This is a genomic window from uncultured Maricaulis sp. (genome assembly GCF_963976135.1).
GTDB lineage: Bacteria > Pseudomonadota > Alphaproteobacteria > Caulobacterales > Maricaulaceae > Maricaulis.
Window position 1 is genome coordinate 1 of the sequence record NZ_CAXBKN010000001.1, and the last position, 57,671, is coordinate 57,671.

Sequence of the window (57,671 nt, forward strand, 5' to 3'; positions counted from 1 at the left end):
TGGGCCAGAAGCCCCCCAATCAGACCCGCAAGGACATCACCACTGCCCGCCGTGGCCAGCGCCGGGCTGGCATGACGATTGATCACCACGCCCTGCCCCGGCGCGGCAATCACCGTATCGGCGCCCTTGAGCAGCACGACACAGCCGGTCAGCCGCGCCGCCTCGATCGCCGCATCGATTCGATTGTCGGATGCTGCGAGCAAGCCGGGAAAGAGGCGTTCGAACTCACCGGCGTGAGGCGTGATGACATCAATGCGGCGCAGCCGCTCAAACAAGTCTACCGGCCTGTTCTCGAATGAGGTCAGCGCATCGGCGTCGAGCACCAGCGGCGCCGGCTGGGCCAGGGCCTCGCAGACCGCCCGGCGAGTCGTCTCGCCGACCCCGGCGGCCGGACCGATCACGGCGGCGCTGGCCCTCAGCGTGGTGAGAAATTCGCCACTATCCGCCTCGCTATCCCAGCGCTTGAGCATCACGGCCGTCAGGGCACCGGCATTGACCAGCATCGCCGAACCCGGACTGGCCAGCGTCACCAGACCGGCGCCGGCGCGCAGTCCTGCCATGGCCGCCAGCCGCGCCGCGCCGGTCGAGGACGCGCCACCGGAGAACACGACAAGACGGCCGCGCTGATGCTTGTGTGTGCCCGCAGTCGGCGCGGGCAATGCGCCGTGCCAGAGCGCCGCCTCATTGATGCGGCCCAACGGCGTGACGGCATCGCGCCAGCCCTCGGGGATTCCGATATCGGCGACCACCAACTCGCCGCACAGCGAGGCCGCCGGCTCGAGGCAATGGGCCGGCTTGCGGGCGTGAAAAGTCACAGTGAGGTCAGCGCGCAAGGTGATCCCGTCCGGATCGGGGCGATCACCGCCAATGCCGCTGGGCAGGTCAATGGCAATCACCGGCATTGAACGCTCTGCAAGGGTCATGGCGAGTTGCGCCGCAACGCCATCCAGCGGCCGGCTCAGCCCGGCACCAAATATCGCATCGACGACGAGGCCGGCATCGCCCAGCGATCCTGCTGTCATGGCCTCGACCGGCCCGTCCCAGAGCGCCAGCGCCGCGGCGGCATCGCCTCTGAGACCCGCCGGATCGCCCAGCAGCGCAAGCCGCACTGGCCAGCCGGCCTGCCGCAAGATCCGGGCACAAACCAAGCCATCACCGCCATTATTGCCTGGTCCGCAAAGAATCAGCGCCGGACGCCGGGCCCAGCGCGTCAGGATCGCCCGGGCGACGGCAAGACCGGCGGCCTCCATCAATGCCGAACCCGGCACACCGGCGCTGGCGGCAAAGCGGTCACACGCGCCGCAATCAGCGGTCTTGAGCACGTCGAGAGGCATCATCGCTCCATTGTGCAGCACAACTGCCCGTTCGTGAGGCATTTGTGAGCGGGAATACTAGCCCGGATCATTTGCCTCTTGTAACGCACAAGCGCATCACTAGCGTCATCCCAAGGAATTCGGAGTCGGTCATGAAGAAAATCGAAGCCATCATCAAACCGTTCAAGCTTGATGACGTGAAGGAAGCACTGCAGGAGATCGGCGTGCAAGGCCTGACTGTCATTGAAGCCAAGGGCTTTGGCCGTCAGAAAGGCCATACCGAGCTGTATCGCGGTGCCGAATACGTCGTCGACTTCCTGCCCAAGATCAAGATCGAGCTGGTACTGCCCGCGGACCGGGTCGAAGCCGCCATCGAGGCGATCCAGAACGCCGCCCAGACCGGCCGTATCGGCGATGGCAAGATCTTCGTCAGCCCGATCGAACACGTCATCCGCATCCGGACCGGGGAAACCGGCCTCGACGCGCTTTAAACCCTCCCCTGTCGCCGCCCAGCAAATTCGGAGCCTGGCCCATGTCCAACGAAATTATCAAGAAACTGCATGATGAAGACATCAAATATGTCGACCTGCGCTTCACCGACCCGCGCGGCAAGCTGCAGCATGTCACCTTCGACCGGTCCGAAGTGAATGAGGACTTCTTCGAGGACGGCATCATGTTTGACGGCTCCTCGATCGCCGGCTGGAAGGCGATCAATGAGTCCGACATGGTGCTCAAGCCCGACCCGAGCGCCATGTTCATGGATCCGTTCTACCAGCAGCCGACCATGATCCTGTTGTGCGACGTTCTCGAGCCGGGCACCGGCGAAGCCTATAATCGCGACCCACGCACCACCGCGAAGAAGGCCGAATCCTTCCTCGCCTCGACCGGGATCGGCGACACTGCCTATATCGGACCGGAAGCGGAATTCTTTATCTTCGACGATGTGCGCTACACGACGGGCCAGGCTGAAACGAGCTATTCGATCGATAGCGAGGAGATGACGCAAAACTCCGGCCGTCATTATGAAGGCGGCAATATGGGCCACCGGCCCGGGCCGAAGGGCGGCTATTTCCCGGTCAACCCGGTCGATACCTGCCAGGACATGCGCACCGAGATGCTCTCCGTGCTCGAGGAGCTCGGCCTGAAACCGGAAAAACACCATCATGAAGTGGCGCCGGCCCAGCACGAACTCGGCATGAAGTTCGACACGCTGACCACCATGGCCGACCGCATGCAGATGTATAAATACACGGTCAAGATGGTCGCCCATGCCTATGGCAAGACCGCGACCTTCATGCCCAAGCCGATGTGGAATGACAATGGCACCGGCATGCATGTCCACCAGTCCATCTGGAAGAATGGCAATCCGGTCTTCGCCGGCGACCGTTATGCCGATCTGTCGGAAACCTGCCTGCATTATATCGGCGGCATCATCAAACATGCCCGCGCGATCAATGCCTTCGCCAATGCCAGCACGAATAGCTATAAGCGTCTCGTTCCCGGCTATGAAGCCCCGGTCCTGCTGGCCTATTCAGCCCGCAACCGGTCGGCCTCGATCCGCATCCCCTGGGTGAGTTCGCCGAAAGCCAAGCGGCTTGAAACCCGCTTCCCCGATCCAGCCGGTAATCCCTACCTCACCTTCGCCTCACTGCTGATGGCCGGCCTCGACGGGATTGAGAACCGGATCGATCCGGGCGATCCGATGGACAAGGATCTCTACGACCTGCCGCCGCAGGAATTGAAAGGCATTCCAACGGTTTGCCGTTCGCTGCGCGAAGCCCTCGAATCGCTCGACGCCGACCGCGACTTCCTCAAGAAGGGCGGCGTTATGGATGATGACCAGATCGACGCCTATATCGAGCTGAAGATGGAAGAAGTCCTGCGCCTGGAGATGCACCCGCATCCGGTTGAATTCGACATGTATTACGCCTGCTAGGGCTCAATTCGCCCGTCAGAGCTGTCAATGCCGCACGGCCGGGAGCAATCCCGGCCGTGCCTGTATGCGTTTGGCTCGTCAGAACGGTCGACGAGTCGTCTTGCATTCGCTACAAATCAGGTCGATTTTGCCGAACTGTTTTCGGCCAGGATGTTCAGGAGTCGGTATGCGTCGCCGTTTTATGTTTGCCAGCGCCCTTGTATCGCTGACTGTCGCAGCGCCTGCCGCCTTCGCGGACCGCGAAGTCACCACGGCCATTACCGACCCGATCGCCACCTCGACTTCGGGTGATGGCGGCGGTGCCGACAATATTGTGATTACCAGTTCCGGCCGCGTGACGCGGACGACGACCGACACGCCGGCGGTCACGCTGGACAGCGATAACAGCATCACCCAGGGCGGTGTGATCTCCGTCACCACCGACGCGGATGGTGGCGTTGGCGTCAACATCGTCGGCGGAAATACCGGCGACTTCACCAGCACCAGCCAGATCGTCGTTACCAGCGAAACCTTCCCGACCGACACCGATGAGGACGGCGATCTTGATGGTCCCGGCGCGATCGGTGGCAACCGGGTTGCGGTTCTGGTCGATGGCGCTGCGGTCTTCACGGGTGACATCCTGTTCTCCACCAGCAGCCAGATAATCGTCCGCGGCAATGATTCCGCCGGCATTCGTGTTCTCACCGGCATTGATGGTTCGGTCGATTATCGCGGCCGCCTCACCATCGTCGGCGACCGTTCGGCAGCGATCGACATCCAGGACAATCTTTCCGGGGATCTGAATGTTGCCGGTGTCATCTCTGCCACCGGTGACGGCACAGTTGGCGTTTCCGTGCTCGGCGATGTCGACGGCGCGATAACCCTGCGCGGCAGCATCAATACGACCGGTTACCGTTTCCTGGCACGCCCGAGCGAATCCTATCTCGAGCAGCTCGAAGACGATGACATGCGTCAGGGTGGCGGCGCGGTCGTGCTCAGCGGCAGTGTCGGGGGCGGCCTTTATATTGGCGGTCCGACCATCGATACGCCCACCGAGATCAACTCCCAGCTTTCGACGCGCGGCTCGGCACCCACGTTGAATATTTTCGCCGGCGCCAGCGATATCGTGCTCGGCGAAGTCGTCATCGCGGCGGTCGAAGATGATCCCGACACCACGGATGTCGATGAAAGCCAGGACGCCCAGCATCTTGGCTACAGCTTCGTCATTCGCGGCAATGTCACGTCAAGCGGCGATCTCGACGGTGTCGATTCGAACACGATCCGCATCGCAGGCGGTGCGGGTACGACCGCAACCCTCACCGGCGGCATGTTCAATGACGGCATTGTCAGCTCCTTCGCCTATGGCATTCCCGGCGCGGAAGCCGTGGCGACGACGATCAGCCTCGGTTCTGGTGCGATCATTCCCCTGATCACCAATATCGACGAGCTGCGCGCGACTGCCGTCGGCACCGGCGCCACGGCACGCGTCCTCATGATCGAGTCCGGGGCCTATCTCCCCTCGCTGGTCAATGAAGACACCCTGTTCGCCAATGGCGTCGAAGGCGCCAGCGCTGTTGCTGTTCGCGATCTGTCCGGCAGCCTGACCTCGGTGGTGAACTCCGGCGTCATTTCCGCGCTTTATAGTGCGCCCACCACCGCCGACGAAGTCGCGCACGAAACCGTCGCGCTGGATCTTTCGCACGCCACGACCGCCACCCTGGTACGCCAATATCGCCGCGACGGCGTCGACGAAGATGTCAATCTTGCGATCTATGGCGATGTCCTGTTCGGCAGCGGCGACGACCTGTTGCAGGTTGAAGCCGGTACCGTGAGCGGCAGCCTCAGCTTCGGCGCAGGCGCCGATCAGCTGGTCATCACCGGCGGCAGCCTTGTCTCCGGTGCGCTCCATGATTCCGATGGCGATCTGTCGATCAGTGTCGACAACGCCACCCTGGAACTGGGCGCCGCAACCAATACGGTGATCAGCGATGCCCGCTTGGGCGAAGGCGCTGTGTTGAGCTTCGAGGTCAACCACGATCTCGATGTCGCCGCCTTCATCAATGCCTCCGGCACGGTCACGTTTGAAGCCGGTTCGCGGATCACCTCCGCCCTGACCAATCTGATTGGCGAAGGCGCGACCTATGTCGTGCTGACGGCTGACAGCCTGGTGATCGAGGAAGCCCTGGATGTGCTCCAGGATACCACAGCGCCCTATCTCTACGAGGCAGCGCTGAATTTCGATCCGAATGATGCCAATTCGCTGACGCTGACCCTGCAGCGTCGTACCGCTGAACAGCTCGGCATGAATGCCAATCAGGCCGGTGCCTATGCCGCGACCTATTCGGTCTGGCAAAATGATGCCGAACTGGGAGCCGCGATCGCCTCGCTGACGACCGAGCGTGATTTCTTCCAGGCCTATGACCAATTGCTGCCGGAATATGCTGCCAGCGCCATCCAGTTTGCCCTCGCCACCAATGACAGTGCCGTTGGTGCCCTCGCCAACCGGCTTGATGCGGTGCGCCGCAGCCCCGACAATACCGGCGGGCTTTGGGTGCAGGAATTTGGCTATTATGCCGACCGCGCCGGCACGTCCTTCGGTCCGGGCTATCGCGGCCACGGCCTCGGCCTGGCGGTCGGTTTCGACCAGCCTTTCGGTCCCTTCTATGCCGCCGGGATCAATTTCGTCGGCTCGGCCAGCGAGATTTCCGAGGTCGACGGCTTTGATGATCCGATGTCGGCTGTATCGGGCCAGATCGGCGCCTATGCCGGCTCGCAATTCGGCGAAACCACACTGGATATCTATGGCGCCGTCGGGTTTGACAGTTTCGAGCACAACCGCCGCATCGTGATCGCCGATTACACCGCCTCGCCCTCGGCGAGCTGGAGCGGTTATCATGTCGCCGCATCGGCCCGTCTCGGCCGTGACTTTACCACCGGCAATTATTATCTCCGCCCGTCGGCATCGATCGATTATCTCGGCCTCTATGAAGGTTCCTACACCGAAACCGGCGGCGGCTCCGGCGTCGACCTGGTCGTCTCGGACCGTGAATCGAGCAGTTTTTCGGCCACCGCGATGATGACCCTCGGCGCCCGCTATGCCGGCAATGACAGCTGGTGGTCGCCCCATATCGAAGCGGGTTTCCGCAATGAGTTCAGCGGCGGGGAAACCCAGACCGACGCTCATTTCGTCGATTATGACGACACTTTCACCCTGCGCTCGCAGCAGATTCCCGGGACCGGCTTCATCTTCGGCTTCGGGATTGCGGCGGGATCGGGCTATTCGGTCTTCTCCTTCGATTATGATGCCGACCTGCGCGAGGACTTCATTCGCCACACGGCCCGGCTCGTGATGCGGATGGTGTTCTAGCACCGCCGGCAAGCGGCAAGACTCGATTAACCCTGGCAAGCCAGACTGCACGGCATGAAACCAGCCGTCCTCCTCGTCTGCCTGGCCCTTGCCGGCCTGACTGCCTGCACGACGCCAACCCCGTCGCAGACGGCGGATGTGTGCCTGATCCTGGAAGACAATCGTGCCTGGTGGCGCGCGATCCAGCGCACCGAGCGCCGCTGGGGCGTGCCGCCCGGCGTGCAATTGGCCATCCTCAAGCGTGAATCCAGTTTCAACGCCCATGCCCGGCCGGCACGCAACCGCCTGTTCGGCGTTATTCCGGGCCGCCGCCCCTCCAGCGCGTATGGCTATGCCCAGGCGCTCGACGGCACCTGGGACTGGTATCGCGAGGACACCGGACGCGGCGGCGCCAATCGCAATAATTTCGGTGACGCCGTCGATTTCGTCGGCTGGTACGCCTCCAAGAGCCGGCAGTTATCCGGCATCGCTTCAGACAATGCGCGCGATCTCTACCTGTCTTATCATGAGGGCCATGGCGGTTTTAACCGCGGCTCGTATCGGTCCAAGGGCTGGCTGGTGAATGTCGCCGCCGATGTCGCCCGCGACGCGGAGCGCTATCAAACGCAGATCAATGGCTGTGAGCGGCGGCTTTCCCACCGTTTTTGGCTGTTTTGAATCTCCCCTAGAGGCGCCGACTCGGGCATGTTGACCCGATGTCATCACCAAGTTCGCAATCCGACCTGTTTTCCGCCTCGCCTGCGCCCATCCCTGATGCGACGCCGCCGGCAGGCTATTCCGCCGCCCAGATCGAGGTCCTCGAAGGCCTGGAAGCCGTGCGCCGCCGGCCGGGCATGTATATTGGCGGCACGGATGAGCGCGCCTATCACCATCTCTTCGCCGAAATCCTCGACAATTCGATGGATGAGGCCGTGGCCGGCTGGGCCGACCGGATCGAGGTCTCGCTCGATGAGGACGGCTATATCACCGTCACCGATAATGGCCGCGGCATCCCGGTCGACCCGCACCCGAAATTCCCCGACAAGTCGGCGCTGGAAGTCGTGCTGACCATATTGCATGCTGGCGGCAAGTTCTCCGACAAGGCGTACAAGACCTCCGGCGGTCTGCACGGCGTCGGCATTTCCGTCGTCAACGCCCTCTCCTCGGTGCTCGAGGTTGAAGTCGCCCGCGAAAAAGTCCTTTGGTCGCAGAATTACTCGCGCGGCCTGCCGCTCGGCCCGATCGTCCGCGTCGGCGCGACCGCCAATCGCCGCGGCACCCGCATCCGCTTCCTGCCCGATACCGAGATTTTCGGCGACAAGATGAAGGTCAGCCCGGCGCGCGTCTATGCGATGGCACGGTCGAAAGCCTTCCTGCGCCGCGGCGTCAAGATTTTGTGGCGCTGCCCTGAATCCATGGTCGAGGGCACGGACATCCCGTCCGAGACCGTGTTGTGCTTCCCCGGCGGGCTGGCCGACCGGCTCGCGGAAATGACGGGCAAATCCGCCCTGGTCACGAGCGAAGCCTTCACAGGCAAGGTCGAGCGCCCCGATGATGGCGGCGGTGTCGAATGGGCGATGGCCTGGTCGAGCAATGGTTTTGGCAGCGAGGCCGACGGGTTTTGCCAGACTTTTTGTAACACCGTGCCAACACCCCAGGGCGGCACGCATGAACAGGGTTTCCGCGCCGCCATCACCAAGGGTCTGCGCGCCTATGCCGATCACAGCCACGCCAAGAAAGCGGCCCTGATCACCCCCGATGATGTGCTCGGCGGAGCCGGGTCGCTGGTCTCGGTCTTTATCGGCGAGCCGGAATTCCAGGGCCAGACCAAGGAAAGACTCGCCTCGCCGGAAGCGGCCAAACTGGTCGAGATGGCCGTACGCGACCAGTTCGATCACTGGCTGGCCGGCTCTCCGAAGGAAGCGACCAAACTGGTCGAATGGGCGATCGAACGCGCCGAGGACCGGCTGCGCCGCCGCAAGGAAAAGACCGTCAAGCGCCAGTCGGCCTCGCGCCGCCTGCGCCTGCCGGGAAAGCTGGCCGATTGCTCGCGCGCCGATGCCGATGGCACCGAGCTCTTCCTGGTCGAGGGTGATTCCGCCGGCGGTTCGGCCAAACAGGCGCGCAATCGCAAGACACAAGCCATCCTGCCCCTGCGCGGCAAGATCATCAATGTCGTCTCCTCGGCCAGCGACAAGGTCGCGGCGAATCAGGAGATCAGCGATCTGCAACTGGCGCTGGGCTGCCAGACCGGCTCGAAATTCAAGCTTGAGGAATTGCGCTATCAGCGCATCGTCATCATGACCGATGCCGATGTCGACGGTGCCCATATCGCTGCCCTGCTGATCACATTCTTCTTCACCTCCATGCCCGAGCTGATCCATGCCGGCCGCCTCTATCTGGCCCAGCCACCGCTCTTCCGCCTGACCCAGGGCAGCCACACCCTCTATGCCCGCGATGAAATCCATCGTGACCAGCTCCTGCGCGACGAGTTCAAGGGCTCGGCCAAGGTCGATATCGGCCGCTTCAAGGGCCTCGGCGAAATGACCCCGGCGCAGCTGAAAACCACCACCATGGATCCCGGCGTGCGCACCCTGGCGCGCGTCACCATCCCCGAGGGCGGTTTGCCGACGGTCGAGGCACTGGTGGAAACCCTGATGGGCAAGAAGCCGGAATTGCGCTTCGCCTATATCCAGGAACATGCGCCGGAAATCAGCACGCTGGACATCTAGCGCCGCTGATGCGGCGCGAATCCTTGTTTTTTCGCATTTTCGAACCGCAAAACCGGTTCCCACTTTTGCTGAAAATGCTCCAGCGCACACCAAAATCTCCACGCGGCGAACCGCTGGAGGGATGGGCAGTGACCAGGCGGGATGCACGGGAAGATCCGTCGAACCCTTGTCTCATTAAGCGCTTTAGTGAAAATCCGATCCTTCGGATCTTCCCGCACGCGATGTTTTTCCAGACGCCGCGACTTGTCTTGTCCAACGAATTCTAAGCCTGCCGACTCTGTGGGCCGCTTGGCCTCACCCCACCATCGCGAGGGGTAGACTGGCCCTGTCGGGACGTCACCCCCGGTCGCGCCAATCCGCCCGTTCAGACCCCTATCTGTCACGTCCCGGCCGTGGCCGGTATCAGGGTCTGGGCACCGTCAGTGGGCGAGCCTCCAGGATCGCCGTCTCTCTCGTCCGCTCTTTCATGGTCCGGGACCGTTATTTCCCGTCCACTCGAGGCATCGCACGGCCACCACATCACCAGACGGTCTAGAAACGCCCCGCTCGGCTGCCGATGCGGTGATTATGGGCCAGGTGCGAGGGGGCGGGGATAAGTTGGCTCAAAAATCGTCATCCTGACGCAAGTCAGGACCTCGCTCGGCCCGGCTCCGCACTTGCTGGCCCGGGGTCGCGGCCTTCGCCGGGGTGATGTGGGATAATTGGCTGAGGGCGGGGATAAGGTGCCATGCCGGCCGCCGCCGCGCCCGTCATCCTCGATATGCAATTTACACCCAAAAAACAAACCCTTGTCATCCCGGGCGGATGCCCCGCGCAGGCGGGGCGCAGACTCGGGACCCAGACGCGCCACAGTGGAGTTTCTGTCGCCCAACCAGTGAGACAAGCGGCCATCTGTCGGGCGTCTGGGTCCCTGATCTGCGCCCGGACAGCTTCGCTTCCGGGCATCCGTCAGGGATGACAAACTATTGTTTTATTGGAAAAAGAAGGGGGCGGAGCCCCCTACCCCAACACCTCAGTCCGGAACAACCGCACTTTCAACCCGCCATGATCGATATAAGGCCCCGGCGCGCCAAACGGCAGGCGCGTCGCCTTGGCGAGCGAGACTTCGGTGGTGACCAGCCCGACCCGCCAGCCGGCAAAGCGGGTCATCAGTGTCTTGCCGAGGCCGCGATAGAGGCCCTGGAGGGCGGTCTTGTTGCCGATGCGGGTGCCGTAGGGCGGGTTGATCATCACCAGGCCGGGCGGGCCATCGGGCACCTCCAGCTCGGAGACGGGGCATTGCTGGAATTGCGTCAGATGCGACACGCCGGCGCGTTCGGCATTGTCACGGGCGACGCGGATGGCGCCGGCGTCGCGGTCCGAGCCGTAAAAGCGCAGATCGGTCTCGCGCGGTTCGCGCGGGATTCGCATCTTGTCCCAGGCCGCCTGATCAAAGCCGACCAGCTGCTCGAAAGCGAATTCCCGCGCCCGGCCCGGCGCCAGGCCAGCGGCAATCTCGGCGGCCTCTACGACGAAGGTGCCCGAACCGCACATCGGGTCAAGGACCGGCTCCGTGCCCGCATAGCCGCACTGGCGCAGGAAGAGCGCGGCGAGGGTTTCGCGTATCGGGGCCTTGGCGACGGCCTGTTTATAGCCGCGCTTGTGCAGGAGCTCGCCGGATGTATCGATACTGAGCGTGCACAGATTATCCTCCAGGCGCGCCCTCACCTGCACGGCGGCGTCGGCACTGATCGTCGCGCCAAGCTCCTCGCGGATCGCGGTCTCGATGCGCTGGGCGGCGGCGCCGGCATGATAGATTTTCGAACGTTTCGAGCTCGCATCGACGCGTACGGGCACATCGGGACGCAGTACCTCGCCCCAGGGGAAACGCCGCGCCAGCTTGTCGAGCTGGGACAGATGCACGGCATGGAAGGATCCGATGCGGGCGAGCACCCGGCTGGCGCCGCGGATATCCAGATTGGCGCGCCAGACGTCGGGCCAGCCGCCCTTGATCGTGACACCGCCGGATTCAGCAACCGGGCCGGCAAAGCCCTTCTCCACCAGTTCGGCGCAGAGCATGGCTTCCAGGCCGGGCGCGGTGACGAGAAAGATATCGAACGGGGCGTGCTGGGTCATGGCCCAGACTTATCCGAGAACGGGTCGCGGATCGACGGCGCTGAGCTGTGCACTGGTGTCGGGGCGTATCCGCACATGACCAAATCGTTAATTTGACGCAAGGGCTGCAAACGCGTTCTATTCCCTCAACTTTGCCCGCGTGTGATTCAGCGGGCGCTATTGGGGAAGCAATCACAATGACCTTGAAAGCATGGATGCCAGCGACGGCGCTTGCCGCCGTCTTTGCACTGGCGGCGTGTAGCGGCGAGACCGGAACCCCGGGCGGCGAGACACAATCGGCCAGTAGCGAGAGCGGCGATGTCGTTCGCTACAGCCTTGATCCCTACCCTTCGACCTATGTGCCGCGCGCCAGCGGCGTCACCCTGATCCAGAACGCCACCGTGTTTGACGGTATTGGCGGCCGGATCGAGGGCGGCGATGTCCTGGTCGAGAATGGCCGTATCGCCGCGGTGGGAACCGGTCTGGAAGCCCCCGAGGGCGCCACCGTGATCGATGCCGCCGGCCGTTATGTGACACCTGGCATTATCGATATCCACTCCCATCTGGGTGATTACCCCTCGCCCGGCGTCAATGCCCATAATGACGGCAATGAAGCCACCTCGCCGGTCACCGCCGAGGTCTGGGCCGAGCATTCGGTCTGGCCCCAGGATGTCGGTTTCGAAGCCGCCCTCGCCGGCGGTGTGACGACACTCAATATCCTGCCGGGCTCGGCCAATCTGTTTGGTGGCCGCGGCATCACCCTGCGCAATGTCCCGTCGCGGACCGTCCAGGGCATGAAATTCCCCGACGCGCCCTACACGCTGAAAATGGCCTGCGGCGAAAACCCGTCGCGCGTCTATGGCGGCCGTGGCCAGTCACCGGCCACCGATATGGGCAATATGGCCGGCTATCGCGCCGCCTGGCAGAGCGCGGTGGAATACCGCACCAGCTGGAATGATTACTGGGACAGCGCCGAGGCCGGTGAGGACGCTTCGCCGCCAAGCCGCAATCTCGAACTCGACACACTGATGGGCGTGCTCGACGGCGAGATTCTCGTCCAGATGCATTGCTATCGCGCCGACCAGATGGCGCAGATCATCGATCTCTCCCGTGAGTTCGACTATCAGGTCACAACTTTCCACCACGCCGTGGAAGCCTATAAAATCCCCGATCTGCTGGCGGAAAACGGCACCTGCGCCGCCGTCTGGGCCGATTGGGGCGGCTTCAAGATGGAAGCTTATGACTCCATCCGTGAAAACCTGCCGATGGTGCATGCAGGCGGCGCCTGCGCCATGATCCATTCCGATAGCGATATGGGTATTCAGCGCCTCAACCAGGAAGTCGCCAAGGCGCTGGCCGATGGCCGCCGCGCCGGGATTGATATCTCCGACGCCGAAGCCTGGCGCTGGCTGACCTCCAACCCGGCCACCGCGCTGGGCATTGCCGATCAGACCGGCTCGCTGGAAGTCGGCAAACGCGCCGATATCGTGCTGTGGTCCGCCGACCCGTTCAGCACTTACGCACGCGCCGACCGCGTCTGGATCGACGGTGCGCTGAGCTATGATCGCCGCGATGAGGACATGCAGCCCGTCCGCGACTTCATGCTCGGCCAACCCGGTGAGGGAGACCAATAATGCAACGCTTCATCTCTGCTCTTGCACTGAGCATGGCCCTGGCTGCGCCAGGCCTCGCCCAGTCCTACGCCGTCACCAATGGCCGCGTCGTCACCAATACCGATGCCGGCATTATCGAGAACGGCACCGTTCTGGTTCGTGATGGCTCGATCGTTGCCGTTGGCGGCGATGTCACCATCCCGGTCGGCACCACGGTGATCGACGCCGATGGTGGCTGGATCACGCCGGGCATTTTCGCCCCGGTCACCCAGCTTGGCCTGATCGAGGTCGCGCTGGAAGGCTCGACCAATGATACCAGCGCGGATGAGTCGCCCTATTCGGTTGCCCTGGATGTCGCCGACAGTTTCAATCCGGCCGGAATGCATATCGATTCCAACCGGCTTGGCGGCATCACGCGGGCGGCGCTCTATCCGGGAACCGGCTGGAATATCTTCGCCGGCCAGGGTGGCCTGATCGACACCAGCGGCTCCGATACCTCGCTGTTCGAAACCGGTAGTTTCGTCGTCGCCGATCTGAGCCAGTCCGGTGCCTCGACGGCGGGCGGTTCACGCTCGGCGGCCTGGACCTATCTGGACGCCGCCTTTGCCGACGCCCGGGGCTATCCCGGCCGTTTCAGTGGCGATCATCAGGGCGATGCCCTCAATCGCTATGATGCGGCGGCCCTGGTGCCTGTGGTGCGCGGACGTGTGCCGCTGGTGATGGAACTCGATCGGGCAGCGGATATCCGCCGCGCGCTGCGTTTCCGGACCGAACATGCGCCGATGCAGCTGGTGATCGCCGGCGGTGCCGAAGCCTGGATGGTGGCCGACGAGCTGGCCGCGGCCGGCGTGCCGGTCCTGATCGACCCGATCCGCAATCTGCCCAGCTCCTTCGACGCCCTCGGCTCGACCCTGGAAGGTGCAGCACGCCTGCAACAGGCTGGCGTGACATTTGCCTACACGACTCAATCGGCAGACGGGTATTTCAATGCCCGCCTGCTGACCCAGCATGCCGGCAATGCCGTCGCGCATGGCGTGCCATGGGATGCGGCCTTCCGGGCGATCTCGCTGACACCGGCGGAAATCTACGGCGTCGGGGATCGCTTCGGCGCTCTCGCGGCGGGCTATACCGGTGATGTCGTGGTCTGGGATGGCGATCCCCTCGAAGTGATGAGCGCGCCGGTGGCGATGCTGATCAATGGCGAACCAACCGCGATGACGTCACGCGAAACCCAGCTTCGCGACCGTTACATCAATATCACTGACGAGACGCCTTTCGCCTATCGGCGTTGATGAAATACCGCCTGTACGTTGACAGAACGCACAGGAAACGTATTTTGCCCCTGCATTCGTGGCCGCGCCCTTTCGGCGCGGCCACGTCATTTTTGCTCCCAGCTATTGCTGCTTCAGATTTTAAAGGACGCCATGACGTTCGAAGACCTCGGGTTAAGTCCGAAACTGCTCACCGCAATCACCGCGGCCGGCTACACAGAACCGACACCGATCCAGGCCGGCGCCATCAAGCCTGCATTGACCGGACGCGACGTTCTGGGCATTGCCCAGACCGGCACCGGCAAGACAGCGGCCTTTGTGCTGCCCCTGATCGAACTGCTTTCGCGCGGCCGGGCCAAGGCCCGCATGCCCCGCTCCCTCATCATCGCACCAACCCGCGAACTCGCCGCCCAGTGCGCCGAAAACTTTGAGGCCTATGCCAAGGGCCAGCGCCTCTCGATGGCCCTGCTGATCGGTGGCGTCGCCTTCGGTCCCCAACAGGCCATTCTCGATCGCGGTGCCGATGTCCTGATCGCGACCCCGGGCCGGCTTCTCGACCATTTCGGCCGTGGCAAGCTGCTGCTCAATGGCGTCCAGATCCTCGTCGTCGATGAAGCCGATCGTATGCTGGACATGGGCTTCATCCCCGATCTGGAAAAGATTTTCTCGCTGACCCCGCCGCGCCGCCAGACCCTGTTCTTCTCGGCCACCATGCCGAACGAGATCAAGAGCCTGATCGACCGCTTCCTCAATGATCCGATCCGCGTCGAAGTCGGCCGCCCGGCCACCGCCGGCGCCAATATCGAGCAATATCTCGTCCGCGTTGGCGATGCCCAGCCGAAGACCAAGCGGGCAGCCTTGCGCGACGCCATGTCGCGGACCGGCGTCAAGAACGGCATCATTTTCTGCAACCGCAAGCGCGATGTCGATACGGTCGCGCGCGAGCTGACGAAACACGGCATTCCGGCATCGCCGATCCATGGCGATCTCGATCAATCGGTTCGCACCGCGACCCTGGCCGGGTTCAAGGATGACAGCATCCGCTTCCTCGTCGCCAGCGATGTCGCGGCGCGCGGTCTCGACATTCCCGATGTCAGCCACGTCTTCAATTATGACATGCCGCACCATTCGGATGACTATGTGCACCGGATCGGCCGGACCGGACGCGCCGGCAAGGCGGGCACGTCGATCACCATCATGGCGCCCGGCGACGAGAAAAATCTGGCCGCCATACTGAAGCTGATCCGCCAGGACATACCGGATCTCCCGCTCGACGGCACCCCGCCGGTTGCCGCCGTGGCAAAGCCACCCGCCGCCGGGGCCGACGCCGCCGTGGAGGCCCCCGCAACCGCAGCCGACGCCGCATCGCAAGCGAGCGAAGAACCCGCCACGCAGCGGACCCCGCGCGGACGCCGCTCGACCCGCAAACCGCGCGAGTCCAAGGCACAGGCCACTCCGGCAACGCCGGCAGAGGCCGAAACACCGGCAGCTGCGGCCGTCCAACCCGCTACGCCCGCCGCAGCACCGGCTCGCATGGAAGCGGCTGCCAAACCGGCACCCGTGACCCCGGAGCCGCGCCAGAAAGCGCCGGCCGCGAAGACAGAATCGCCGCGCAATCCACGCTCTGGCGAGCGCAAGTCCGGCTCCCGCCGCGGCCAGGGCGATGGCCCCGACCGTGATGTGGTCGGCTTTGGCGAACACGTGCCCGGCTTCATGCAGACCCAGGGCTGAGGCGGCGCCGACAGGATCGGGCGGCAGCCGTCAGGCTGCGCCCGTTCCAATTAACTCATATCGTATGAGCGATTTTTACCTCTTCTTTTCCTTTCGCGGCTAGCTTGTTTGAAAGGCCCCCGATGCCAGCGGGGAGCTCGACAGGGAAGGGTTTCTCGTGAACGGACGTTTATTGGGCAAGGACGGCAAGGAGTTCGCGCAAAAAGCGCTGGACCTCATGGAGCAGTTCAATGTTCCCCCGACCCCTGAAAATTATGCCGTCTGGGTGAGCTTTGCCAGCGACACCAATCCTGAGCTTTGTGAAACCGTTCGCAACCACATCCAGTCCGAACTCGCCTTCACCGCTGAAGTCAGTACGGAATTGTTCGACCAGTATTTTCAGTGGCATGCCATCCAGGACGCGATTCTGGAAAGCGGCGGCATGATGAGCCGGGAACTCGGCAATGTCCGTGAGACCCTGCTGGCCGCCGAGGCCGACACCCTCGCCTATGGCGAGACCCTGGCGGGCGCAACCTCACAGCTCGGCGAAGCTGTCACCGATCCGGGCATCAAAAAGCTCGTCGAGTCGCTGGTCAACGCCACGGCGAAAATGCAGCGCCGCAGCCATGATCTTGAGCACAAATTGCAAGCGACTTCCAAGGAAGTCACCAAATTGCGCGACAATCTCGAGCGTGTCCGTGAAGAGGCGATGACTGACGCCCTCACCGGCATTGCCAATCGCAAACGTTTCGATGAGAGCCTGCGCAAGGCCCGCCGCGAAGCCGACAGTCATGGCACGCCGCTGAGCCTGGTCCTGTGCGACATCGATTTCTTCAAACGCTTCAATGATACCTGGGGCCATCAGACCGGCGACCAGATTATCCGCTTTGTCGCGGGCTGCCTCACCCGGCATGCCCCTGAAACCCATGTCGTGGCCCGCTATGGCGGCGAGGAATTCGGCATTGTCATGCCCGCAGCCACGCCGCAGGAAGCGCACGAAATCGCTGAAAAGATCCGGCGCACGGTCGAATCCAAGAAATTGCTGCGCAAATCGACCAATGAGGATCTCGGCAATATCACCATCTCGATGGGGATTGCGAGCTTCCAGGCCGGCGAATCCATAGAGTCGCTGATAGAGCGCGCCGACACCCATCTCTATCGTTCGAAAACCGAAGGCCGCAACCGCACGACCACGGATGGTGCGGAATTGCAGCTCGGGCGCGATGCCGCCTGAGCCAGGCCAGCCGCAGATCTGACATGAAGACGCCGCCCCCAAAAGGGCGGCGTCTTCATGTCGGCCGTCAATCCTGGATCAGCCCGGCGGTGGTGCGGTGGCTATGAAGCTCGCCCGGGCCGCCCAGCCCTCATGCAGAGCTGCCAGCGCACTGTGCTGCCGGCGCCATTGGCTCTCGGGATAGCGGAAATCGAGATAATCGAGCGCCACGGCAATCGTCAACGCGCCGAGGCTGACCGGGCTGGCCAGCATGGCCATTTCGACCTCCAGCTCATCAAGCGCCCGCAAGATGCCGCGCTCGCGCCGGGTAATCCAGAAATCACAGAACAAGCCCGGTTCACGAACCATCTCCACCCGGCGGGCCACGGCCAGGTCGAGCAGACCATGGCCCAGGGCCTCAAGCCGGCGGTCATCCCAGTCGGAGAGCCAGGGATTGGCGGCCCGCGCATTGAGCCAGGCCGCGATCAGGGCGCTCTCGGTCAGGGCGCGGCCATCATCCATCACCAGACAGGGCACGCGGCCGAGCGGGTTGGCGCGCAGCAGAATTTCATCATCCTCGAAAGGATTGGCGGCGGTCTCGGTGATGGCCGGCTCCAGCCCCAGTTCGCGCACCAGAATCCGGCACTTGCGGGCATAGGGTGAGGTTGGCGAATAGATCAGCTGGAGCATGCTCAATTCTCGCGTACCGGCACGATGGTGACGCTCTCGCCGCAACCGCAGGCATCGGTCTGATTGGGATTGCGGAAGACGAATTTGGAATGCAGCGCCGTCGTCTCATAATCGAGCTCGGTGCCGAGCAGGAAGAGCAGGGCCTTGGATTCGAGCACGATCTCGACACCCTTGTCCTCGACGCGCTCGTCGAGCGCCTCCGGCTCGTCGACATAGTCCATCACATATTCCATGCCGGCGCAGCCGCCATTCTTGACGCCAACCCGCAGGAAGCCGGCGCCGCGCATGGCCATGATGGATTTAACCCGTGTCGCTGCAGCGTCCGACAGGGTAACGGCCTTGGGTCTCTCGCGTCGTGCCATGATGGGTTTTCCGTCCGTCAAAACATGTTCAGGGAAAGCCGGGCCTCGTCCGACATGCGGTCCGGGGTCCAGGGCGGATCGAAGGTCAGCTCGACCTCGGCCTTGTTGACGCCGTCGACCCGCGCCACGGCATCATGGACCCAGCCGGGCATTTCACCCGCCACGGGACAGCCTGGCGCGGTCAGCGACATCACCACTTTCAAGGTGCGGTCATCTTCGAGGTCGACCTTGTAGATCAGGCCAAGCTCATAGATATCGACCGGGATCTCCGGATCATAGACGGTCTTGAGCTGGACTATGATCTCATCGGTAATCCGGGCCAGTTCCTCGGCCGGAATCGGTTCGGGCTTTGGCGCATCGACGTCGGCCGGTGCGGCAACGGCCGCTTCGGGCTGCGTCATGGCGGGCGATCCGGAAAGATCGATCACGTCTCTGGTGGTGCTATCGGTCATGGTCTTACCTAGATGAGAAAGTCACGGGCCTTTTTCAATGCGTCGACGAACGCATCGGCCTCTTCGATTGTATTGTAAATGGCGAAACTGGCGCGCGCCGTGGCATTGACGCCCATATGGCGCATCAGGGGCTGGGCGCAGTGATGCCCTGCCCTGACGGCGATGCCGTACTTGTCGAGGATTTGCGCGATATCATGGGGATGCGCGCCCTCCATGGCGAAGCTGATGATGGCGCCCTTGTCCTGAGCCGTGCCGATAATGCGCACGCCCTCAATCGCAGCCATGCCAGTGACGGCGCGATCCATCAGGGCGCGCTCATGTTCCATGATGGCGGCGCGGTCATGGCGCTCGAGCCAGCGGATCGCAGCGCCAAGCCCGATCGCATCGGCGATGGGCGGCGTGCCGGCTTCGAACTTGTGTGGCGGGTCGGCAAAGGTCAGCCGGTCCTCATAGACATCGGCAATCATCTCGCCACCGCCCATGAAGGGGGGCAGGCGATCAAGCCAGTCGCCCCTGGCATAGAGCACGCCAATACCGGATGGGCCGTAGAGCTTGTGGCCGGTGAAGACGAAGAAATCACAGCCCAGCGCCTGCATGTCGACGGGGATATGGACCGCCGATTGCGAGCCGTCGAACAGGACGGGCACGCCGGCAGAGCGGGCAATCTCCATGATGCGTTCGGCATTATTGATCGTGCCGAGCACATTCGACATATGGCTGATGGCGATCAGTTTCGTGCGGCCATTAACCATGTCTGCCAGCTGTGGATAATCCAGCTCGCCGGCCGCATTCACATCGGCCCATTTCAGGGTTAACCCCTTGGCATCGGCCAGCATTCTCCACGGCACGATATTGGAGTGATGCTCCATCCGGCTGATGATGATTTCATCGCCGGCGACCAGGTTCTGGCCGAAAGAGTGGGCGACCAGATTGATCGCCTCGGTCGAGCCACGGGTAAAAACGATCTCTTCGCTGCGCGCCGCATTGATGAAACGGCGCACATCCTCGCGCGCCAGTTCGAAGGCTTCGGTGGATTCATTGGCGAGAGTATGCAGGCCGCGATGCACATTGGCATAATAGGCCCGGTAGACCCCGGCGACGCTTTCAATGACGAATTCCGGCTTCTGCGCCGAGGCGGCATTATCGAGATAGACGAGCGGCTTGCCATTGATCTCGCGCTGCAGGATCGGGAATTCATTGCGGATCGCCGGGATATTGAGCGGCGCGTTCACTGCTTTGGGCTGAGCCGTCATGAGATCGCCCTCAATCGCTGCTGCAGAGCCGCGCGCAATTCATCGCGCAAGGCCTCATCGCTGACGAAATCCAGCGGCTCGGCGAGGAAGCTCTCGATCAGCAGCGCCCGTGCCTGGGCCAGCGGGATGCCGCGCTGGCGCATGTAGAACAGCGCCGTCTCGTCGAGCGCACCGATGGCATTGCCGTGGGCGCACTGGACATTGTCGGCATAGATTTCCAGCTCGGGCTTGGCGTCGATCTCGGCGCGGTCATCCAGCATCAGGGCGCGGTGGGTCATTTTCGCATCGGTCAGCTGGGCGGCGCGATCAACCTTGAACTTGCCCTGGAAGACGCCGCGGGCATGGGCCGCAACGGCACCCTTGACCAGCTGGCGCGTGATACCGCCCGGGCCGGTATGATGGACAGAGGTCGTGTAGTCATTATGGCGACCGGTATCGAGCAGGTAGACGCCGTGCAGATTGGCCTCGGAATGCTCGCCGGCGTGCGAGACATGGGTCTCGTTGCGGATCAGCTTGCCACCGAAGGACAGCGCGATCTGGGTCAGATTGGCGTGTTCGGCGAGATCGATGCTGGCCGAGGCGATCATGACGCCCGCCTCCGCCTCGTCATGGATACAGATCCGTTCCAGCCGCCCGCCGCTCTCGATCGCGATGTCGAGATGCAGATTGCCGAGAGAGCCGGCCTCGGCGCGATAGCGCTCCACCAGCGTGACCGAGCGACCGGCCTTGACCGTGAGGCCCAGGGCCGCCGCGCTGGCGCCGGCACTGGCCGACACGCCCAGCTCGACGGTCTCGCCGTCAGCGGGCTCCATAGCGTCACTGACAGCACCTGTCAGGGCGATCTTGCCGGCCGATGTGATCTCGCCGGCGGCGCGGCGCAGATCCGACCATTTCCACATTTCGTTGCGGCGCGTCGGCAGGCCCTGAACGCGGGTCGCCTCGCGCAATTGCGCCAGCCAGCCGGTTGCGCCGTCGAGCGCCTCGATCAGGGCGGCTTCAGCCGCGATGGGTTTGATCACGCCCATGGTCAGGCCGCCTCGCCGATATATTTGTCATAGCCTTCGGCTTCCAGCTCGTGCGCGAGCTCGGGACCGCCGGATTTGACGATGCGGCCGGCGGCCAGAATGTGGACGACATCGGGCTTGATATAATCGAGCAGGCGCTGATAGTGGGTGATGACCAGCATGCCCCGGCCCGGCGAGCGCAGCGTATTGACGCCGTCGGCAACCACTTTGAGCGCATCGATATCGAGCCCGCTATCGGTCTCGTCGAGGATGAGGAATTTCGGCTCCAGGATCAGCGCCTGCAGGATTTCCAGCCGCTTCTTCTCGCCGCCGGAAAAGCCGACATTGACCGGACGTTTGAGCATGTCCATCGAGATGGAGAGCTGTTTGGCCTTCTCCCGCGCCAGCTTCATGAAGTCCGGTGCCGAAATCTCGGCCTCGCCGCGCGCCGTCCGCTGGGCGTTGAGCGCTTCCTTGAGGAAGATCAAAGTCGGCACGCCGGGGATTTCAACCGGATACTGGAAGGAGAGATAAAGCCCGCGCGCGGCGCGTTCCTCCGGCGCCATCTCGCCGATCTCCTCGCCATTGAAATTGATCGAACCCTCGGTGACCTCATAACCATCGCGGCCGGTGACGGCATAGGATAGCGTCGATTTGCCCGAGCCGTTCGGCCCCATGATCGCGTGCACTTCGCCGGCGGGGACTTCGAGCGAGATCCCGTTGAGAATGAATTTCTCCGCCCCATCCTGAGCTTCAACTTTGCAGTGCAGGTTGTTGATTTTAAGCATTTTTACTCTCTTGCAATCGTCAATATCGGGTGGCGCATATCGCCGGGCTACAGATCGTGTTCAGGGCTACCAGTCGCGCGCTTCGCAGGCCGCGACGACGGCCGATGCGTTCAACCGCATGGCGGCCATCCCGCTCTGGTCGAGCAGGCGGCAATCGCGGGCAGCATGGTCAATCAGCATTTCATAGACGGTCCCAAGCCCGTCAGCGGTCAGGCGGCTGGCAGTTTCATAACTGGTCGCCACATCGCCGCGTGAGCGGCTGATGACCAGCCGGTCGCGGATCTCGAACGCCTCGACACCGAAGCCCGACAATTCGCCGGCGCGGTGGAACAGGCCTTCATCATCCTGCTGCCAGACCGACCACAGCGTGTTCACATTGCCGGTCATCAGGGGAATGAAGAGCTCGTCGCGATCATCATGATTGATGTCGCGCAGGGCGGGATGCGCCATCGCGCCTTCGATCATGATCGGACCGAAGCTTTGCACTTCCTGGCCTTCCAGCGTGTTGAGATTAACCATTAGGCGTGTGCCGCGAGCCGCCGGTGCGTATTGGAAGAAGATGAGATAATCCTCGCCATGCAGCAGGGCGCAATCGGTTGAACCAATGCCGGCATCGAGCTCATCGCACCAGGGCTGGCCTTCATCATGGACGAAGTCGGGCTGATCGAAATCCTGCGTACAGCCGGCGCCGCCAATCAGGGCACAGCAGCCAAGCGCCAGCATGATGCGGTTTTTCAAGCTCATTTTCCCCTCCTCAGGGGTCAAAGGTTTGGCGGCGGACATGCGTTATTCCCAGTCGCGGTCTTCGCAGGCGGAAACCAGTGCATCGCCGTCGATACCGGCCGCTTCCAGGCCAGTTGCGTCGGTCAGCCGGCAGCTGCGGGTCTCGTAATTGATCTCGATTTCATAGACCGTCTCGAGCCCGTCAGCGCCGAAGCGCGAGGCGGTCTCGTAATGGGTGACAGCGCTGCCACGCGATGGCGCAATGACAAGACCCTCGCGCGTTTCCAGGCTGTCGATGCCATAGCTGGAGAGCTCGCCGGCCGGCGCAAACAGGCCGGTCGCATCCTGGCGCCAGACCGCGAACACCGTGTTCACATTGCCGGCGAAGAGCGGGATTAACAGCTCAGCCGCGCCATTGCCATCAAGATCGCGCAGGGCCGCCACACCATAAACCGGCTCGACATCGATCGGTTCGGAGCGCGCCAGCAAGTCACCGGCAAAGCTGTGCTGCGTCAGCACCATTTGCGAGGCATAGCCATCCTCGTCGGTGAGATAATCGAGATAGACGAAGCGCTGATCATCGACACGCAGGGCGCAATCGGTGCCGGCGCCCTCGCCCTCCGCGAACTCATCACACCAGGCATCGCCGCCGCGCTCGGAGACTTCTGCTTCGGGCTCAGCCGGCGCCATGGCGGCCAGCGCCACAGTTTCGGTCGCCGCATCGCAGGCGCCCAGCGCCAGCGCCGCAGCGCAAACCACAGTCAGTTTGTTGATCAGGCTCATCCCACACTCCCCTCAAGGCTGACCGCGAGGAGTTTTTGCGCCTCGACGGCAAATTCCATCGGCAATTGCTGCAATACGTCGCGCACGAACCCATTGACCAACAGCGCCGTCGCCTGCTCCTCGGAGAGGCCGCGCTGGCGGGCATAGAAAAGCTGGTCTTCGGAGAGGCGCGTTGTCGTCGCCTCGTGTTCGAGAATGGCTTTCGGCGTCTTGCACTCGATATAGGGCACGGTGTGGGCGCCGCAGGTATCGCCGATCAGCAGGCTGTCGCACTGGGTGAAATTGCGCGCGCCTTCCGCCTTGGCATGCACCGAGACCAGGCCGCGATAGGTCTGGTCGGACTTGCCCGCGGAGATGCCCTTGGAAATGATGCGGCTGGTCGAGCCCTTGCCGAGATGGATCATCTTGGTGCCGGTATCGGCCTGCTGATGACCATTGGTGACGGCGATCGAATAGAACTCGCCGCGCGAATTCTCCCCGCGCAGGATGCAGGACGGGTATTTCCAGGTGATCGCCGAGCCGGTCTCGACCTGGGTCCAGGAGATCTTGGCATTCTTGCCGCGGCAATCGCCACGCTTGGTGACGAAATTATACACCCCGCCCTTGCCATCGGCATCGCCGGGCCACCAGTTCTGCACGGTGGAGTATTTGATCTCGGCATCGTCGAGCGCGACCAGTTCGACCACGGCGGCGTGGAGCTGGTTTTCGTCGCGCATCGGCGCGGTGCAGCCTTCCAGATAGGAGACGTAAGAGCCCTTGTCGGCGATGATCAGCGTGCGCTCGAACTGGCCGGTGCCTTCGGCATTCATGCGGAAATAGGTCGAGAGCTCCATCGGGCAGCGCACGCCGGGCGGCACATAGACGAAGGAACCGTCGGAGAAGACCGCCGAATTGAGCGTCGCGAAGAAATTGTCGGACGCGGGAACCACCGTGCCGAGATATTTCTTCACCAGTTCGGGATGATCGCGCAGGGCTTCAGAGATCGGGCAGAAGATGACGCCGGCCTTGGCCAGTTCGGCCTTGAAAGTGGTGACGACGGAGACGCTGTCGAACACGGCATCGACCGCGACCTTGTTCTCAGAACCCTTCACCCCGAGCAGGACTTCCTGCTCGCGCAGCGGAATGCCCAGCTTGGCGAAATCGGCGAGGATTTCCTCGGGCACGTCATCAATCGACTCGTATTTCACCCCGCCCTTGGCGCCGGCATAATAGCGGACATTCTGGTAGTCGATTTCCGGAAAACGGACATTGGCCCATTCCGGATTTTTCATTTCCTGCCAGCGCTCATAGGCGGCCAGGCGCCAGTCGAGCATCCATTGCGGCTCGTCCTTGGAGGCAGAAATATAGCGAATGATGTCGGTATTCAGGCCCTTCGGCGCGATGTCCTGTTCGACATCGGTCGTGAAGCCATACTTGTATTTGCCGGATTCCAGCTCGCGGACATCGTCGATGGTTTGTTTGATCGCTGCCATATTTCCTACCGCCTTCAGGCGTTCACTGCTGTTTTCAGGGCGATACGGGTGTGCGCAGCCGTCCAGGCGCGCGCAAACGTATCGATGTCGGTTTCATTCGAGGTCCAGCCAAAGCTGATCCGGATCAGGCCTTCTGCGGCATCGCTGCCAAGCCCGAGCGCCAGGCCCGCCTTGGATCCGCGCGTCTTGCCGGACGAACAGGCCGAACCGGCGCTGATCGAGATATGGGCCAGATCCATCGCCATCACCTGCGTCTCGCCCTTCCAGGACGGATGCGCAATGGACAGCGTATTGGGCAGGCGCGGCGCGCCAAGCCCGAGAATTTCGATCTCCGGCGCGGCCCCCTTCAGGCGGGCCTCAAGGGCATCGCGCCAGCGGGCCAGCGCTGCGAATTGATCCAGCTCGGCGACCGCCAGCTCCAATGCCCGGCCCAGTCCGGTAATGCCGGCAACATTGAGCGTGCCGCCGCGGCGGCCCTTTTCCTGGCCACCACCATGATGATGGCGCGAGAGCGGCGCATTGCAGGCCGCGACCAGCGCGCCAATGCCTTGCGGTCCACCGAATTTATGCGCCGAGATCGCCATATAGTCCGCACCCAGCGCGGCGAAATCGACGGCAATCTTGCCCACCGCCTGGATCGCATCAACGATCACCAGGCCATCCTGCGCGTGGATCATCGCCGCCGCAGCCGCGACCGGCTGGATCGTGCCGATTTCGTTATTGGCCAGCATCAGGGCCAGCACAGGACGCCCGTCCCGCCCGACATCCCAGCTTGCCAGACGCGTTTCCAGCCAGGCCAGGTCGGCAAGCCCCGCTGGCGTCACCGGCAAGGTCTCGACCGGCAGGCCCGAGGCGCGCGCCGTGGCGGCGATGGCTTCATGTTCCAGCGCCGAAACGATCAGCCGTTTGGCACCGCCCGCATCAATGGCGGAATGCAGGGCGAGATTGGTCGCTTCCGTGCCGCCGGAGGTAAAGATGACATCCTCGGCCCGGGCGCACAGCAAGCGGCCAATGACACGGCGCACATCCTCGACGGCGCGCGCGGCCTTCTGGCCATCGCGGTGCACGGAGGACGGATTGGCGGTCTGCGCCATCGCGTCCGCCATTGCCGCAATCACCTGCGGCCGGATCGTCGTGGAAGCATTATGATCGAGATAGAGGCGCATGATATTATTGAGCCGCCTCCTGGTTGAGGCCGGGATCCATCAACCGCTCCAGCCGCCCGATTGCCCCGCTCGCCGAACCCAGCAGGCGGCGCTCGGTGACGTCTTCCAGCGTGACTGAACTGAGGAAGAGGAAAATATGCCGACCCAGCTCGTCCCACAGATCATGGGTGACGCATCGGCGACCGTCAGCCAGACAGCCCTTGGCATTGGAACAACGCGTTGCGCGCAAGGGTTCATCGACCGCGGTGATGATGTCGGAAATGCGGATCTCGCCAGCGTGACGGCTCAGGCGATAGCCCCCGCCCGGCCCGCGAACGCTGGTCACGACCTCCGCCCGTCGCAGCTTGGCGAATAATTGTTCGAGATAGGACAAGGAGATGGATTGGCGCGAGGCGATCTCTGCCAGGGTCACCGGACCGCCACCGCTCGCCGCTGCAAGGTCGGCCATCGCCATGACGGCATAACGCCCCTTGGTGCTCAGCTTCATGCGTTTGCCTCCTTAAACACTCGCATCTCGCATACCGATCATGCTAAGACCCGCCCCTTCGGAAAGGGCGCGCGCTCATTGGTGGGCATGCGAGTCCAATATCCGAGTAGGTTAGTCAAGTATATGGCCCCGGTTTCGCACCGTTACAAGGCGCGAATTGCCGCATGGTCACGCGAAAATCAGTGGTACCACCCAGGAAGGCGAGACTGAATGCCTGACGTAATCATTCCCGGCCCGGCCGGCCGGCTGGAAGGGCGTTACAGCCCAAGCGAAGACCCGACGGCGCCGGTCGCGCTGATTCTCCACGCCCATCCGCTCGGCGGCGGGCATATGGAAAACCCGCTGGTGGAGATGATGTATGATTCATTCCGCAAGCGGAATTTCGCGACCCTGCGCTTCAATTTCCGCGGCGTCGGCCGCAGCCAGGGCAGCTATGACCAGGGTCTGGGCGAATTGTCCGACGCGGCCACCGTGCTCGACTGGGTGCAGGGCTATAACGCCACTGCGCGCTATTGCTGGGTTGCGGGCCACTCCTTTGGCGCCTGGGTCGGCATGCAGCTTTTGATGCGGCGTCCGGAGATTGCCGGCTTCGTCTCCGTCGCCCCGCCGACCAATATGTATGATTTCACCTTCCTGGCCCCCTGCCCGGCCTCCGGCATCATCGTCCATGGCGGCGCCGACAAGATTGTGCCGGCCGATGATGTCGAACGGGTGATGTCGAAAGTGCGCGTGCAAAAAGGGATCGAGATCAAACGCGATATCATCCCGGATGCCAACCACCTCTTCACCGAACACCTGCCCGAGCTTGAGCGGCGGATGAATACCTATCTCGACGAGCGCATCCCGCTTGTGGAGAAGGAACGCTCCGAACGCCAGATCACCGGCAAGCGCTGACAGGCGCTTTCGTGCAGACTGAAGATTGACGAAACCGCCAGCCTTCGGGCCGGCGGTTTTTTCATCGCCCGGTTCAGGATCGGGGGTGGGCGATCCTGCCGCCACAAGTCGGCCGCGACACGCCGGTTGTTGACGGAAGGCTGGTCGGCAGGCCAGCCGCAACCCGGGCAGCAAGCCAGGCAAAGGCCTCCGCCTCCAGCAAATCGCCGCGCCAGCCGACCCGCTCGACCGCCTCGGGCCGCACCCCCATCGCCTCGCCCATCATCCGCATCAGCACAGGATTATGCCGCCCGCCACCGGTCGCGAGAATCCGTCCCGGCTGGCCCAGCTGATCGATCGCGGCAGCGACGGTGCGGGCTGTGAAAGCCGTCAGGGTCGCCGCCCCATCAGCGTCACCAAGATGTTGGACCGGATCGAGCGAGAAGTCCCAACGATCAAGTGATTTGGGTGGAGTCTTGGCGAAGAACGGATGTTTCATCAGGGCCTTCAATGCTGCCGGGTCAATCTTGCCGCGAGCTGCCAGTTCGCCATTACTGTCATGGCTGGTCCCAAGCCGCTGCTGGCACCAGGCATCGATCAAACCATTGGCCGGCCCGGTATCGAAAGCGACCGGCTCGCTGTCCTTGGCCAGCCAGGTCACATTCGCGACGCCGCCCAGATTGACCACGGCCAGCGGCAATTCGAGCTGGTCCTGCGCCGCCAGCGCGGCATGGTAGAGTGTCGCCAGCGGCGCGCCCTGACCGCCGCCAGCGACGTCGTCGCTGCGAAAATCATAAACGACATCAATGCCGGTCTTGGCGGCCAGGGCCTCGCCATCGCCGATCTGGCGGGTCTTGCCCTTGTGCCGGCCCGCCGGGGCCCGGTGCAGGACGGTCTGTCCATGAAAACCGACCAGGGCGATATCGCGCGCCTCCAGACCGGACGCGCGGATAACGGCTGCGACCAGATCGCCATGGCTCGACGTCAACACGGCCTCGGCGTCCGAAAAATCGGGCTCTTCCCCCTCGAAATTCCAGGCCAGCGCCGCATCGACAGCCGCCTGAAGGATAGCGCGTTCGGACCCGGTATAGGCGTGCATGTCTCCGGCGCCGAATTCGGCAATCCGCTCGCCATCAGTGCGGATCAGGGCCGCGTCAACGCCGTCCAGCGACGTCCCGCTCATCAATCCGATCACGTATTTCATGCGCGGGCCCTCTTTTCTCGCATCCAATGTCGACCTAGAAGCCCATGTATCAGGAGAGACGTCATGAGCGAATACAAATCCGATCTGGTCAAGACGCTGGTCGAGCGCGGCTACCACTTCCAGTCCACCAATCTCGAAGGCCTTGATGAGGCCGCGATGAAAGGGATTGTCACCGGCTATATCGGTTTCGACGCGACCGGCGCGAGCCTGCATGTCGGATCACTCGTGCAGATCATGATGTTGCGCCGGATGCAACAGGCCGGCCACAAGCCGATCATCCTGATGGGCGGCGGCACCACCAAGATCGGCGACCCGTCCGGCAAGGACAAGACGCGCTCCATGCTGACCCACGACCAGATCCAGGCCAACAAGACCTCGATCCTGACCGCCTTCGATGCGCTGGTCAAAATCGGTGATGGCCCGACGGACGCCATCGTGGTCGATAATGACGAATGGCTGTCGCAATACGGCTATATCGAATTCCTGCGCATGTTCGGGCCGCATTTCACCATCAACCGCATGCTGACCTTCGATTCAGTCAAGCTGCGGCTTGACCGCGAGCAGCCGCTGACCTTCCTCGAATTCAACTACATGCTGCTGCAGGCGGTCGATTTCCTCGAACTCCTGCGCCGTCATGGCTGCACGCTGCAACTGGGCGGCGGCGACCAGTGGGGCAATATCATCAATGGCGTCGAGCTGTGCCGCCGCGTCGACCAGGCCGAAGTGTTCGGCTTTACCACACCGCTGATCACCACCGCCTCGGGCACGAAGATGGGCAAGACCGCCGAGGGCGCCGTCTGGCTCAATGCCGACCAGCTCAGCGCCTATGAGTACTGGCAGTTCTGGCGCAATGCCGAAGATGCCGATGTCGGCAAATTCCTGCGCCTGTTCACCGATGTTCCGATGGCCGAGATCGCAGCGCTGGAAGCGCTCGAAGGCGCAGACATCAATATCGCGAAAATCCGTCTCGCCAATGAGGCAACGAGTTTGATGCATGGCGCTGCAGCGGCCCGCGAAGCCGAGCAGACCGCACAACAGACCTTTGCCCAGGGCGGTGCCGGGGCCGGCCTGCCGACGGTTGAATTCGCGGGTCTGGAGGGGGGCGAGGTTTCGCTGGTGAGCCTGTTCGTCGAGGCCGGCCTGGCCGCCTCGAATGGCGAGGTCCGCCGTCATATCAAGGCCGGTGCGGCCAAGGTGAATGGCGAAACACTGACGGACCCGATGGCGATCGCGCGCGCTGACATGGTGCAGGACGGGGCCATCAAGCTGTCGATCGGCAAGAAACGTCACGCCCTCGCCAAGCCGGCCGCCGGCTAGCCCGGATCCGGTTCGGCCGGGGCTGCGGTCTCCGGTAGGCTGGCAGGGCCCGGAACCGGTTCGAGCTCGCGCAAGACTTCCTCGGGCAATATCTCCGGGATCGGCTCGTTCTGCGCATCCGCCCGGTCGCGCGCGGCCCTGTCGGCGGCGCTGCCTTCGAAGATCCGGCGCAGAAAACCCGGGGCCAGGGCCGAAAGCGGGTTGGCGAAGACAGTGAGGCTGTCGAACGGCCCCTCAACGGAATAGACAATGCCGATAATCCCCTCGCCCGGTCTGGAGACCAGCATATCGCCGATCAGCGGCAGCTCACCGAGCAGGGAATTGAGGACATAGGACGGGGCGAGATTGCCATCGATCGCGGCGCGTTGATTGGCAAAATCCACCGTCCCGCTTGCCGTTACGCCGAGCGCGCTGCCGCGGGCCCGCGCTTCGCCAATCGTCAACAGACCATCCTCGAACATCACACTGGCATCAATGGCGTCGAATTCAATTCCCTCACCATTGAGCAGGGCCGATAATCCCTCGAAGGACCCCGCGGCGAGGATGCGCGCCAGGATAGGCACTTGCACCAGGGTCAGGTCCCGGACCTCAACGCGGGCGGTCAGCGGGCCCGGCGTGCCCAGAGGTGGAGCTTCGCCCAGTACGGAAACCCGCCCGCCACGGGCATAGCCCTCGCCGCCAAGCATGGCCGCAATCCTTTCAACCGACTGGGCCTCGAGGCGCAGCTCGCGCACGCCGCCATCCGGACCGGCGCCAAAACTGGCCTGGAGCGGACCATCGCTGGCCGTTCCGTCCAGCGAAAACGCCCTTATGCCCGCCGCCTCGCTGCGCCAGATCAGGTTGAAGTCGTCCAGCTGGCTACGGTCAGACACGATCAAACGTCCGACATCCAGCGTCGCCGAGAGCGGCATCATCCCGCCCTCACCACCGCCGAGATCGCGCAGATAGGGGGTCCAGTCGCGGATATTGAGATAGCGGCCAGCAATGCGGGCGGTGAAGGCCTCGCCCGCCTCGACCGGCCCGGTCAGACTGCCGGTGAGATCCATCAACTCATCGACCTGGAACTGCTCGAAATTCGCGGTCACCAGGCGTCCCTCGGGCGATAATCGTGCTGTCGCCGCGATCGAGAGCCCGGCCGATTGGGTCTCGAAATCCTCGAGTTGAAAACCGCCCGCTTCCAGCAATCGCAATGTGAAGCCCGCCTGGCCCGGTTCGCCGGCCTGCTTGCCCCAGACACCGCCGGGCGCCTCAAGACTGGCATCAAGCAAATCGGCATCGACACGGATCTCGCTGACGCCCATGCCGGCACCGGTAGCCCGCGCCTGCAAATGGATTTCGCCGCCCAGATAACGCCGGGCGGGAATTCCGAGACGGTCAAACGTACGCGCGCCGACGCTGGCCGTCAGCTCGAATGCGGTCGCGGCCTCATCAGGGCCTGCACGGAAATTCTCGCTCCAGACGAAGTGAACCGGAGTCTCCAGAACGATGCCGTCACTGCTGGCCGTCAGCCCGTCCTGGTCCGCATGCAGCTGCACACTCGCATCGGCAAACGCCCAGCCCGTGCCAGGGACGACGCCCGAGGCGTCCTCGATCGTGCTGTTGATATTGAAGGGGATATCCTCCGGATCGACATCATCGAGCATGGGCCGGCGGAATTCGAATTCGACGACGGCCTGGCCATCAACAATGTCAGAGGGGACGCCGAAATCGGAGGTCAGAAAGAGTGGCGGCTCATCGATCAGCGCCAGGATATCGCTCGCATGCCCCCGCGCCACGCCGGCGAAGCGCGCCCGGGCGCCTTTCGGATTCAGGCGCGGGATATCGACGACGCCGTTGGACAATTCGATATCGCCGATACGGCCACTCGTCATGGCGACTTCAAAGGCATTGCCGCGCAAGATGGCATGGCCACGCCCGTGATCGAGCACGGTCATTTCCGGCACATAGCGCACCACGGCGTCTTCAAAATCGAAACCGAGCGTCAAGCGGTCATCGGCCAGCGCCCCGGCGGCAATGGATTCCGCATCAATATCGAGGTCGAGCCGGGCGTTGAAATAATGGCCGCCCAGAATACTCTCCCGGATCCACACCCGGGCGGTATCGGCCAGCAGGACCGGCCAATAGGCCAGCACGGTTTCTGGCTGGACATCGCCCTCGATCGGGCCGCTCAGACGCAGATTGGGGAGCCAGCGTCCATCGTCGACTTCCGAGAGTGAGGTCTCGCCGGAGAGCCGCGCCTGGATCGGTCCAAGGTCGACATCGAGCCGTTCCAGCTGGATATTTGCCTGATTGACATCGACCGCCCCGGCCAGCTCCAGCCCGGTCCAGACCGGCGGCCGCTCGAACACGCCGCCAAGATCGATATGGCCCGGCCCGGCGGTCAGCTGATAACGCCAGCGCATCGGCAGCGCGCCGAGATAATCGGACAATTCGAACATCCGGCCGCTGAGCTCTGCGGTGAAGACGTCGGAGACGACGCGCGCTTCCGACAGGGTCAGCTCGGCGGCATCGGGATCGAAGTCCATGCGAATCCGACCGCTTGTGAAGGCCGTCGACTCGCCATCGCGAATGACATTTCCTGCACCGATATCGAGATTGATCGACGCGCCGCGAATGCCCGATTCACGGGTCGCATTCAGCAGAAGATCAAGACTGACTGGCGCATCGAGGACGCGCAGGACCGAGAGTGGACCATTGGCCGGCGCAATCGCTGCTGGCGACAGCTCGGAGACGCGCGCCTCCAGCAAAAGGGTATTGAGCGCCGCACCGGCCTGAATCCTCACCTCCAGCGGCGCAAATCCGGACGGCGTCGCCAGCTGGCCCGCGAGCTCGGCGCGAATTCGGCTGTCATCACGGTCGAGTACAACGCTCGCCGCATCGACCAGCCAGGCGATCCCGGTGATACCATCAATGATGCGAACCGAGGCGTTCTCGATATCCACATGACGCAACTCGCCAAGCATGCCACCCGGACGCGCCGGCTCCTGCAGCAATTGGAACAGCGAGGCACTGTCATCACCGCCGCGCGCCGGCAGCCGCGCCGTGGCCGAAACCCGCTCGACACTGCCAAGCCCGACCCCGACCGCACCATCGGCGCGGCGCACGATCGAGATCGACCCGCCCGAAATGCTGACTGTGACCGGCTCAACCTGTCCGAATAACAGGCTCTGAACGGCAAAGCCGGCTTCCAGGCGCGGTGCCCGCGCAATCACTTCACCATGGCTTTCGGCAACGGTGACATCACGCGCCAGGATCACCAGGGCACGGGTCTCCGGATCGAATCGCGCCTCCAGTGCCCCGAGCGCCACCAGCTCGCCCTCGAAGGCCTGGGCGAGCATTTTTTGCGCATCCTCGCGCAGGAAGTCCAGCTCGATCGGACCGTTCGACAAGCGCACCAGAAGCGCGCCGACGGCGAAGATCGCCAGGGTCAGCAGGACCGCGACCGCCTCAAGGGTATAGATGACGGACAGACGGATCGATCTTCGCAGCATCAGGCCAGGCCTCGCGCAGCGTCAAGACTGGACGCAGGCAGCAGGACGCGCACACTGGGCGGCAGCACAAACGACCGTCCAGGCGGCGGCAGGAGGGGATAGATGAGCGATCTCAAGACAGGCGACTTGGCTCCACATTTTCGGTTGGCCACCGATGGCGGCGGCGAGGTCGATCTGGGCGAACTCCTCGGCAAAACGATTGTTCTCTATTTTTACCCGAAGGACGACACCCCGGGCTGCACAACGCAAGCCATCGAATTCTCCCAGGCCAGCGCAGACTTCGCCAAGGCGGGTGCCCTGATCATCGGCGTCTCCAAGGATAGCGTGAAAAAACATGATAAATTCAAGGCCAAGCATGAATTAGCTGTCATCCTCGCCTCGGACGAGAGCGGCGCAGTGATCGAGGCCTATGGATCCTGGGTGCTGAAAAAACTCTATGGCCGCGAATATATGGGCATTGATCGCTCGACTTTTCTGATCGGCGCCGATGGCCGGCTCGTGCAGATCTGGCACAAGGTCAAGGTCAAGGGCCATGTCGAGACCGTGTTGGCGGCGGTCCAGGCGCTGGCGGAATGAACGGCCAGGCGGCCGATTTGCGTGAGATGGCCCTTGCGGTCCTGCAGACCCCTGATCCACGCGCCAAGGCCGCCGCGGCGCGCGCCGTATGCCGCAGCCTGGCGGACGGGGACCGAAGCTGGCCGTCGCCCTGGCCCGCTGCCGGACCGGCGGAAAATCCGGCCCGCCCCGAACGGCCGCAACGGGTTCCCCCCGGGAAGACGCCACGCCGGCGGCTCGGCTCTCTGGAGGGACGCATCGCCCTGCTCCACGCCATCGCCCATATCGAATTCAACGCCATCGACCTGGCTTTCGACATGGCGGTCCGTTTTGGCGCCGATCCGGCGCTGGATGAGGCCAAGCGTCTCGACTTCCTGAGCGACTGGATCCATGTCGGTGATGACGAGGCGCGCCATTTCGGCCTCATCGCCGACCGGCTCGAAGCGCTGGGCAGTGCCTATGGCGAGCTGCCCGCCCATGACGGGCTGTGGGACGCCGCGCGCACGACCCGGCACGATCTGGCGGCCAGGCTGGCGATCGCGCCGCTGGTGCTCGAGGCCCGCGGTCTCGACGTCACGCCCGGCATGATCGACCGGTTGAATTCTGCCGGCGACACAATCAGTGCCGGGATTCTGAAAATCATCTACACCGACGAAATCGGCCATGTCGCCACCGGCATGCGCTGGTTCAAACACGTCTGCAACATTGCCGGAGATGCGCCCGAAGCCCGCTATCACAGCCTTGTACAGCAGTATTATCAGGGTGGCCTCAAGCCACCATTCAACACCGATGCCCGCGACCAGGCCTGCTTTCCTGCAGATTATTACCTGCCATTGGCAGCAACCGGCGCACCACTTGCATAAACAAGAGTTGAAAACTGACGATCTTTTGTGTCACATGCCCGACTTGGGCACCGGGGCAAGCGGAAGTCTGGGCAAAGTAACGCATGTTATCAAGACTCAAACTCGCTGTGTGGGGCACAGCTCAACGTTGGTTTCCGGACCGGCAGATCTACCATCGCAGTGATGGTCAGGTTCGCTATTTCGCGATCTCAACCGCGATCCAGATCAGCGCGCTTCTGAGCGCCGCGGTGCTGGCCTGCTGGCTCTGCTACTCCACCGTTTCCGTTGCCTTTCACGGCCAGGCCCTCGCGGCCAAGGATGCCGCAATCGAACGCGAACGCATCAATCTCAACCGCATGGTCGCCGAAGCCCAGGCCAGCGAAGCCACCGCCTACTCCTTCATGGAATCGCGGATGGAAGAATTCGATCGTGCTGCCTATGAATTCCAGATGCGGCACGAGACCCTCAGCCAGCTGGTCGAGTTTGCCGAACAATTGAGCGGCAATGAGATGGTGCCCTCGCCAGCCCTGGCCGATGACCGCGTTCTGATGGCCGCCACGCCGGCTGACCCGACACCGCGCATGGCGCGCGATCCCCTGGTCAGCATCGCGGCCATGTCGGATGCGCCTGAAGACCAGATTTCCTATCTGATGGGCGAACAGGACTCCGTCCTCGCACAGGCCGAGGACGCCACCGAGGCACGGCTGGAAAATCTGCGTGCCGTCCTGCGGCTGACCGGCCTGGATATCGACCACGTCGTGAGCAATGGCCAGACGGGCGAGGAACAGGGCGGGCCCTATATCCCGATCAATGACGCCCCGCTGTTTTCCGACGGCTGGGATCTGGAAGCCGAATTCTCCTCCCGCATCACACGCGTTGCGGCGCGCATGCTGGAGGTCGAGGAATTGGAACGCTTCATCGAAACGGGCCCACTGGGCGTCCCCGTTGACGCCGCCTACCGCCGGACCAGCCCGTTCGGTGTGAGGCTCGACCCGTTTAATCGCCGTGCGACACAACATCGCGGCATTGATTTTGCAGCCTACCGGCGTGCACCCATCGTTGCGACCGGACCTGGCCGGGTCATTTACGCAGGATGGCGTAACGGCTATGGTCGCTGTGTTGAAATCGACCATGGCTACGGGTTCGTGACGCGTTATGGTCACATGAATGAAATCGCAGTAAGGCGTGGCGATACAGTCGAGCGTGGACAACAGGTCGGGGGCATGGGTTCCACAGGACGCAGTACGGCGACGCACTTGCATTATGAAATCTGGTACGAAGGGTCCGCGATCGATCCTGAGCGCCTATTGAGGGCCGGACAATATGTTCAAGGGTAACAAAGACGTCTCACCATCCGATTCGATGTCACAGTCGACCATGCCGACCAAGAGGACTGCCATGAAATCCAGAGCCCCATCCATCCTCTCGGGTGACCTTGTACTGACCGGATCGATCGTGTCCGAAGGTGAAGTTCAACTCGATGGTACCGTAGACGGCGATATTCGCGCCGGTTCGCTGATCATCGGCGAAGAGGCCGTGGTCACCGGCGAAGTCTATGCCGAGACCGTCGTCATCCGCGGCAAGGTCTCCGGCAGCGTCCGCGCCCGCCAGGTACAGCTGGCTGCGACCGCCCGGATTGAGGGCGATATTGTCCATGCCGCCCTGTCGGTCGAAAGCGGTGCCTTCTTCGACGGCCATTGCCGCCACTCGACAGATCCGCTTGCCGAAAAGAGCGCTCCCTCGGCACCGAGCGCATCCAGCGCTCCGGCAACATCGAGCGCGCCTAAAATGGATAATCGTCCACCGGCAGCGAACAAGCCGGCATCAGTGGAACAACCACCTCTGGCTGCGAATAAATCCAGCCTCTGATCGGCCATTGCCGCGACAAAGAAGAAGCCGGCGCCCCATGGGCCGCCGGCTTTTTCGTGTCCAGAAGCTGGATACCCTATCCCCCCGGGATCACGCCCTTCGGATTGTCCAAAATCAGGACTCGGCCTCTTCGCCCCCGACCCGCGCCGCGAGGGCCGCGGCCATGAAGGCATCCAGATCACCATCCAGCACACCACCCGTATCGGAGGTCTCCACGCCGGTGCGCAAATCCTTCACCATCTGATAGGGCTGCAGGACATAGGAGCGGATCTGGTGCCCCCAGCCAATCTCGCTCTTGCTGTCTGCCAACGCCTGGGCCGCGGCCTCGCGGCGTTGCAGCTCAATCTCGTAGACCCGCGCGCGCAGCATGTCCCAGGCACGCGACCGGTTCTTGTGCTGTGAGCGGTCATTCTGGCACTGAACGACGACCGCCTTCTCCTCGCCGGGCATGTCATAGGTCAGGCGCACGGCGGAATCGGTCTTGTTGATGTGCTGTCCGCCGGCGCCGGAGGCACGATATGTGTCGGTGCGCACCTTGGACTCATCAATATCAACCTCGATCGCATCATCGATCTGCGGATAGACACCGACCGAGGAAAAACTGGTGTGGCGGCGGGCGCTGGAATCGAAGGGTGATATCCGCACCAGACGGTGCACACCGGCCTCCGTCTTCAGCCAGCCATAGGCATTTTCGCCTTTCACAAGGATGGTCGTCGACTTCAGACCGGCCTCTTCACCCGCCTGCTCTTCCATCGTCTCGACGCTATAGCCCTGCGCATTGGCCCAGCGCATATACATGCGCGCCAGCATGGCAGCCCAGTCCTGGCTTTCGGTGCCGCCAGCGCCGGAATGAATCTCGACAAAGGCATCATTGCCGTCGGCTTCGCCGGAGAGCAGCGTCTCCAGCTGGGCGCGGCGCATGCGTTCTGCCAGACGGTCAAGGCCGGCAACAGCCTCTTCCACCATCTCGGAATCGTCTTCCATCTCGGCCAGCTCGATCATTTCGACGCTGTCGGAGAGTTCCTGCTCGGCCTCAATCACCGTGTTGATCGCGCCTTCCAGCCGGGTGCGTTCCCGCATCAATTCCTGCGCCTTGGCGGGATTGTTCCAGAAGTCGGGGTGCTCGGATCTGGCATTCAGTTCGTCTAGTCTTTTCTGGGCTGTATCCCAGTCAAAGACGCCTCCTCAGCAGGCCTACGGCCTGCTGGATTTCATCGGACAGGTTCTGGATGTCTGCGCGCATGGGGCAAGGGCCCTTCCTGGGTCAACCGGGTCTGTAGTGGAGATAAAGGCCGCGAACCGGTCCGACAAGCCGGGCAGTGCAGACCGTCTGGAGCGGCGCGTTAGTAGAGCCCGCCCAGATCGTCTTCCTCATCATCCTCGCCGGGACCGTCTTCGGCCTCCGCGGCCAGCTGGGACATCGGATCTTCGCTCACCGAATTGCGCGCAAAACTCAATCCGCTTTCATCCTCACGGGAATGCCGGGCCGGCTCGGTGCCAGGCCGGAAGGCTTCCAGGATCACGCCCGACTGGCCGAGAATGCCCGGTTCGCCCGTCGTGCGATCAATCGGCACCAGGCGTACGCCCGGCGGCACGCGGAATGGCGCAACCGGGTAGTTCTCGAGCGCCTGAGCGAGAAAGTCGCGCACGATCGGCGCGGCAACGCGGCCACCTGCTTCGCCCGAGCCCAGCTGGTATGGAGTGTCGAACCCGATATAGGCACCGACGACAATGTCGGGACCAAAGCCGACAAACCAGGCATCGCGGAAATCATTCGTGGTGCCGGTCTTGCCGCCCAGTGGCCGGCCGAGCGAGCCCAAGGCTGTCCCGGTGCCGCGCTCGACGGCGCCCTCGAGCATGTGCACGACCTGGTAGGCGGTCACGGGGGAGACGACTTCAATACCGGTTTCCGGGAAGACCGGCTCGGCCAGGCCGGCCTGCCAGTCTGGATTGTCACAGATTTCGCATTCGAGCTGTTCATGGGCGAAAATCGTCGCCCCGAAACGGTCCTGAACCCGGTCGAGCAGGGTCGGCTCGACGCGGCGGCCGCCATTGACCAGGGTCGAATAGGCCGAGACCAGCCGGTAGAGCGTGGTTTCGCCGGAGCCCAGCGCCATCGCCAACACCGGCTCAAGCTCGTCATAAATGCCGAAGCGCACGCCGTAATCGACGATCGGATCCATGCCCATTTCCTGTGCAAGCCGGACCGTCATGACATTGCGGGACAATTCGAGACCGAGCCGCAGGGTCGACATGCCGTAATAACGTTCCGAGTAATTCTGCGGCATGTAGAAGCGCTCTTCCGGACCACCGGAGGCGACGAAGGGCGCGTCGAGGATCAGGCTGGCCGGCGTATAGCCATTGTCCAGCGCGGCAGCGTAGACGAAAGGTTTGAAGGACGAGCCCGGCTGACGGCGCGCCTGGGTGGCGCGATTGAACTGGCTCAGCTGGAAGCTATAGCCGCCCACCATGGCCAGGACGCGGCCGGTATGCGGATCCATCGCCAGCAGGCCGCCATTGATCGCCGGCACCTGGCGCAGGCCATATTCATCCTCGGTTTCGGGCAAGGCCTCGACAATGATCACATCACCGGGGCTGAGCACGGTGCTCGCACGGCTGATTGCAGGGCCCATGGCACCATCGCCAAGCGATTCGCGCGCCCAGCTCAGCTCGGAGAGTTCAATACGCCCCTCCTCGCCATTGAGCAGGCCAATGCGCGCCTCGCTATCGCCGCTCGCCAGCACCAGGGCCGGGATCCAGCCCTCATCCATATCGCGCGGCATGTCGACTTCGGCGAGTCGATCCACCCAACCCTCGCCAAGCTCGATCTGAGTCAGCGCGCCATGATAGCCATGCCGCCGGTCATAGACTTCAAGTCCGTCGCGCAAGGCCCGGCGCGCGGCCAGCTGCAGAGTCGTATCCAGCGTGGTCCGGATCGACAGGCCGCCATTGTAGAGCTCTTCATCGCCATACATCGAGAAGACTTCGCGCCGGACATTCTCGACGAAATACTCCGCCGCGGTATAGGTCGCGCCCGACAGGCGGTCGACTGTGGTCAGGGGCCGGGCTGCGGCCTCGCTGGCTTCCTCTTCGGTGACATAGCCATTGGCGGCCATGCGCGAGAGCACCCAATTGCGCCGGTTGACGGCGGCTTCCGGGTGGCGTTCTGGATGGAAGAGGGCCGGCCCGTTGACGACGGCGGAGAGATAGGCGGTTTCTTCCAGCGACAGCTCGTCGATCGATTTGCCAAAATAATTCAGGGCCGCAGCCGCGATTCCATAGGAGCGGCGGCCGAAATAGATCTCGTTGAGATAAAGCTCGAGAATCTGGTCTTTGGTAAAAGCGCGCTCGATGCGGCGCGTCAGCACCATTTCCTGCACCTTGCGCTCGAGGCGCTGTTCACTTGAGAGCAGGAAATTCTTCGCGACCTGCTGGGTAATGGTCGAGGCGCCTTCCAGGTTTTCGCCGCGGATCACATGGCCGACATTGGCCAGCATCGCACGCAGGATGCCCCGGAAGTCGAGCCCGCCATGGTCGTAGAAATTCTTGTCCTCGGCCGAGATGAAGGCGTGAACGACATTTTGCGGTATATTGTCGATCGGAACGAAGACGCGGTGTTCCCGGGCATATTCGGCAATCAACAGGCCGTCGCCGGCATGCACGCGGCTCATGATCGCCGGCTCATACTCAGCCAATTGCTGGTAATCCGGCAGATCATCGGTGACGCGGACGACATAGATCGCCACGGCAATAAAGCCGACCACGGCGAGCACCACTGCCGCTATCCCGCCCCACAGGGCTGCACGCATGACATTACGCAATGTGAAAATCTTCATGACGCCCTCTGGACCCTCGCCCCAACGGTCCGCACTCAAAATCACGACACCGCGGCGGCATTATGGCCACCCGGCGCCGAGGCACAAACCGATTCAGCGGACGGGCAATTCCCGTGACGGATTTTCCTGCGGCGAACCGATATCGCCGCGCCGGGCAAAATAGGCATCAATCCCGTTCACGACAGCGCCCATCTGGCGGCGGCGCGCGGCCGCCGAGGTCAAGTTAGCCTCGTCATTGCGATTGGTCACGAAACCCATTTCCAGCAGCACGGCCGGCACCCGCGAATCAAGCAGGACGAAGAGGTTCGCCTGACGATGCGGATTTTGCAGCAGGGGCCCTGCCGTTGCGAGATGCTCGAGCAAAACCTCGGCGAAGGCTGTCGACTGATTGCGTTTCTCACGCAGTTCCAGTTCGACGAGAATATTGTTGACGTCGGCCTGGTCGGTCGGCCCGGGACCTTGGTTTGCCCGTTGCCGCGCGCGATTCTCGGCCCGGTCATTCAGCGTATAGACCGCTGTGCCGTGGACGCTGCTATCGGCCGAGGAATCCGCATGGATCGAAAGGAAGAGATCGGCGCGTTGTTCCACCATCACTCCGACCCGGTCTTCCCAGGACGGATAGACATCGCGGTCGCGGGTCATGAAGACTTCATATCGGCCCGTCGCCTCGAGCTGACGCCGCAGTTCGCGTGCGGCTTCCAGTGCCACCTCGCTTTCGCGTGTGCCGCCAGGGCTCATCGATCCGGGATCCCGTCCGCCATGGCCGGCATCGATGACGAGCACACGGCGCGCCCGCGATGGCGGCGGCGTATAGACGGCCTCGACGCGCTCGGCGATCAGGGATTCAATGCCGCCGGTCCGGATAAAACCGGATGTGGCGGCGAAATTGCCGGGATTGGCCGGGGCCAGATCGATGACGAGGCGATAATTCCCCCCGGCATTCGGTGGCTCCAGGACAAATTGCGACGCGATAACCGCCGGGTCGTCCAGTTCGAACACAACCCGCGATGTCGTGGCGGAATTATTGAAGAAGCGAAAATTGCCAACCAGGCCAGCGCCAAGCCCTTCGCCCGCGTCCAGTCCGCGAACAGCCCAGGAGGAGGCCGGCATGTCGACCACCAGCCGGTCGGTCGGGCCATCCAGCGTGAACGCGCGGAAATCCGCCGGGTCTGAAGTCTCGATCACGATCCGCGTCCGGTCATCCTCGATGCCGAAACGCACATCGCGAACCTGCGAATCCGCGAACGCTCCCGCGCTAACGAGCAGGCTTCCGAGAAATGCCCAAATAAGCCGTTGAACTTGCATCACCACACCATCGCACATACCGTGATTCTGTACACGGCTTTTGATGCACCCTAACCGGTGGAGCTTGACGTTTCGTTGATGAAATCATGCAATCGCGCCTTTATTTCCGGACCGCCACAAAGGCTTTCCTTAGCGACCCGAATGTTGCATGTTGAAAAGGCCTTGGCTGATGTTCGACTCCAAACGGAGTTGCGATACTTTGCCAGGCGCGAAGAGGCCGCGTCCGATCCGGACGTGCCGACACGCTCTTCTTTTGCCACGGGACAGATTTCTGGTCCCCCGTGGCCCCGACCGCCGCGCCCTCGCCCGCATGGATTTCCATGGCCCGGGCGCGTTTTTGAAAACAGCCGACACGTGAGGCTAGCCTGATGCTTACATCTTTGCTGCCAGGCCATAGCTCACCCATCGCGCCCCCGCCGCTCCTGATATCTGCGCCCTTCCTTCCGGAAGCCCGCGGTCAGGATGTGCGCGCAGGAGACACCCTTTATGTCAAAGAAAATGCTGATCGATGCAGGTCACCCGGAAGAGACCCGCGTCGTAGTCGTCGACGGAACCAAAGTTGAGGATTTCGACTTTGAATCTGCGGCCCGCCGGCCGATTCGCGGCAATATCTATCTCGCGAAAGTCACGCGGGTAGAGCCATCGCTCCAGGCCGCCTTCGTGGAGTATGGCGGCAATCGCCATGGCTTCCTCGCCTTCAACGAGATCCATCCCGACTATTATCAAATCCCCTATGAGGATCGCGCCGCCCTCGCTGCCGAGGAAGCCAGCGCCGTTGATTCGGATTCCGACGATGAGGCGGAAGCGGCCAGCGAAGCGCCGTCCGTCGAGACCGATGAGTCCGGTGAGCCGATCGAGGCTCCCGAAAGCTTCGGTGATGACAGCGATGATGAAGACGAGATCGCGGAAGAAAAAGCCGCTCGCCGCAGCCGCCAGCTCTACCGCAAATACAAGATCCAGGAAGTCGTCAAACGGCGCCAGATCCTGCTGGTCCAGGTGGCCAAGGAAGAACGCGGAAACAAGGGCGCAGCTCTGACGACCTATCTGTCGCTGGCCGGCCGTTATTGCGTCCTGATGCCAAACACCCCGCGCGGTGGCGGTATTTCGCGCAAGATCGCCAATGTCACCGATCGCAAGCGCCTCAAATCCGTCGTCAGCGAGCTGGACCTGCCCAAGGGCATTGGCCTGATCATCCGCACTGCGGGTGCCTCGCGCACCAAGATCGAGATTCGCCGCGACGCCGATTATCTGCTGCGCCTGTGGGAGAATATCCGCGAGCTGACGCTGAAATCCGTCGCTCCGGCGCTGATCTATGAGGAAGGCAATCTCGTCAAGCGCGCGATTCGCGACCTCTATGACAAGGATATCGACGGCGTGCTGGTCGAGGGCGAGGCAGCCTATAAGGAAGCCAAGGCCTTCATGCGCATGCTGATGCCGAGCCATGCCAAGAAGGTTCAGCACTATAACGAGATCGTGCCGCTCTTCCTGCAGCACCAGGTCGAGACCCAGCTCGAGGCGATCTATTCCCCGATCGCACCGCTGAAGTCCGGTGGCTATATCGTCATCAACCCGACCGAAGCGCTGGTCTCGATCGACGTCAATTCCGGTCGCTCGACCCGCGAACGCAATATCGAAACCACCGCCGTCAAGACGAATATCGAAGCCGCCCATGAAGCGGCGCGCCAGATGCGTCTGCGCGACCTGGCCGGCCTGATCGTGATCGACTTCATCGATATGGATGAATCGAAGAATGTCCGGGCTGTTGAAAAGGTGATGAAGGACGCGCTGAAACGCGACCGGGCCCGCCTGCAAATGGGCCGCATTTCCCAGTTCGGGCTGATGGAGATTTCCCGTCAACGCCGACGCACCAGCCTGATCGAAGGCTCCACCGAGCCCTGCCCGCACTGTAAGGGAAGCGGTTATATCCGCTCGGTCGAATCGAGCGCGCTGGTTGCCCTGCGCGGCCTTGAAAAAGAAGGCATGCGCGGGCGCGCCAAGCGGGTCCGTATCTCGCTGCCGACCTCAATCGCCATTTATATGCTCAACGAGAAGCGCGAACACCTTCTGGCGATCGAAGAGCGCTTCCAGATGAATATTTCGGTCGCATCCGATGACGCGATCATCGCGCCGGAATTCGTCATCGAAGCCATCGAGCTGCGGGCACCGGGCGAGGAATTCGTCATTCCACGCCAGACCGTCATCGCTGACGCCGCCGATATCGCCGACGAACTCGTCATGGACGAGGAAGACAGCGAGCCGGAAAGCACTGAAAGCGAAAGTCAGGAACGGGGCCGCTCACGCTCCCGCAACAATCGCGACGCCGCCTCGGGCCCGAGCCCGGATGCTGCCGATGGCGAAACCGCCGAGGATGGCACACGCCGCCGCCGACGCCGGCGCCGGCGCAAGGGATCTTCCGAGGAGGGCTCTGCAGAACTCGCGGCCACGAACGATACGGCTGATACCGGCGCGAGCGAAGCCACCGAAGATGAAGACGGACCGGAAAATGGCGAACCCGCTCCGGGTGCCACTGCCGCCGAGGATGGCGATTCACCACGCCGCCGCCGCCGCCGCGGTCGCCGGGGTGGACGCTCGCGCCGTCGCACCGAAGGTCAGAGCGCCGAAGGTCAGACCAATGACCAACCGGGCGAGGACGCGTCATCCCAGGAGGTCGGTGATGCCGGACCGGTCACCGCTGGCGCTGATGACCTTGCTCCCGTAGCGGTCGCTCCGGACGCCGCTGGCGCCGAGAAACCTGTGCGTAAGCGCGCGCCTCGCCGCCGCAAGACGGCGGACACCGACACAGCGACGGCCAGCGGCGATGTGCCTGATTCGGCTCCCGCTGAGGCTCTTGCCGCGCCAGCCGATGTGGCTGCGGCCACGGATGAAGCGCCCAAGCGCCGCACCCGCCGCCCACGCAAGACCGCCGAGACCGCGGCGCCCGAGGCTGATGCCGCGGCCACTCCCGTTGAAGCCGAGAAGCCGAAACCCCGCACCCGCCGCAAAAAGGCCGAAGTCGCACCCGAGACTGCAGTTGAGGCGCCCGCCGCCGAAGCGGCAGCTGCAGCGACGGAAAAGCCGGCGCCAAAGCGTAAACGTGCCACGGCTGCAAAGCCTGCAGCAGCCCCGGTCGCCGAGGCCGCCGCCGAACCGGCAGCGGACACAGCAGCCGAAACGGCCGATGCCCAGCCCCAGCCCGCCAAACCCGTCAAGCGCGGCTGGTGGAACCGGACCGGGTTGTTCGGCAAGTAATACGGCCAGCGGGCCGGGCTCCGTTGAGCGCCCGGCCCGCCGGTCATATCATTGAAGTCTGTCCCGCAAGGGTTCAGGGCTTTTCCGAAGCGGGGGCTTGGGAGTGGAAGCTGAATGCGACCTCTGAAAACCATCGTTACGGCCTGCCTCGCATCGGTCGCCCTGATTGCTCCGGTCGCGGCCCAGTCGCTGATCCGCGATACCGAGATCGAGCACATGCTGCGCGACTATGCCGACCCGCTGCTCGACGCGGCCGGTCTGACATCTTCGAATGTCGATCTCTACATCATCGCGGACCCGTCGATTAATGCCTTTGTGACCGGTGGCCAGAATATTTTTCTCCACACCGGCATCATCATCGAAGCTGAAACCCCCAATCAGCTCAAAGGCGTGATCGCCCACGAAACCGGCCATATCGCAGGTGCCCACCTGGCAAGGGTCGGTGACGGGGTTGGCGCGGCACAAGTGCCGATGTTCATCTCGCTCGGACTTGGCCTGCTCGCCGCCTTTGCGGGCGAAGGCGGTGCCGCGGGTGCCCTGATGGCGTCCAGCCAGCAATTCGGCGCCCTCTCATTCATGACTTATAGCCGCGCCCAGGAAGCCTCGGCCGACCAGGCTGCGCTGCAGTATCTGGAAGCCAGCGGGCAGTCCTCGGAAGGTCTGGTCGAGTTCTTCGAGCGCTTCCGCTACCAGGAAGTGATGTCGAATGCGCGGCGCTTCCCCTATTTCCGCTCCCACCCGCTTTCCTCCGAACGCATTTCCATCCTGCGCAATAATGCCGATGCCGCGGCGCACGCGAATGTCGATGACACACCCGAGGAGATCGCCGAGCTGCGACGCTTGCAGGGCAAGATTTACGGCTTCCTGACCGAGCCGGAATTCGTGCTTTACCGTTATCCGCGGACCGATCAGAGCCTGCCGGCACGCTATGCCCGGGCCGTCGCCTATTTCCGGGTAGCGCGGCTGGACGAGGCGCGCGTGGAAATCGGGAGCCTGATTGCCGAGGAGCCGGACAACCCCTATTTCCAGGAACTCTACGGGCAGATGTTGTTCGAGACCGGTCATATCCGGGAGTCGATCCCCTACCATGCCCGTTCGGTCGAGCTGGAGCCGACGGCACCGCTGCTGAGGCTGAATCTGGCGATTTCAATGATCGCCGCCGACGATGACAGCCTCCTCGATGAGGCCGAAGGCCACCTTCAGGTCGCCCTCGATATCGAGCCGGACAATGCCTTTGCCTGGTATCAGCTCTCAATCGTGCATGAACGCAAAGGCGATACGGCGCTGGCCCAGCTGGCCGTGGCCGAACAGGCTTTCGCGACCGGTGATGCCGATCGGGCGATGATGTTCGCCGGACGGGCGCGTACCGCGCTGGACCAGGGCACGCCGGCCTGGATGCGGGCCACCGAGATCGAAACGATCAGCGCCCCGCTCGCCGCCGATCAACGCCGCCAGCGGCGCGTCAATCTGCGCTGAGCAATGGATACAAATGGACAGGCCGACGCGGCGCAGACACCATCATCGCTGACCCTGGCGGCTGTCGAAAGCCTGACCGACATCGCGCCGGAAGCCTGGGATGGCATCGCCAATCCTGACGGCGCGGAATATGATCCCTTCCTGAGCTGGGACTTCCTCCAGGCGCTTGAGGAAAGCGGCTGTGTCGGCGGTGATAGCGGCTGGGCGCCGCACCATCTCCTGGCCCGCGATGCGACCGGGGCGCTCAAGGGTGCCCTGCCCCTCTACCTCAAATTCCACAGCCAGGGCGAATATGTCTTCGACCATGGCTGGGCGGAGAGTTTCGAGCGGGCTGGCGGGCGCTATTACCCCAAACTCCTGACCGCCATTCCCTTCTCTCCCGTGACCGGGCGTCGGATCCTGGCGACAGACCGCGCGGTTCGCCACGCACTTGTGAACGGCATGACCGAAGCCGTGCGCCAATGGGGCGTGTCGAGCTGGCATGTCAATTTTCCCACGCCCGCAGACTGGTCCGAGCTGGGCGAGGCCGGCCTGCTGCAACGCATCGACCGGCAATTCATCTGGTCCAATCGCGGTTATGCCAGTTATGACGATTTTCTGGGCGCGCTTTCATCGCGCAAACGCAAGGCGCTGCGCAAGGAGCGCGCCTCGGCCCAGGCCGGGCTTGAGATCGAACACCTCACGGGTGCCGATCTGAGGTCGGAGCATTGGGACGTCTTCTTCGCCTGTTACCAGGACACCGGCGCGCGCAAATGGGGCCGCCCCTATCTCAATCGCGAGTTTTTTGAGCTGATCCACCAGCGCATGGCCGACCGGGTCCTGCTGGTGCTGGCCAGGAAGGACGGGCGCCACATCGCTGCCGCGCTCAATTTCATCGGCTCCAATGCCCTCTATGGCCGCTATTGGGGCCTGCTGGAGGAGCACCCTCACCTGCATTTCGAGCTCTGCTACCATCAGGCGATCGAGGTCGCGATCCGGCTCGGGCTCGACCGTGTCGAAGCCGGTGCCCAGGGCGAGCACAAGCTGGCACGCGGCTATCGCCCGCAACCGGTCTATTCGGCCCACTGGATCGCCCATGAGGGTTTTCGCGCCGCCGTCGCCGATTATCTGGAGCGCGAGCGCCCGGCGATGCTGGCCGATATCGCCTTGCTGGATGAAGAGAGCCCGTTTAAAGCTCTGGATTGATGAAGCAAATCCCTGCCCCTCAGCTCTCACCCTGGTATAGCCATGCCCGCGTCGCGGTCACGGCACTCGAGGCGGCAGGCATTCCGGCGGCACTCGCCGACATTCATATGCACCATGCCTATCCGAGCCTCGAATTCGGAGCCTGCCGCACCCGCATTCTGATACCGCCCGCCTGCCAGGCCGAAGCCATCGAAATCATGGAGCGGGCCCGCGCCAGCGTATATCCGCCGCTCTACCCCTGTCCGGTCTGTGCCGGCGAGACGCGGCAGCGCAAACGGATTCTGGCGATGATCATCATGATCTTGCTGGGTTGCTTTATTCCTTTGAAAAGCGACAAGCGGCGCTGCGGCGCCTGCCAAATCAATCTCGATGCGCCGGCCATCACCCCCTTCACTGTGGAAGAACTCGGCGAAGAGCCAATCGCGGATGCAGGGCCAGGCGCGGACTGGATGAGGCGTCTGGTCGCCGGGGTGCGGGCGCTTTTCCGCCGGCGGCGTTACTGGGATACCGAGTAATCCTGGTCGAGATCGGGCCGCGAGATTCTCGCTGGCGCCGAACAGCGATCTCACCGCCACAGGCTGCAGAGGCTGGTCTTCGAGTGCCGCCTCCACTAGTTTCAATATTCAAGCAGGAGACACGCCATGAGCCTGAACGGCAGCTATGACCCGGACAATATCTTCGCCAAGATCCTGCGCGGCGAGCTGCCCTGCGTGAAAGTCTATGAAGACGAGGCCGTGCTCTCCTTCATGGATATTTTCCCGCAGGCGCCCGGCCATGTGCTCGTCGTACCCAAGGAAGCGGCGCGCAACGCGCTGGAGCTGTCGGATGACGCCCTCGCGGCAGCCATGTTGCGGGTCAAGAAGATCGGCAATGCGGTCAAGGCGGCGCTGGCGCCGGACGGGATCATGATTGCCCAGCTCAATGGCGCCCCGGCCGGCCAGACGGTGTTTCATGTCCATTTTCACATCATTCCGCGCAGCGATGGCGCCCAGATGGCGATGCATGCCGGCGGCAAGGCCGATATGGCCGAGCTGGAAGCGCAGGCCAGGAAGATCGCCTCGTTTCTGGACTAGGCCCCGGCCTGCTCTTGGATTACCGCCAGGAAAGCCTCACCGAGATCGGCGAGCTTTTTCGGGCCGACACCATTGACCGCGGCCATCTGTTCCAGATTGTCCGGCCGCAGATGGCACATGTCGATCAGGGTCGCATCGGAGAAGATCACATAGGCCGGGACATTGCGCTCGGCGGCGAGATCGCGGCGCAAAGCCTTGAGTGCGGCGAGCAATCCGGCATCGACATCGGCCTCGGCGGCCTTGCTGACGGCGCTGCGGCGCGGCTTCTTCTCGCCCTTGGCCGGGACGATTTCACGTAGTTCGAAAGTCTCGCGCCCCTTGAGTACGGCCTCACCACGCGCGGTGAGTTTGAGACCGCCATATTGATCGATATCGACCACGAGATAGCCGCCCGCCACGGCCTGGCGGACCAGACCCTGCCAGAAGGGTTTGGGCTTGTCCTTGCCAACGCCCCAGGTCGGCAAGGCGTCATGGCCGCGCGCGCGGATCTTGTCGGTATCACCACCCCTGAGCACATCAATGATGTGGCCGGCACCAAAGGCCTGACCGGTGCGCACGATCGCCGAGAACAGCATTTGCGCCTCGCGCGTGCCGTCAAGCAGGACCGGCGGGTCGAGGCAGATATCGCAATTGCCGCACGGTTTTGAGCCCGGCTCGCCGAAATAGGACAAGAGCGTGATGCGCCGGCACTGGGTCGCCTCGCAATAGGATAATAGCGCATCGAGGCGCTGGTGTTCGCGCCGCTTGTGCGCATCATCTTCGCCATCATTGTCGATGAAACGCCGGCGCAGGCTGGCATCGCCGAGACCGTAGAGCATCATCGCATCGGCTGGCGCACCATCGCGGCCGGCACGGCCGATCTCCTGGTAATAGGCCTCCATCGAGCCTGGCATGTTGAGATGGAAGACATAGCGGATATCCGGCTTGTCGATACCCATCCCGAAAGCGATCGTCGCCACCATGATCACGGCCTCCTCGGCCATGAAGATTTCCTGGTTTTCGCGCCGCTGCTCCGGCGACATCCCCGCATGATAGGACAGGGCGCGATAGCCCTCCCCCTTCAGCATCGCGGCGACCTCTTCGGTCAGCTTGCGCGACAGGCAGTAGACGATGCCCGACTGTGTCCGGCGCTCGGTGAGAAAACCGAGCAATTGCGGCTTCCACTGGGCCTTGGGCAAGACCGCGAGATTGAGATTGGGGCGGTCAAAGCCGCGCACCACCGTATCGCCCTCACCGCCAAACAGTTTCTCGGCGATATCGGTGCGCGTGGCGCTGTCAGCGGTGGCGGTGAAAGCGGCCAGGGTCGCGTTCGGGAAATGATGTTTGAGCTGGGAGAGTTGCTCGTATTCCGGCCGAAAGCTCGCACCCCATTTGGAAATACAATGCGCCTCATCGACCACGAACAGACCCGGATCCACCGGTTTGAGCGCCTCGAGCATGCGCCCGGTCATCAGCCGCTCCGGCGAGAGGTAAAGCAGTTTTGCCTCGCCCGACTGGAAGGTCCGCCAGGCAGCGACATTCTGTTCGCGATCACGCCCGGAATGGATTGCTGCCGCCATCACACCATTGGCCGCCAGCCCGGCAATCTGGTCATCCATCAAGGCCACAAGCGGCGAGACAATGATTGACGGCCGCTCCAGCATCAAGGCCGGCACCTGGTAGCACAGCGATTTACCGGCCCCGGTCGGCATCACACACAGCGTATGCGTCCCCGCCAGCAGGCGCTCGACGATGGGCAGCTGGCCGGGCCGGAATTCGGGGAAGCCGAAAACGGATTTGAGGATGGATTGAGGGGATGAGGTCATGGGACACGCGAGGCAGAGGTGCGAGGTCAGTCTGGCACCCCTCCCCGACTAGCACGCGTGACCATGATCAAACAGGGCCGCCGCGCCATTGTGCACAGACGCCGTCCTCCGGCCCTATAAATGCGGACTCCACATGAACATCCAGGCGCCGAAAATCCCGACCGCCGTGACCAGCGTCAGCAGCAGAACCAGGCCCGCCACAGCCAGTTTGGGGGCCGCCGATTGCGCGCGCCCGGCCCGGAAATACAGTTCCAGCACGGCCAGGGGCAGGAGATAGCAGGCGAAGGCCAGCGTCAGATCGAAGGGGCCATCGAGTTGCCGGGTCGATCCGACCGGGCCCTGCATGATGATGATCCAGGCCATGAAGCCGATGCGGAAGAACCAGACGCCATTGACCAGAATGAAGAGCCGCATCGCCCAGCGCCGGTGCTGGTCAATCCGGCGCTTCATCGCCAGGCGCAGGGCGATCGGCGCGGCGATCAGGATCAGGATGCCGTTGAGGCTCACGCCGAGCGCCCCGAGATCACTCAGCCGGGCCTCGCGCAACCAGGTCATCCACAGACCGCCAACCGCCAGGACAACGGCGATAACCACAAAGATACGACCATTCCAGCGATGCAGGGCCGGCAAACGCTTTCGCAGCACCGGAACCAACTGCAGCGTCCCGCCCATGGTGATGACCGCCGCCAGCAGGACATGGACGCCAAACATCAGATTGCCGAACCAGTCGCCATCCACATAACCGACCATCAGGCCGGTCTCGTTCCAGTCCTGGGGATTACCAGCGGCGGTGGTGACGCCATAAACATTGAGAATATACCAGACGAAGGTCCATTGACCGGCCGCAGCGACCAGGAACCAGGCCAGGCCCGCTCCCCTGAGCAGCCCGCCGGCATCGAAGCGCGTGCGAGATGGTGTTTGCAAAATATCACTCATGATTGACCCATTTTTCAACGAGACTGGCTCCAGCCTCATTTATCCATTGTCCGGCAAGACCGGCCTCAGCCTCGCCCATCGCCCCCTGGCATGGATGAAATGCGTCGCCGGGCACCCCGAGGTCTTGCCGATTTGGAAATCGGCGACAGTTTTTCGGCTGCCGGCTGCAATCCGGTGCGGGGTTGCAATCGCGTCCCACTCCAAGCCAGTATGGACGCTTGAGCGCAGGGGATTTGCCGATGGACGTCGCACTGATCACCACCACAGTCCGGCTCGTCGTGGCTGCCTCGGCGGCGATCGCGCTGATCGTCACCCTGACCCGGCCGAACAAACGCGCCCTGCACATCTACTGGGCGGTGTTCTGCGGCGCGATTTCCCTGACCATGCTGCGCTATGCGCTGCCGATCTCGCCTGAATGGCTCTCAAACCTGATGCGAATCGCATCGGGGGCGACGTGCGGCGGTTTCTGGCTGGTTGCGCGCTGCCTCTTCAGGCCCGGCAATCCGATCAAGCTGCACCACCTCCTCCTGGTCGCCGCGGTGATGACCGGGATTGCCGTCGACATTACCCTGCCCGCCCTGATCGACCCGGACGGGTTGGCGGGCCTGCATACGGGGATCTGGCAATTTGTCACGCTGGTCAGCTCCACCGTCATGGTGCTGTCCTTCTGGGAAGGCATCCAGGGCTGGCCGGACCGCAGCCATCGCAACGAAATCCAGCTGCGATATCTCTATCTGGCGATCATCGGCCTGTGCGTCACCGCCTGCACGGTCTATCCCGAACCCGATGCCGCCGCGGCAGCAGCGGCCCGCCTGCTCGAAGCCTGCAGCGCCCTGGCGGTCCTGGCGGTCGCCTCGGTGGCTGTCGCCTTCCGGCTGCGCTACCCGCTCCTGCCGGCGACCGCCGAAAAGCCCGCCGCCACGGCAGAGGAACATGCCCTTGCCGCCCGGCTGGAGCGGTTGATGCGCGATGAAACACCCTATCTGGAGCCCGAACTGAAGGTCGCCGACCTCGCACGCAGCCTGCAAACCCCTGACTACAAGGTGACGCGCGCGATTACGGCCGGCTTGCAGCAACCCAATTTCAATCGCTACGTCAACGCATTGAGAGTCGAACATGCCAAGGCCCTGCTGCGCGATCCGCGCGAGGCCAGCCGATCCATCCTGCTGATTGCCCTGGATAGTGGATTCGCCTCGCTCGGCCCGTTCAACCGGGCCTTCAAGGCCGATACGGGCATGACGCCGCGTGCCTGGCGAGCCGATGGTGTGGCCAGCACCTCGCAACCAAAACCGGCACCGGCCTGAGGCCTGCGCGCCGGAAGCTGCCGGCGGCGCACCCCAACATTCACCCCCACACGAAAAACGGCGCCCCGTCGGAGCGCCGTTTTCTGTTCTTCAGAGCGTGAAGACTGAGGTCTAGACCGCTTCCTTCTTGCCCTTCTTGCCGGCTTTCGCATTGCGCGGCAGCAGGCGGTCACCCGGGGTGATGTGGAAGTCGAGACGGCTATCATCGGCCGGATCGATATCGACCTTGACCAGGCCGCCCTTGGCGAGTTCGCCGAACAGGATCTCGTCGGCCAGGGGCTTCTTGATATGCTCCTGGATGACGCGGCCAAGCGGACGGGCACCGAAGCGGCTGTCATAGCCGCGCTCGGCAAGCCAGGCGGTGGCGTCCGGGGTCAGTTCGAAGGTCACGCCGCGATCGGTGAGCTGGGCTTCCAGTTGCAGCACGAATTTCTCGACGACACGGCTGATCGATTCCGGCCCGAGCGGTGCGAAGGGAATGACCGCATCCAGGCGGTTGCGGAATTCCGGCGTGAACAGACGTTCGACGGCCTTGTCGGCCTCGTCATCCTTCTTGCCACGCCCGAAGCCGATGGCTTCCTTGGCAGCATCAGCGGCGCCCGCATTGGTCGTCATCACCAGGATGACATTGCGGAAATCGACCTTCTTGCCATTACTGTCAGTCAGCGTGCCGTTGTCCATGACCTGCAACAAGATATTGAACAAGTCAGGGTGCGCCTTCTCGATTTCGTCGAGCAGCAGGACGCAATGGGGATGCTGGTCGACGCCGTCTGTGAGCATGCCGCCCTGGTCGAAGCCGACATAACCCGGAGGCGCACCAATCAGGCGTGAGACAGCATGGCGTTCCATGTATTCGGACATGTCAAAGCGCAGAAGTTCAACGCCGAGAATATCGGCCAGCTGTTTGGTCACTTCGGTCTTGCCGACGCCGGTCGGTCCGGAGAAGAGATAGCTGCCGATCGGCTTGTTGGGCTCGCGCAGGCCGGCACGGGAGAGCTTGATCGCCGTCGAGAGACGGTCAATCGCATCCTGCTGGCCGAACACGACCCGGCCCAGATCGACGGGCAGGTTCTTGAGTACCTGGGTGTCGTCCTTGGAGACGGACTTCGGGGGAATGCGGGCCATGGTCGCAACCACGCCTTCGACTTCCTTGACGCCGATCGTCTTCTTGCGCTTCGACGCTGGCATCAGACGCATTTGCGCCCCGGCCTCATCGATCACGTCGATCGCCTTGTCGGGCAATTTGCGGTCGCCCATATAGCGCGAGGAGAGCTCGACAGCGGTCTTCAACGCTTCATTGGTGAAGCGCACATCATGGAAGTCCTCGAAATAGGATTTCAGCCCCTGCAGGATTTTGATCGTATCCGGCACGGATGGCTCGGCGACGTCAATCTTCTGGAAGCGACGGGCCAGGGCCCGATCCTTCTCGAAATGCTGACGGTATTCCTTATAGGTGGTTGAACCCATGCAGCGCAGACCGCCCTGCAAGGCGGGCTTGAGCAGGTTTGATGCATCCATGGCGCCGCCCGAGGTCGCTCCTGCACCGATTACGGTGTGGATCTCGTCGATAAAGAGTACCGAATCCTCGGTCTCCTCCAATTCCTTGACGACCTGCTTGATGCGTTCCTCGAAATCACCGCGATAGCGGGTGCCCGCCAGGAGTGCGCCCATGTCGAGGGAATAGATAGTCGCATTGGCCAGCACGTCGGGAACTTCATTCTCGACGATCTTGCGGGCTATACCTTCCGCGATGGCGGTCTTGCCCACGCCGGGGTCGCCGACGAGAAGCGGATTATTCTTGCGGCGCCGAGCCAGCACCTGGATACAGCGCTCGACTTCGGCATCACGGCCGATCAACGGGTCGACCTTGCCGGCTTTCGCCTTCTCATTGAGATTGACGCAATAGGCGGTCAGCGCATCGCCATCCTTGCGCTTTTCCTCGGGTTCCTCGATGCCGCGCACGACTTTCTGCTCGGCGGCACCGGGCTTGCGGCCGATACCGTGAGAAATGAAATTCACCGCGTCGTAGCGCGTCATATCGCGCTCGGCGAGAAAATAGGCGGCGTGGCTTTCACGCTCGGCGAACAGCGCGACCAGGACATTCGCCCCGGTGACTTCCTCTCGCCCGGCGTTTTGGACATGGATCACGGCGCGCTGGATGACGCGTTGGAAGCCAGCCGTCGGCTTGGCATCTTCCTCGTCATCAACGACCAGTTCGGAGAGCTCATTATCGACGTATTCCACCAGGGTGGCGCGCAACTCGTCGAGATCGACGTCGCAAGCCTTCATCACCGCATTGGCATCGCCATCATCCACGAGCGAGAGCAATAAATGCTCCAGCGTCGCAAATTCATGACCACGCTCATTGGCATAACCCAAAGCACGGTGAAGGCTGTCTTCCAGATCGGCTGAGAAAGAGGGCACCACTCTATTCCTTTTCCATCGTGCACTGGAGCGGATGTTGAGCCCGTCGTGCGGCGTCCATAACCTGGGCTACCTTTGTTTCGGCAACCTCATATGTGTACACGCCGCACATTCCGACACCGTTCTGGTGGACATGCAGCATGATCGTCGCTGCATCCTCGGGGGATTTGCGAAAGATCCGAACCAGGACCTCCACAACAAATTCCATGGGCGTATAGTCATCATTGAGTAGCAGAACACGGTAAAGCGAAGGTTTCTTGGTCGCTGGCCGCGTCTTCAGAGCGAGGCCATGCTCCTCCTCATTCCCTGCATCATCTTGTTTTCGTTCGGTCATATTAAAATCAGATTCGAAAGACAGTCAGGGTGATTTCAGGTCAAGGATAGGCGGCGTCGGCCCCTTAGGAAAGGGTTTGCCACCAGCAATCCGGGTTTTGGCGTGCTTGCGATTCTCGGTTCGACCTGATGAATCTGGGGATGCGAACCCCAAAAAGAAAGGGCCCGGTGCAGAACACCGGGCCCAGGCGGGGAGAAAATTGTCAGTCTGCGGCGTTTAGCGCTGCGACTGAGCCAGCTCGGCAACGGCGGCGAAGCGGGTGTTCAAAGGCTTCGCGCCATCCTTGACCAGGCCGGAAAAGAGTTCGGTGGTCTTGTTGAGCTCGGCAAGATAGCTGCCCATCGCCGACTTGGCGTAGTTGGACTGGATCTCGAAGATTTCCTGCATCGACTTGGCGGAAGACAGGGCCTTCGTGGCGGCAACGCCCTCTTCCATCGCCGTTTTGGCGTAGGCAGCGGCATTGGTGCCGACCGTCTCAAGACCCTTGCCGGTCACAGTGGCGGACTCGATGACAGCTTCGACCGTGTCTTTGTGGAAGGCCGAGGCTTCATTGACGGCGCTCAGCGTCTTCTCGAAACCTTCCTTGAAGGTCTCATTGGTCGCGGCGGTCATGGATTCGATGGAATTATTCATGAGTTTGCTCGTTTTTGTCTGGGCCTTCACAGCGGGCTTGCTGGTGGCCGGTTTCTGTTTGGTCGACGCAGCGGGCTTGCTGGCGGCCAGTTTTGGCTTTTTCGCCGCAGCAGGCTTGCTGGCGGCGTTTTTCTTTTTTGCGGCCTGCGCCGTGGCAGCAGGCTTGGTGCGCGCCGCTGGCTTGGCAGCCAGGGGCTTCGCGGAAGCCGCAGATTTCTCGACAACAGCCGGCTGCGCGGCTTTCGGCGCGGCTGCAACAACAACCGGTGCTTTCGCGTCAGCAGCGATTGCAGGGGCTTCATCGGATTTGATGCGTGTGTCGGTCATGGTTCACTTCTTGAATTGCTGCATTGGCTCTTCGCAGTCGCAACATATCTAACCCCGGACCTGCCCGGCGTCAAGCGAATTATTGTGCAGTGCACCATTTTCGTTTTTGCCATGCCTGGCAGCCCTTAACCGAGTGGAAACTCTGTGCGGACGAGACTGCCCGAATGACCTCGCACGCCCCCCGACTTGCCGCAGCCCTCATGCTCGCGCTGACCCTGCTGGCCCCGCTCTCGCCGGCCCGCGCCGACACGTCGCGCTATGCCGCCTTTGTTGTCGATCAGACGACAGGGGTGGTGCTGCACTCGCGCCAGTCGGAAGCGACACGTCATCCCGCCTCGCTGACCAAGATGATGACGCTCTATATGCTGTTTCAGGCGATGGAGGCCGGTGAAATCGGGCTTGGCGACCCGATCCGGATTTCGGCCGATGCCGCCAATGCGCCGCCCTCGCGGCTCGATCTGCCGATTGGCTCGACGATTTCCACCGAGGAGGCGATCCGGGCGCTGGTCGTTCGCAGCGCCAATGATGTTGCCGTCGCGGTTGGCGAGCGCCTCGGCGGCACCGAAAGCGGCTTTGCCGCGGCCATGACCGCACGGGCACACGAATTGGGCCTGCCCGGCACCACATTCCGCAATGCCTCCGGCCTGCCCGATAGCCGCCAGGTGACAACCGCGCGCGACATGGCGCGGCTCGCCATCGCCCTGCAGCGCGACTTCCCGCAGTATTTCCACTATTTCAATGAGACCCGTTTTGTCTGGGATGGCCGCACCTACCGCAATCACAATACACTGGTCGGCCGCGTTGATGGCGTTGACGGATTAAAGACCGGCTATATCCGCGCCTCCGGTTTCAATGTCGTGGTGTCGGCCGAACGGGGTGAACACCGGTTGATCGCCGTCATTATGGGCGGCCCGACAGCGGCGTCCCGCGATGCCCATGCCGAGGAATTGCTCGACGCCGCATTCTCGACGCTGGAACAGCGCGACGACCGCCTGTTGTTTGCGGCCCTTTCCTCACCGCGCATCAATCCAATCCGCCAGCAGGCACTGATCGCAATGGACGTCGCAGCCCTCGGCCTCGCCGCGCCGTCGGAAATGGGGTCGGCGCAAGCCGCACCGCCACTGCGTATCGTGCTGGCCGATGAGAGTTCCGAACTCGCCGATATCCGCCCGGCCACCACGGACACACAGGTCGAGGCACCGCTGCTGCGCGGTGCCTGGTCAGTGCAGGTTGGGGCCTATAATTC

General features: G+C 62.9%; 46 protein-coding genes (1 of these 46 running past the window's edge). 23 read left to right on the forward strand and 23 right to left on the reverse strand.

All coding sequences use genetic code 11. From position 1 onward, the window contains the following. Nucleotides 1-1,337: NAD(P)H-hydrate dehydratase (locus AAC023_RS00005; RefSeq protein ID WP_339736818.1), on the reverse strand; the 1,337-nt coding region annotated here is incomplete at its 3' end. A gap of 128 nt (nucleotides 1,338-1,465) precedes the next feature. Here AAC023_RS00005 and AAC023_RS00010 point away from each other — a divergent pair. From AAC023_RS00010 to parE, 5 genes are all read left to right on the forward strand, one after another. Next, complete coding sequence (locus AAC023_RS00010) at nucleotides 1,466-1,804, forward strand: P-II family nitrogen regulator (RefSeq protein ID WP_339736820.1); 339 nt, start codon at nucleotides 1,466-1,468, stop codon at nucleotides 1,802-1,804. A 41-nt stretch (nucleotides 1,805-1,845) separates the two neighbouring features. Then, nucleotides 1,846-3,249: a type I glutamate--ammonia ligase gene (gene glnA, locus AAC023_RS00015; protein ID WP_339736822.1), complete on the forward strand. Its 1,404-nt coding sequence runs from the start codon at nucleotides 1,846-1,848 to the stop codon at nucleotides 3,247-3,249. A gap of 166 nt (nucleotides 3,250-3,415) precedes the next feature. Continuing rightward, nucleotides 3,416-6,595, forward strand: a complete 3,180-nt coding sequence (locus AAC023_RS00020) for an autotransporter domain-containing protein (RefSeq protein WP_339736824.1) — start codon at nucleotides 3,416-3,418, stop codon at nucleotides 6,593-6,595. A 54-nt stretch (nucleotides 6,596-6,649) separates the two neighbouring features. Then, complete coding sequence (locus AAC023_RS00025) at nucleotides 6,650-7,252, forward strand: hypothetical protein (RefSeq protein WP_339736826.1); 603 nt, start codon at nucleotides 6,650-6,652, stop codon at nucleotides 7,250-7,252. Nucleotides 7,253-7,290: 38 nt separating this feature from the next. Then, complete coding sequence (parE, locus tag AAC023_RS00030) at nucleotides 7,291-9,306, forward strand: DNA topoisomerase IV subunit B (RefSeq protein ID WP_339736828.1); 2,016 nt, start codon at nucleotides 7,291-7,293, stop codon at nucleotides 9,304-9,306. Nucleotides 9,307-10,305: 999 nt separating this feature from the next. Here parE and AAC023_RS00035 read toward each other — a convergent pair. Next, nucleotides 10,306-11,421 carry a class I SAM-dependent RNA methyltransferase gene (locus tag AAC023_RS00035; RefSeq protein WP_339736830.1) on the reverse strand — a complete coding sequence of 372 codons (1,116 nt, stop codon included), beginning with the start codon at nucleotides 11,419-11,421 and terminating at the stop codon, nucleotides 10,306-10,308. 194 nt (nucleotides 11,422-11,615) lie between these two features. On the opposite strand from AAC023_RS00035, the gene AAC023_RS00040 reads away from it, so the two are divergent. The 4 genes from AAC023_RS00040 to AAC023_RS00055 all read left to right on the forward strand — a co-directional run bounded on the left by AAC023_RS00040 (nucleotide 11,616) and on the right by AAC023_RS00055 (nucleotide 17,228). Next, nucleotides 11,616-13,034: an amidohydrolase gene (locus AAC023_RS00040; RefSeq protein WP_339736832.1), complete on the forward strand. Its 1,419-nt coding sequence runs from the start codon at nucleotides 11,616-11,618 to the stop codon at nucleotides 13,032-13,034. Further along, nucleotides 13,034-14,305 (forward strand): amidohydrolase family protein, encoded by a 1,272-nt coding sequence (locus AAC023_RS00045; RefSeq protein WP_339736834.1) that lies wholly within the window; start codon nucleotides 13,034-13,036, stop codon nucleotides 14,303-14,305. The genes AAC023_RS00040 and AAC023_RS00045 overlap by 1 nt, the downstream gene beginning before the upstream one ends. Nucleotides 14,306-14,437: 132 nt before the next feature. Continuing rightward, the gene (locus tag AAC023_RS00050; RefSeq protein ID WP_339736836.1) at nucleotides 14,438-16,015 is read left to right on the forward strand and encodes a DEAD/DEAH box helicase; all 1,578 of its coding nucleotides are present in this window, start codon (nucleotides 14,438-14,440) and stop codon (nucleotides 16,013-16,015) included. 157 nt (nucleotides 16,016-16,172) lie between these two features. Next, nucleotides 16,173-17,228 (forward strand): GGDEF domain-containing protein, encoded by a 1,056-nt coding sequence (locus AAC023_RS00055; RefSeq protein ID WP_339736839.1) that lies wholly within the window; start codon nucleotides 16,173-16,175, stop codon nucleotides 17,226-17,228. A 78-nt stretch (nucleotides 17,229-17,306) separates the two neighbouring features. Here AAC023_RS00055 and AAC023_RS00060 read toward each other — a convergent pair whose 3' ends face one another. The 11 genes from AAC023_RS00060 to AAC023_RS00110 form a co-directional block, all read right to left on the reverse strand. Continuing rightward, nucleotides 17,307-17,897 carry a glutathione S-transferase N-terminal domain-containing protein gene (locus AAC023_RS00060; protein WP_339736841.1) on the reverse strand — a complete coding sequence of 197 codons (591 nt, stop codon included), beginning with the start codon at nucleotides 17,895-17,897 and terminating at the stop codon, nucleotides 17,307-17,309. 2 nt (nucleotides 17,898-17,899) lie between these two features. Next, nucleotides 17,900-18,259: an iron-sulfur cluster assembly accessory protein gene (locus AAC023_RS00065; protein ID WP_339736843.1), complete on the reverse strand. Its 360-nt coding sequence runs from the start codon at nucleotides 18,257-18,259 to the stop codon at nucleotides 17,900-17,902. Nucleotides 18,260-18,276: 17 nt separating this feature from the next. Continuing rightward, on the reverse strand, nucleotides 18,277-18,711 hold the full coding sequence (locus tag AAC023_RS00070; RefSeq protein ID WP_339736845.1) for an SUF system Fe-S cluster assembly protein: 435 nt from the start codon (nucleotides 18,709-18,711) through the stop codon (nucleotides 18,277-18,279). Nucleotides 18,712-18,719: 8 nt separating this feature from the next. After that, complete coding sequence (locus tag AAC023_RS00075; RefSeq protein WP_339736847.1) at nucleotides 18,720-19,964, reverse strand: cysteine desulfurase; 1,245 nt, start codon at nucleotides 19,962-19,964, stop codon at nucleotides 18,720-18,722. After that, on the reverse strand, nucleotides 19,961-20,989 hold the full coding sequence (sufD, locus tag AAC023_RS00080; RefSeq protein ID WP_339736849.1) for a Fe-S cluster assembly protein SufD: 1,029 nt from the start codon (nucleotides 20,987-20,989) through the stop codon (nucleotides 19,961-19,963). Before sufD ends, AAC023_RS00075 begins: the two co-directional genes overlap by 4 nt. A 2-nt stretch (nucleotides 20,990-20,991) precedes the next feature. Next, the gene (sufC, locus tag AAC023_RS00085) at nucleotides 20,992-21,756 is read right to left on the reverse strand and encodes a Fe-S cluster assembly ATPase SufC (RefSeq protein WP_339736851.1); all 765 of its coding nucleotides are present in this window, start codon (nucleotides 21,754-21,756) and stop codon (nucleotides 20,992-20,994) included. Between the two features lie 66 nt (nucleotides 21,757-21,822). Further along, on the reverse strand, nucleotides 21,823-22,500 hold the full coding sequence (locus tag AAC023_RS00090; RefSeq protein ID WP_339736853.1) for a hypothetical protein: 678 nt from the start codon (nucleotides 22,498-22,500) through the stop codon (nucleotides 21,823-21,825). 42 nt (nucleotides 22,501-22,542) lie between these two features. Further along, nucleotides 22,543-23,262, reverse strand: coding sequence for a hypothetical protein (locus AAC023_RS00095; RefSeq protein ID WP_339736855.1), 720 nt, complete (start codon nucleotides 23,260-23,262; stop codon nucleotides 22,543-22,545). Beyond that, on the reverse strand, nucleotides 23,259-24,734 hold the full coding sequence (gene sufB / locus AAC023_RS00100) for a Fe-S cluster assembly protein SufB (RefSeq protein WP_339736857.1): 1,476 nt from the start codon (nucleotides 24,732-24,734) through the stop codon (nucleotides 23,259-23,261). The genes AAC023_RS00095 and sufB overlap by 4 nt, the downstream gene beginning before the upstream one ends. 14 nt (nucleotides 24,735-24,748) lie before the next feature. Continuing rightward, entirely contained in the window at nucleotides 24,749-25,900 is a 1,152-nt protein-coding gene (locus AAC023_RS00105) for a cysteine desulfurase family protein (protein ID WP_339736859.1), read from the reverse strand. 4 nt (nucleotides 25,901-25,904) lie between these two features. Beyond that, complete coding sequence (locus AAC023_RS00110; RefSeq protein WP_339736861.1) at nucleotides 25,905-26,387, reverse strand: Rrf2 family transcriptional regulator; 483 nt, start codon at nucleotides 26,385-26,387, stop codon at nucleotides 25,905-25,907. A 210-nt stretch (nucleotides 26,388-26,597) separates the two neighbouring features. Between AAC023_RS00110 and AAC023_RS00115 the strand changes: the two genes are divergently transcribed. Beyond that, nucleotides 26,598-27,281 (forward strand): alpha/beta hydrolase, encoded by a 684-nt coding sequence (locus AAC023_RS00115; protein ID WP_091770868.1) that lies wholly within the window; start codon nucleotides 26,598-26,600, stop codon nucleotides 27,279-27,281. Nucleotides 27,282-27,354: 73 nt separating this feature from the next. Here the strand turns inward: AAC023_RS00115 and AAC023_RS00120 are convergent, their stop codons facing one another. Further along, on the reverse strand, nucleotides 27,355-28,464 hold the full coding sequence (locus AAC023_RS00120) for an anhydro-N-acetylmuramic acid kinase (protein ID WP_339736867.1): 1,110 nt from the start codon (nucleotides 28,462-28,464) through the stop codon (nucleotides 27,355-27,357). Between the two features lie 63 nt (nucleotides 28,465-28,527). On the opposite strand from AAC023_RS00120, the gene tyrS reads away from it, so the two are divergent. After that, the gene (gene tyrS / locus AAC023_RS00125; protein ID WP_339736869.1) at nucleotides 28,528-29,781 is read left to right on the forward strand and encodes a tyrosine--tRNA ligase; all 1,254 of its coding nucleotides are present in this window, start codon (nucleotides 28,528-28,530) and stop codon (nucleotides 29,779-29,781) included. Here the strand turns inward: tyrS and AAC023_RS00130 are convergent. Beyond that, nucleotides 29,778-33,272, reverse strand: coding sequence for an AsmA-like C-terminal region-containing protein (locus AAC023_RS00130; protein ID WP_339736871.1), 3,495 nt, complete (start codon nucleotides 33,270-33,272; stop codon nucleotides 29,778-29,780). The two genes, tyrS and AAC023_RS00130, sit on opposite strands and share 4 nt — an antisense overlap. Before the next feature lie 102 nt (nucleotides 33,273-33,374). On the opposite strand from AAC023_RS00130, the gene AAC023_RS00135 reads away from it, so the two are divergent. From AAC023_RS00135 to AAC023_RS00150, 4 genes are all read left to right on the forward strand, one after another. After that, nucleotides 33,375-33,848, forward strand: a complete 474-nt coding sequence (locus tag AAC023_RS00135; RefSeq protein ID WP_339736873.1) for a peroxiredoxin — start codon at nucleotides 33,375-33,377, stop codon at nucleotides 33,846-33,848. Then, the gene (locus tag AAC023_RS00140) at nucleotides 33,845-34,690 is read left to right on the forward strand and encodes a ferritin-like domain-containing protein (protein ID WP_339736875.1); all 846 of its coding nucleotides are present in this window, start codon (nucleotides 33,845-33,847) and stop codon (nucleotides 34,688-34,690) included. The genes AAC023_RS00135 and AAC023_RS00140 overlap by 4 nt, the downstream gene beginning before the upstream one ends. Before the next feature lie 83 nt (nucleotides 34,691-34,773). Continuing rightward, nucleotides 34,774-36,006, forward strand: coding sequence for a peptidoglycan DD-metalloendopeptidase family protein (locus tag AAC023_RS00145; RefSeq protein WP_339736877.1), 1,233 nt, complete (start codon nucleotides 34,774-34,776; stop codon nucleotides 36,004-36,006). A 61-nt stretch (nucleotides 36,007-36,067) separates the two neighbouring features. Next, entirely contained in the window at nucleotides 36,068-36,538 is a 471-nt protein-coding gene (locus AAC023_RS00150; RefSeq protein ID WP_339736879.1) for a polymer-forming cytoskeletal protein, read from the forward strand. A gap of 114 nt (nucleotides 36,539-36,652) precedes the next feature. Here the strand turns inward: AAC023_RS00150 and prfB are convergent. The 3 genes from prfB to AAC023_RS00165 form a co-directional block, all read right to left on the reverse strand. Then, a protein-coding gene (gene prfB / locus AAC023_RS00155; RefSeq protein ID WP_339736881.1) for a peptide chain release factor 2 occupies nucleotides 36,653-37,781 on the reverse strand; the annotation gives its coding sequence in 2 pieces (ribosomal slippage) (nucleotides 36,653-37,711 and nucleotides 37,713-37,781; 1,128 coding nt in all). Nucleotides 37,782-37,881: 100 nt separating this feature from the next. Next, complete coding sequence (locus tag AAC023_RS00160) at nucleotides 37,882-40,374, reverse strand: penicillin-binding protein 1A (RefSeq protein ID WP_339736883.1); 2,493 nt, start codon at nucleotides 40,372-40,374, stop codon at nucleotides 37,882-37,884. A gap of 93 nt (nucleotides 40,375-40,467) precedes the next feature. Next, nucleotides 40,468-41,595 (reverse strand): N-acetylmuramoyl-L-alanine amidase, encoded by a 1,128-nt coding sequence (locus AAC023_RS00165; protein WP_339736885.1) that lies wholly within the window; start codon nucleotides 41,593-41,595, stop codon nucleotides 40,468-40,470. A 570-nt stretch (nucleotides 41,596-42,165) separates the two neighbouring features. Here AAC023_RS00165 and AAC023_RS00170 point away from each other — a divergent pair. The 5 genes from AAC023_RS00170 (at nucleotide 42,166) to AAC023_RS00190 (ending at nucleotide 48,662) form a co-directional block, all read left to right on the forward strand. Further along, the gene (locus AAC023_RS00170) at nucleotides 42,166-44,928 is read left to right on the forward strand and encodes an Rne/Rng family ribonuclease (RefSeq protein WP_339736887.1); all 2,763 of its coding nucleotides are present in this window, start codon (nucleotides 42,166-42,168) and stop codon (nucleotides 44,926-44,928) included. 114 nt (nucleotides 44,929-45,042) lie between these two features. Beyond that, on the forward strand, nucleotides 45,043-46,404 hold the full coding sequence (locus tag AAC023_RS00175; protein WP_339736889.1) for a M48 family metalloprotease: 1,362 nt from the start codon (nucleotides 45,043-45,045) through the stop codon (nucleotides 46,402-46,404). 3 nt (nucleotides 46,405-46,407) lie between these two features. Next, complete coding sequence (locus AAC023_RS00180; RefSeq protein ID WP_339736891.1) at nucleotides 46,408-47,589, forward strand: GNAT family N-acetyltransferase; 1,182 nt, start codon at nucleotides 46,408-46,410, stop codon at nucleotides 47,587-47,589. After that, nucleotides 47,589-48,104, forward strand: coding sequence for a hypothetical protein (locus AAC023_RS00185; protein ID WP_339736892.1), 516 nt, complete (start codon nucleotides 47,589-47,591; stop codon nucleotides 48,102-48,104). Before AAC023_RS00180 ends, AAC023_RS00185 begins: the two co-directional genes overlap by 1 nt. Nucleotides 48,105-48,230: 126 nt before the next feature. Continuing rightward, complete coding sequence (locus tag AAC023_RS00190) at nucleotides 48,231-48,662, forward strand: HIT family protein (RefSeq protein WP_339736893.1); 432 nt, start codon at nucleotides 48,231-48,233, stop codon at nucleotides 48,660-48,662. On the opposite strand, the gene recQ is transcribed toward AAC023_RS00190, so the two are convergent. Then, entirely contained in the window at nucleotides 48,659-50,467 is a 1,809-nt protein-coding gene (gene recQ, locus AAC023_RS00195; RefSeq protein WP_339736895.1) for a DNA helicase RecQ, read from the reverse strand. The two genes, AAC023_RS00190 and recQ, sit on opposite strands and share 4 nt — an antisense overlap. A gap of 114 nt (nucleotides 50,468-50,581) precedes the next feature. Then, nucleotides 50,582-51,403 carry a DUF2306 domain-containing protein gene (locus tag AAC023_RS00200; RefSeq protein ID WP_339736897.1) on the reverse strand — a complete coding sequence of 274 codons (822 nt, stop codon included), beginning with the start codon at nucleotides 51,401-51,403 and terminating at the stop codon, nucleotides 50,582-50,584. Between the two features lie 239 nt (nucleotides 51,404-51,642). On the opposite strand from AAC023_RS00200, the gene AAC023_RS00205 reads away from it, so the two are divergent. Next, entirely contained in the window at nucleotides 51,643-52,707 is a 1,065-nt protein-coding gene (locus AAC023_RS00205; protein WP_339736899.1) for an AraC family transcriptional regulator, read from the forward strand. Nucleotides 52,708-52,818: 111 nt separating this feature from the next. On the opposite strand, the gene clpA is transcribed toward AAC023_RS00205, so the two are convergent. The 3 genes from clpA to phaP form a co-directional block, all read right to left on the reverse strand. Beyond that, a complete protein-coding gene (gene clpA, locus AAC023_RS00210) occupies nucleotides 52,819-55,131 on the reverse strand; it encodes an ATP-dependent Clp protease ATP-binding subunit ClpA (protein WP_339736901.1) in 2,313 nt (770 codons plus the stop codon). A 4-nt stretch (nucleotides 55,132-55,135) separates the two neighbouring features. Next, nucleotides 55,136-55,465, reverse strand: a complete 330-nt coding sequence (gene clpS, locus AAC023_RS00215; RefSeq protein WP_091770902.1) for an ATP-dependent Clp protease adapter ClpS — start codon at nucleotides 55,463-55,465, stop codon at nucleotides 55,136-55,138. A 216-nt stretch (nucleotides 55,466-55,681) separates the two neighbouring features. After that, nucleotides 55,682-56,098, reverse strand: a complete 417-nt coding sequence (gene phaP, locus AAC023_RS00220; protein WP_339736904.1) for a TIGR01841 family phasin — start codon at nucleotides 56,096-56,098, stop codon at nucleotides 55,682-55,684. Here phaP and AAC023_RS00225 point away from each other — a divergent pair. Beyond that, nucleotides 56,097-56,477 (forward strand): hypothetical protein, encoded by a 381-nt coding sequence (locus AAC023_RS00225; RefSeq protein WP_339736906.1) that lies wholly within the window; start codon nucleotides 56,097-56,099, stop codon nucleotides 56,475-56,477. The genes phaP and AAC023_RS00225 overlap by 2 nt on opposite strands. 148 nt (nucleotides 56,478-56,625) lie before the next feature. Further along, nucleotides 56,626-57,671: the 5' portion of a D-alanyl-D-alanine carboxypeptidase gene (locus AAC023_RS00230; RefSeq protein WP_339736908.1), read on the forward strand. Its footprint extends 211 nt past the window's final position; only the first 1,046 of its 1,257 coding nucleotides appear in the window; its start codon is at nucleotides 56,626-56,628; its stop codon lies off the right edge, out of view.

What these genes read in the sequence shown, in the direction of transcription:
- AAC023_RS00010 (WP_339736820.1), top strand. Translation starts at nt 1,466, where the DNA reads ATGAAGAAAATCGAAGCCATCATCAAACCGTTCAAGCTTGATGACGTG.
- glnA (WP_339736822.1), top strand. Translation starts at nt 1,846, where the DNA reads ATGTCCAACGAAATTATCAAGAAACTGCATGATGAAGACATCAAATAT.
- AAC023_RS00020 (WP_339736824.1), top strand. Translation starts at nt 3,416, where the DNA reads ATGCGTCGCCGTTTTATGTTTGCCAGCGCCCTTGTATCGCTGACTGTC.
- AAC023_RS00025 (WP_339736826.1), top strand. Translation starts at nt 6,650, where the DNA reads ATGAAACCAGCCGTCCTCCTCGTCTGCCTGGCCCTTGCCGGCCTGACT.
- parE (WP_339736828.1), top strand. Translation starts at nt 7,291, where the DNA reads ATGTCATCACCAAGTTCGCAATCCGACCTGTTTTCCGCCTCGCCTGCG.
- AAC023_RS00035 (WP_339736830.1), bottom strand. Translation starts at nt 11,421, where the DNA reads ATGACCCAGCACGCCCCGTTCGATATCTTTCTCGTCACCGCGCCCGGC.
- AAC023_RS00040 (WP_339736832.1), top strand. Translation starts at nt 11,616, where the DNA reads ATGCCAGCGACGGCGCTTGCCGCCGTCTTTGCACTGGCGGCGTGTAGC.
- AAC023_RS00045 (WP_339736834.1), top strand. Translation starts at nt 13,034, where the DNA reads ATGCAACGCTTCATCTCTGCTCTTGCACTGAGCATGGCCCTGGCTGCG.
- AAC023_RS00050 (WP_339736836.1), top strand. Translation starts at nt 14,438, where the DNA reads ATGACGTTCGAAGACCTCGGGTTAAGTCCGAAACTGCTCACCGCAATC.
- AAC023_RS00060 (WP_339736841.1), bottom strand. Translation starts at nt 17,897, where the DNA reads ATGCTCCAGCTGATCTATTCGCCAACCTCACCCTATGCCCGCAAGTGC.
- AAC023_RS00065 (WP_339736843.1), bottom strand. Translation starts at nt 18,259, where the DNA reads ATGGCACGACGCGAGAGACCCAAGGCCGTTACCCTGTCGGACGCTGCA.
- AAC023_RS00070 (WP_339736845.1), bottom strand. Translation starts at nt 18,711, where the DNA reads ATGACCGATAGCACCACCAGAGACGTGATCGATCTTTCCGGATCGCCC.
- AAC023_RS00075 (WP_339736847.1), bottom strand. Translation starts at nt 19,964, where the DNA reads ATGACGGCTCAGCCCAAAGCAGTGAACGCGCCGCTCAATATCCCGGCG.
- sufD (WP_339736849.1), bottom strand. Translation starts at nt 20,989, where the DNA reads ATGGGCGTGATCAAACCCATCGCGGCTGAAGCCGCCCTGATCGAGGCG.
- sufC (WP_339736851.1), bottom strand. Translation starts at nt 21,756, where the DNA reads ATGCTTAAAATCAACAACCTGCACTGCAAAGTTGAAGCTCAGGATGGG.
- AAC023_RS00090 (WP_339736853.1), bottom strand. Translation starts at nt 22,500, where the DNA reads ATGAGCTTGAAAAACCGCATCATGCTGGCGCTTGGCTGCTGTGCCCTG.
- AAC023_RS00095 (WP_339736855.1), bottom strand. Translation starts at nt 23,262, where the DNA reads ATGAGCCTGATCAACAAACTGACTGTGGTTTGCGCTGCGGCGCTGGCG.
- sufB (WP_339736857.1), bottom strand. Translation starts at nt 24,734, where the DNA reads ATGGCAGCGATCAAACAAACCATCGACGATGTCCGCGAGCTGGAATCC.
- AAC023_RS00105 (WP_339736859.1), bottom strand. Translation starts at nt 25,900, where the DNA reads ATGCGCCTCTATCTCGATCATAATGCTTCCACGACGATCCGGCCGCAG.
- AAC023_RS00110 (WP_339736861.1), bottom strand. Translation starts at nt 26,387, where the DNA reads ATGAAGCTGAGCACCAAGGGGCGTTATGCCGTCATGGCGATGGCCGAC.
- AAC023_RS00115 (WP_091770868.1), top strand. Translation starts at nt 26,598, where the DNA reads ATGCCTGACGTAATCATTCCCGGCCCGGCCGGCCGGCTGGAAGGGCGT.
- AAC023_RS00120 (WP_339736867.1), bottom strand. Translation starts at nt 28,464, where the DNA reads ATGAAATACGTGATCGGATTGATGAGCGGGACGTCGCTGGACGGCGTT.
- tyrS (WP_339736869.1), top strand. Translation starts at nt 28,528, where the DNA reads ATGAGCGAATACAAATCCGATCTGGTCAAGACGCTGGTCGAGCGCGGC.
- AAC023_RS00130 (WP_339736871.1), bottom strand. Translation starts at nt 33,272, where the DNA reads ATGCTGCGAAGATCGATCCGTCTGTCCGTCATCTATACCCTTGAGGCG.
- AAC023_RS00135 (WP_339736873.1), top strand. Translation starts at nt 33,375, where the DNA reads ATGAGCGATCTCAAGACAGGCGACTTGGCTCCACATTTTCGGTTGGCC.
- AAC023_RS00140 (WP_339736875.1), top strand. Translation starts at nt 33,845, where the DNA reads ATGAACGGCCAGGCGGCCGATTTGCGTGAGATGGCCCTTGCGGTCCTG.
- AAC023_RS00145 (WP_339736877.1), top strand. Translation starts at nt 34,774, where the DNA reads ATGTTATCAAGACTCAAACTCGCTGTGTGGGGCACAGCTCAACGTTGG.
- AAC023_RS00150 (WP_339736879.1), top strand. Translation starts at nt 36,068, where the DNA reads ATGAAATCCAGAGCCCCATCCATCCTCTCGGGTGACCTTGTACTGACC.
- AAC023_RS00160 (WP_339736883.1), bottom strand. Translation starts at nt 40,374, where the DNA reads ATGAAGATTTTCACATTGCGTAATGTCATGCGTGCAGCCCTGTGGGGC.
- AAC023_RS00170 (WP_339736887.1), top strand. Translation starts at nt 42,166, where the DNA reads ATGTCAAAGAAAATGCTGATCGATGCAGGTCACCCGGAAGAGACCCGC.
- AAC023_RS00175 (WP_339736889.1), top strand. Translation starts at nt 45,043, where the DNA reads ATGCGACCTCTGAAAACCATCGTTACGGCCTGCCTCGCATCGGTCGCC.
- AAC023_RS00180 (WP_339736891.1), top strand. Translation starts at nt 46,408, where the DNA reads ATGGATACAAATGGACAGGCCGACGCGGCGCAGACACCATCATCGCTG.
- AAC023_RS00185 (WP_339736892.1), top strand. Translation starts at nt 47,589, where the DNA reads ATGAAGCAAATCCCTGCCCCTCAGCTCTCACCCTGGTATAGCCATGCC.
- AAC023_RS00190 (WP_339736893.1), top strand. Translation starts at nt 48,231, where the DNA reads ATGAGCCTGAACGGCAGCTATGACCCGGACAATATCTTCGCCAAGATC.
- recQ (WP_339736895.1), bottom strand. Translation starts at nt 50,467, where the DNA reads ATGACCTCATCCCCTCAATCCATCCTCAAATCCGTTTTCGGCTTCCCC.
- AAC023_RS00200 (WP_339736897.1), bottom strand. Translation starts at nt 51,403, where the DNA reads ATGAGTGATATTTTGCAAACACCATCTCGCACGCGCTTCGATGCCGGC.
- AAC023_RS00205 (WP_339736899.1), top strand. Translation starts at nt 51,643, where the DNA reads ATGGACGTCGCACTGATCACCACCACAGTCCGGCTCGTCGTGGCTGCC.
- clpS (WP_091770902.1), bottom strand. Translation starts at nt 55,465, where the DNA reads ATGACCGAACGAAAACAAGATGATGCAGGGAATGAGGAGGAGCATGGC.
- AAC023_RS00225 (WP_339736906.1), top strand. Translation starts at nt 56,097, where the DNA reads ATGAGTTTGCTCGTTTTTGTCTGGGCCTTCACAGCGGGCTTGCTGGTG.
- phaP (WP_339736904.1), bottom strand. Translation starts at nt 56,098, where the DNA reads ATGAATAATTCCATCGAATCCATGACCGCCGCGACCAATGAGACCTTC.